This is a genomic window from Leptolyngbya sp. NK1-12 (assembly GCF_032598965.1).
In the GTDB taxonomy this organism is placed as follows: Bacteria; Cyanobacteriota; Cyanobacteriia; order Elainellales; family Elainellaceae; genus Elainella.
The window spans coordinates 403,700-452,500 of sequence record NZ_CP053586.1; the positions used below are offsets into that span (position 1 = coordinate 403,700).

General features: G+C 50.1%; 44 protein-coding genes, 2 rRNA genes and 1 pseudogene (1 of these 47 running past the window's edge). 17 read left to right on the forward strand and 30 right to left on the reverse strand.

Features of this window, described 5'->3' with window-relative positions; translation table 11 throughout:
• Positions 1-464 carry the 3' portion of a Uma2 family endonuclease gene (locus HJG54_RS01295; RefSeq protein WP_316432905.1) on the forward strand. It extends 421 nt beyond the left edge of the window, so the window shows 464 of its 885 coding nt (coding positions 422-885); the start codon falls outside the window, past its left edge; it ends in the stop codon at positions 462-464.
• Between the two features lie 52 nt (positions 465-516).
• Here HJG54_RS01295 and HJG54_RS01300 read toward each other — a convergent pair whose 3' ends face one another.
• Entirely contained in the window at positions 517-2,445 is a 1,929-nt protein-coding gene (locus HJG54_RS01300; RefSeq protein WP_316432906.1) for an ABC transporter ATP-binding protein, read from the reverse strand.
• Between the two features lie 37 nt (positions 2,446-2,482).
• Between HJG54_RS01300 and HJG54_RS01305 the strand changes: the two genes are divergently transcribed.
• Positions 2,483-3,091, forward strand: a complete 609-nt coding sequence (locus HJG54_RS01305) for a hypothetical protein (protein ID WP_316432907.1) — start codon at positions 2,483-2,485, stop codon at positions 3,089-3,091.
• A gap of 233 nt (positions 3,092-3,324) precedes the next feature.
• Here the strand turns inward: HJG54_RS01305 and HJG54_RS01310 are convergent, their stop codons facing one another.
• The 9 genes from HJG54_RS01310 to HJG54_RS01350 all read right to left on the reverse strand — a co-directional run bounded on the left by HJG54_RS01310 (position 3,325) and on the right by HJG54_RS01350 (position 15,845).
• The gene (locus HJG54_RS01310) at positions 3,325-4,269 is read right to left on the reverse strand and encodes an iron-siderophore ABC transporter substrate-binding protein (RefSeq protein WP_316432909.1); all 945 of its coding nucleotides are present in this window, start codon (positions 4,267-4,269) and stop codon (positions 3,325-3,327) included.
• A gap of 2 nt (positions 4,270-4,271) precedes the next feature.
• Entirely contained in the window at positions 4,272-6,860 is a 2,589-nt protein-coding gene (locus HJG54_RS01315) for a TonB-dependent receptor (protein ID WP_316432910.1), read from the reverse strand.
• Positions 6,861-7,081: 221 nt separating this feature from the next.
• Entirely contained in the window at positions 7,082-8,104 is a 1,023-nt protein-coding gene (locus tag HJG54_RS01320; protein ID WP_316432911.1) for an AraC family transcriptional regulator, read from the reverse strand.
• Positions 8,105-8,472: 368 nt separating this feature from the next.
• Positions 8,473-9,042, reverse strand: a complete 570-nt coding sequence (locus tag HJG54_RS01325) for a Uma2 family endonuclease (RefSeq protein WP_316432913.1) — start codon at positions 9,040-9,042, stop codon at positions 8,473-8,475.
• A 629-nt stretch (positions 9,043-9,671) separates the two neighbouring features.
• On the reverse strand, positions 9,672-10,301 hold the full coding sequence (locus HJG54_RS01330; RefSeq protein WP_316432914.1) for a Uma2 family endonuclease: 630 nt from the start codon (positions 10,299-10,301) through the stop codon (positions 9,672-9,674).
• A 104-nt stretch (positions 10,302-10,405) separates the two neighbouring features.
• Positions 10,406-11,242, reverse strand: a complete 837-nt coding sequence (locus HJG54_RS01335; protein WP_316432916.1) for an iron-siderophore ABC transporter substrate-binding protein — start codon at positions 11,240-11,242, stop codon at positions 10,406-10,408.
• A gap of 183 nt (positions 11,243-11,425) precedes the next feature.
• Positions 11,426-13,975 carry a TonB-dependent receptor gene (locus HJG54_RS01340; RefSeq protein WP_316432917.1) on the reverse strand — a complete coding sequence of 850 codons (2,550 nt, stop codon included), beginning with the start codon at positions 13,973-13,975 and terminating at the stop codon, positions 11,426-11,428.
• Positions 13,976-14,106: 131 nt separating this feature from the next.
• Positions 14,107-15,132, reverse strand: a complete 1,026-nt coding sequence (locus HJG54_RS01345) for a helix-turn-helix transcriptional regulator (RefSeq protein ID WP_316432918.1) — start codon at positions 15,130-15,132, stop codon at positions 14,107-14,109.
• A gap of 464 nt (positions 15,133-15,596) precedes the next feature.
• A complete protein-coding gene (locus tag HJG54_RS01350; protein WP_316432920.1) occupies positions 15,597-15,845 on the reverse strand; it encodes a hypothetical protein in 249 nt (82 codons plus the stop codon).
• 418 nt (positions 15,846-16,263) lie between these two features.
• Between HJG54_RS01350 and HJG54_RS35330 the strand changes: the two genes are divergently transcribed.
• The 3 genes from HJG54_RS35330 to HJG54_RS01360 are packed head-to-tail and all read left to right on the forward strand — an operon-like array spanning position 16,264 to position 17,130.
• Positions 16,264-16,350 carry a transposase-like zinc-binding domain-containing protein gene (locus HJG54_RS35330; protein ID WP_420717406.1) on the forward strand — a complete coding sequence of 29 codons (87 nt, stop codon included), beginning with the start codon at positions 16,264-16,266 and terminating at the stop codon, positions 16,348-16,350.
• Positions 16,346-16,522, forward strand: a complete 177-nt coding sequence (locus tag HJG54_RS01355) for a helix-turn-helix transcriptional regulator (RefSeq protein ID WP_420717407.1) — start codon at positions 16,346-16,348, stop codon at positions 16,520-16,522. Before HJG54_RS35330 ends, HJG54_RS01355 begins: the two co-directional genes overlap by 5 nt.
• 44 nt (positions 16,523-16,566) lie before the next feature.
• Entirely contained in the window at positions 16,567-17,130 is a 564-nt protein-coding gene (locus HJG54_RS01360) for a Uma2 family endonuclease (RefSeq protein ID WP_316432923.1), read from the forward strand.
• On the opposite strand, the gene HJG54_RS01365 is transcribed toward HJG54_RS01360, so the two are convergent.
• Entirely contained in the window at positions 17,113-17,763 is a 651-nt protein-coding gene (locus tag HJG54_RS01365; RefSeq protein ID WP_316432924.1) for a Uma2 family endonuclease, read from the reverse strand. The two genes, HJG54_RS01360 and HJG54_RS01365, sit on opposite strands and share 18 nt — an antisense overlap.
• A 413-nt stretch (positions 17,764-18,176) precedes the next feature.
• Between HJG54_RS01365 and HJG54_RS01370 the strand changes: the two genes are divergently transcribed.
• Positions 18,177-19,301 (forward strand): TonB-dependent siderophore receptor, encoded by a 1,125-nt coding sequence (locus HJG54_RS01370; protein ID WP_316432925.1) that lies wholly within the window; start codon positions 18,177-18,179, stop codon positions 19,299-19,301.
• A 66-nt stretch (positions 19,302-19,367) separates the two neighbouring features.
• Here HJG54_RS01370 and HJG54_RS01375 read toward each other — a convergent pair whose 3' ends face one another.
• Positions 19,368-19,760: an endonuclease domain-containing protein gene (locus tag HJG54_RS01375; RefSeq protein WP_316432926.1), complete on the reverse strand. Its 393-nt coding sequence runs from the start codon at positions 19,758-19,760 to the stop codon at positions 19,368-19,370.
• A gap of 196 nt (positions 19,761-19,956) precedes the next feature.
• Here HJG54_RS01375 and HJG54_RS01380 point away from each other — a divergent pair, with 196 nt between their 5' ends.
• Both HJG54_RS01380 and HJG54_RS01385 read left to right on the forward strand, forming a co-directional pair.
• Positions 19,957-20,844 carry an iron-siderophore ABC transporter substrate-binding protein gene (locus HJG54_RS01380; protein ID WP_316432927.1) on the forward strand — a complete coding sequence of 296 codons (888 nt, stop codon included), beginning with the start codon at positions 19,957-19,959 and terminating at the stop codon, positions 20,842-20,844.
• A gap of 500 nt (positions 20,845-21,344) precedes the next feature.
• Positions 21,345-21,590 (forward strand): annotated as a pseudogene (locus HJG54_RS01385) (IS481 family transposase); the annotation flags it as partial.
• A 166-nt stretch (positions 21,591-21,756) separates the two neighbouring features.
• Here HJG54_RS01385 and HJG54_RS01390 read toward each other — a convergent pair.
• Together HJG54_RS01390 and HJG54_RS35335 are read right to left on the reverse strand one after the other, a co-directional pair.
• Complete coding sequence (locus tag HJG54_RS01390; protein WP_316435680.1) at positions 21,757-21,921, reverse strand: element excision factor XisI family protein; 165 nt, start codon at positions 21,919-21,921, stop codon at positions 21,757-21,759.
• Between the two features lie 145 nt (positions 21,922-22,066).
• On the reverse strand, positions 22,067-22,180 hold the full coding sequence (locus HJG54_RS35335; RefSeq protein ID WP_420717308.1) for a hypothetical protein: 114 nt from the start codon (positions 22,178-22,180) through the stop codon (positions 22,067-22,069).
• A 212-nt stretch (positions 22,181-22,392) separates the two neighbouring features.
• On the opposite strand from HJG54_RS35335, the gene HJG54_RS01395 reads away from it, so the two are divergent.
• Positions 22,393-22,824 carry a cupin domain-containing protein gene (locus HJG54_RS01395; protein WP_316432928.1) on the forward strand — a complete coding sequence of 144 codons (432 nt, stop codon included), beginning with the start codon at positions 22,393-22,395 and terminating at the stop codon, positions 22,822-22,824.
• Here the strand turns inward: HJG54_RS01395 and HJG54_RS01400 are convergent.
• The 9 genes from HJG54_RS01400 to HJG54_RS01440 all read right to left on the reverse strand — a co-directional run bounded on the left by HJG54_RS01400 (position 22,821) and on the right by HJG54_RS01440 (position 30,656).
• On the reverse strand, positions 22,821-23,219 hold the full coding sequence (locus HJG54_RS01400; RefSeq protein ID WP_316432929.1) for an ACT domain-containing protein: 399 nt from the start codon (positions 23,217-23,219) through the stop codon (positions 22,821-22,823). The genes HJG54_RS01395 and HJG54_RS01400 overlap by 4 nt on opposite strands.
• 101 nt (positions 23,220-23,320) lie before the next feature.
• Entirely contained in the window at positions 23,321-23,950 is a 630-nt protein-coding gene (locus HJG54_RS01405) for a transglutaminase-like domain-containing protein (RefSeq protein ID WP_316432931.1), read from the reverse strand.
• Positions 23,951-23,964: 14 nt separating this feature from the next.
• Entirely contained in the window at positions 23,965-24,441 is a 477-nt protein-coding gene (gene ispF / locus HJG54_RS01410) for a 2-C-methyl-D-erythritol 2,4-cyclodiphosphate synthase (protein ID WP_316432932.1), read from the reverse strand.
• 114 nt (positions 24,442-24,555) lie between these two features.
• Positions 24,556-25,446: a hypothetical protein gene (locus HJG54_RS01415; RefSeq protein WP_316432934.1), complete on the reverse strand. Its 891-nt coding sequence runs from the start codon at positions 25,444-25,446 to the stop codon at positions 24,556-24,558.
• A 200-nt stretch (positions 25,447-25,646) separates the two neighbouring features.
• Complete coding sequence (locus HJG54_RS01420; RefSeq protein WP_316432935.1) at positions 25,647-26,396, reverse strand: histidine phosphatase family protein; 750 nt, start codon at positions 26,394-26,396, stop codon at positions 25,647-25,649.
• A 326-nt stretch (positions 26,397-26,722) separates the two neighbouring features.
• On the reverse strand, positions 26,723-27,655 hold the full coding sequence (locus HJG54_RS01425; RefSeq protein ID WP_316432936.1) for an FTR1 family iron permease: 933 nt from the start codon (positions 27,653-27,655) through the stop codon (positions 26,723-26,725).
• 222 nt (positions 27,656-27,877) lie between these two features.
• Positions 27,878-29,053 (reverse strand): 2OG-Fe(II) oxygenase, encoded by a 1,176-nt coding sequence (locus HJG54_RS01430; protein WP_316432937.1) that lies wholly within the window; start codon positions 29,051-29,053, stop codon positions 27,878-27,880.
• Between the two features lie 127 nt (positions 29,054-29,180).
• Complete coding sequence (locus HJG54_RS01435) at positions 29,181-30,275, reverse strand: ArsA family ATPase (RefSeq protein ID WP_316432938.1); 1,095 nt, start codon at positions 30,273-30,275, stop codon at positions 29,181-29,183.
• A gap of 180 nt (positions 30,276-30,455) precedes the next feature.
• The gene (locus HJG54_RS01440) at positions 30,456-30,656 is read right to left on the reverse strand and encodes a DUF2862 domain-containing protein (protein ID WP_420717309.1); all 201 of its coding nucleotides are present in this window, start codon (positions 30,654-30,656) and stop codon (positions 30,456-30,458) included.
• A 343-nt stretch (positions 30,657-30,999) separates the two neighbouring features.
• Here HJG54_RS01440 and hisF point away from each other — a divergent pair, with 343 nt between their 5' ends.
• The 4 genes from hisF (at position 31,000) to HJG54_RS01460 (ending at position 35,776) form a co-directional block, all read left to right on the forward strand.
• Complete coding sequence (hisF, locus tag HJG54_RS01445; RefSeq protein WP_316432941.1) at positions 31,000-31,770, forward strand: imidazole glycerol phosphate synthase subunit HisF; 771 nt, start codon at positions 31,000-31,002, stop codon at positions 31,768-31,770.
• Positions 31,771-32,126: 356 nt separating this feature from the next.
• A complete protein-coding gene (locus HJG54_RS01450; RefSeq protein ID WP_316432943.1) occupies positions 32,127-32,426 on the forward strand; it encodes a hypothetical protein in 300 nt (99 codons plus the stop codon).
• Between the two features lie 694 nt (positions 32,427-33,120).
• Positions 33,121-34,170 (forward strand): glycosyltransferase family 4 protein, encoded by a 1,050-nt coding sequence (locus HJG54_RS01455; RefSeq protein ID WP_316432944.1) that lies wholly within the window; start codon positions 33,121-33,123, stop codon positions 34,168-34,170.
• Between the two features lie 346 nt (positions 34,171-34,516).
• Entirely contained in the window at positions 34,517-35,776 is a 1,260-nt protein-coding gene (locus HJG54_RS01460; protein ID WP_316432945.1) for a competence/damage-inducible protein A, read from the forward strand.
• Positions 35,777-35,786: 10 nt separating this feature from the next.
• Here the strand turns inward: HJG54_RS01460 and HJG54_RS01465 are convergent, their stop codons facing one another.
• Together HJG54_RS01465 and HJG54_RS01470 are read right to left on the reverse strand one after the other, a co-directional pair.
• A complete protein-coding gene (locus HJG54_RS01465) occupies positions 35,787-37,331 on the reverse strand; it encodes a hypothetical protein (protein ID WP_316432946.1) in 1,545 nt (514 codons plus the stop codon).
• Positions 37,332-37,980: 649 nt separating this feature from the next.
• Positions 37,981-38,268 carry a hypothetical protein gene (locus HJG54_RS01470; protein ID WP_316432947.1) on the reverse strand — a complete coding sequence of 96 codons (288 nt, stop codon included), beginning with the start codon at positions 38,266-38,268 and terminating at the stop codon, positions 37,981-37,983.
• A 262-nt stretch (positions 38,269-38,530) separates the two neighbouring features.
• On the opposite strand from HJG54_RS01470, the gene HJG54_RS01475 reads away from it, so the two are divergent.
• Both HJG54_RS01475 and HJG54_RS01480 read left to right on the forward strand, forming a co-directional pair.
• Positions 38,531-40,084: a NupC/NupG family nucleoside CNT transporter gene (locus HJG54_RS01475; protein WP_316432948.1), complete on the forward strand. Its 1,554-nt coding sequence runs from the start codon at positions 38,531-38,533 to the stop codon at positions 40,082-40,084.
• 82 nt (positions 40,085-40,166) lie between these two features.
• Complete coding sequence (locus tag HJG54_RS01480; RefSeq protein ID WP_316432949.1) at positions 40,167-40,457, forward strand: hypothetical protein; 291 nt, start codon at positions 40,167-40,169, stop codon at positions 40,455-40,457.
• Here HJG54_RS01480 and HJG54_RS01485 read toward each other — a convergent pair.
• A complete protein-coding gene (locus HJG54_RS01485) occupies positions 40,441-41,145 on the reverse strand; it encodes a helix-turn-helix transcriptional regulator (RefSeq protein WP_316432950.1) in 705 nt (234 codons plus the stop codon). The genes HJG54_RS01480 and HJG54_RS01485 overlap by 17 nt on opposite strands.
• Positions 41,146-41,212: 67 nt before the next feature.
• Positions 41,213-42,568 (reverse strand): AAA-like domain-containing protein, encoded by a 1,356-nt coding sequence (locus HJG54_RS01490; protein WP_316432951.1) that lies wholly within the window; start codon positions 42,566-42,568, stop codon positions 41,213-41,215.
• Positions 42,569-42,705: 137 nt separating this feature from the next.
• Between HJG54_RS01490 and HJG54_RS01495 the strand changes: the two genes are divergently transcribed.
• The gene (locus HJG54_RS01495; protein ID WP_316432953.1) at positions 42,706-42,999 is read left to right on the forward strand and encodes a hypothetical protein; all 294 of its coding nucleotides are present in this window, start codon (positions 42,706-42,708) and stop codon (positions 42,997-42,999) included.
• Positions 43,000-43,920: 921 nt separating this feature from the next.
• Positions 43,921-44,784: a prohibitin family protein gene (locus HJG54_RS01500; protein ID WP_316432955.1), complete on the forward strand. Its 864-nt coding sequence runs from the start codon at positions 43,921-43,923 to the stop codon at positions 44,782-44,784.
• Positions 44,785-44,843: 59 nt separating this feature from the next.
• Here the strand turns inward: HJG54_RS01500 and HJG54_RS01505 are convergent, their stop codons facing one another.
• The 3 genes from HJG54_RS01505 to HJG54_RS01515 all read right to left on the reverse strand — a co-directional run bounded on the left by HJG54_RS01505 (position 44,844) and on the right by HJG54_RS01515 (position 48,557).
• Entirely contained in the window at positions 44,844-45,293 is a 450-nt protein-coding gene (locus tag HJG54_RS01505; protein WP_316432956.1) for a single-stranded DNA-binding protein, read from the reverse strand.
• Between the two features lie 164 nt (positions 45,294-45,457).
• Positions 45,458-45,574: ribosomal RNA gene (rrf, locus tag HJG54_RS01510) — 5S ribosomal RNA — on the reverse strand.
• A 101-nt stretch (positions 45,575-45,675) separates the two neighbouring features.
• Positions 45,676-48,557, reverse strand: a 23S ribosomal RNA gene (locus tag HJG54_RS01515).
• Between the last annotated feature and the right edge of the window lie 244 nt (positions 48,558-48,801).

The following is a 48,801-nucleotide window of genomic DNA, read 5'->3' on the forward strand; positions in this document are numbered from 1 at the left end:
GGCGAAAAGGGAAATCGGCCTGCAAAAAAGATATTTACGCTCAAATTGGCGTGCCCTACTATGTTGTATTCGATCCACTGCGTCAAATTCAGGGTGAGAACGAAATGAACGGCGCGCTCTTGCGGGTATGGACCCTTGCATCCGGTGAATATATTGAACTCACACCTGCGGAAGGGATTACTACCGTGGGGCAATTTGTTTGGTTAGAAACCGTGGGACTGGGTTTAACCCTGTGGGAAGGCACATTTGAAGAAGCCACCCCAAGGCTATGGCTACGCTGGTGCGACCGTCAAGGGCAGGTGTTTCCCACTGGTGCAGAGGGGCAAGCAGCCGAACGGCAACGAGCGGAAGCCGAGCATCAACGAGCGGAAGCTGAACGGCAACGAGCGGAAGCTGAACGGCAACGAGCCGAGCGGCTAGCAGAGAGACTGCGGGAGTTGGGCTTTGACCCGGATCAGATTTGAGAGCCAGATTGGAGGGTAGGCTGTCTGCGAGTTCGGATATCGCGACTTTTGCTCAACGCAGCATACTCGTAGAGCCTGCTTGCAATAGCTGGGAGAATCGTGAGTGTGGGTCTTGCTGTAGGGTTAGGCGATCGCCGTATTCAACCATCTGACCGTTTTCTAAAATCAGAATCCGATCAACTCGCTGAACAGTGGCTAGCCGGTGGGCAATAATAATCCCGGTGCATTTCAGCAGCAGTTGATCAACCGCATGTTCAATTAACTGTTCCGTTGTTGGATCAAGGCGAGAGGAGGCTTCATCTAGAATTACTAATCCTGGCTTTTTCAGAAACACCCGCGCAAATGCCAAGAGCTGAGCCTGACCTGCCGAAAGTCCACTGTTCTCCGCCCCTAACAGCGTATCCAATCCAGCCGGAAGCGATTGTAGCCATTCGTCTAACCCCAACCATCCTAAAGCCTCTAAAATTGCGCTGTCTGGAATGTGAGGATCAAAAAATGTGAGGTTATCGCGAACGCTCGCCTGAAACAACTGCACATCCTGGGTGACAAAACCAACCTGCTGCCGCAGATGCTTCAGCGGTACTTGCCTAATCGCCACATCCCCAAAACGAATGGTCCCAATCTGAGGATCGTATAGCCGGAGCAGCAGCCGAGCCAGCGTTGATTTACCGCTGCCAGTTCGTCCTAATATGCCCAAGGCTTGACCAGCAGGAAGGTGAAAGGAAAGGTTTTGTAATGCCCATGACTTCTGGTCATTCGATTGTTGGATTGCACGATTTACGCCTGACTCCGGTTCGGCTGAGATCACCGTCGCTCGCGGAGCGCGTTCCACGAACGAAGCCTGACTCCTGACTCCCGACTCTCGACTCTCGACTCCGGTTCGGCTGAGCTCACCGTCGCTCGCGGAGCACGTTCCACGAACGAAGCCTGACTCCTCATAACTAAACCAAACCTGCTCAAATGTCACCGCTAATGCCCCCGCTGGCAAAACCGCGTCTCCGCCTGCCGGCAGCCGAGCCTGCACCTGCAATAGCGCCTGAATTCGCTGTAGGCTGGCCTCTACCTGCTGGAGTTCTTCCAGCTCTTCGCGAATTCGTTCGATTGGTTGGGCTAATAAGTTGGTGTAGTGAAAGATGACATAGGCGGTACCAATCGTGATCGCCTGCTGTTGCCAGAGATAGGCACTGACAGCCAGCGCAATCGCATTTCCGGTTGTGAACAGCCCCACCGACGTGGCCCACAGCACCGTGCTGGCAAACCGCGCTTTTTGATAGATCGGCAACCATTGCTGCAACAGGCGATGAAACTGCCGCATCACATAACTGACCGCACCATTGGCGCGAATATCTTCTCGCCCCGCCAGATACTCACCCAAAAAGCCAAAAAACTCAGCGCTGATCTGGCGATAGGTAGCCCAAGGTGCAACGGCAAAAGGCTGTAGCCCCAACAAGACGATCAATGCTATCAGCGCAAACCCAGTCAACGTCGCCCCAGCCAAGCGATTTTCGTAAAATAAAACCACCAGCGTTCCCAGCAGCAGCAGTCCGTTGCCAATGACCTGAATCACGAGCTGGGAAAAGAAGCGGGCCAGCACATTCACATCGCCATCGATGCGTTCCAGTAACTCTCCGGGCGTGTGGGCTTTGTGGAAGGTTAAATCAAGCTGAAGACAATGGCTAACCAGATCGGCTCGCAGGGCATTTGTGGCGGTCCAGGCGACCGTTTCACCGAAATAGGTGGCAATGATACTAAGAATTTGGCTCAGTAAGGCGACTCCCAGAAACAGCAGAGCTGCGGTCAGTAGAGCCTGAGGAGGACCACCGGCCATTGTGGTATCAATAAAATAGCCCAACAGTTGTGGGTTGAGAATCTGTAAACCGATGCTGCCCAATAGGGCAATCGCCAGCCCAGCGACACGACTTTGTTGGGGTTTAAGATAGTGACCAAGCAGTTCCCCGTAGCGTTTGAAGGGAATGTTCATCCCACATCCTCTCTTCTATCATCCAGGTAATACCGTCATGACTCAACCGCGTTCGATTTTACAAGAAGGACAATCCTACACATTCCGGTCCTATTTTGAAATGCCGTATGAATCAGACGAGATTTTAGCAGAGTTTGGCTATGTGCTAGAGCGTTCACGCTTATCGTTACCCAAAACGACACAACCTTTGGAACACCTGGTTGAGTTTCAGCAGCGGATCGAGGATTCGTTGCTACTTGTGAGTTTAAGTAGTGAAACCGCTCGACGCGAAACATTGGTGGCTCCTGTGTTACTGGAAGTGGCCCGCTACTGTCGGTGTCAATTGAGAATCGAGTATCCCCTCATGGTCAACAACTGGTTGAGGGGCAATCTGGATTACCTGTTATGGTTAAAGAATAGCCTGCTGGTGGTTGAAGCTAAAAATGATGACTTAACGAGAGGATTCACTCAATTGGCGGTTGAGATGATTGCCCTAGCTGAGGCAAAAGGCCAGCATAGCCTGTATGGTGCCGTTACAATTGGCGATGCTTGGCGTTTCGGTCTTTTAGATAGAACACAAAAACGAATCACTCAAGATATCGCCTTGTATCGAGTTCCGGATGATCTAGAAGAATTAGTGCGATCGTTAATTGGCATGATTGAATGAGAAGCATAAGGCCATCAGTAGCTTAGCGTAAATCCTGCGGGCTTAGAAGGTGATTTTGGCTCCTAGCGGGAGTTTTTTGGCGTGTAGACGGAATTTTTGATTGTTTAAGACCGTTTGGTAAGGCGAGTGACTCGATACTGCTTGACTTTCCAAAGGGTCGATCTGGGCCAGCCAGCAGCGGGGCAATGATAGTGCAATACCCATGGTTGACTAGGGAAGCCGTAATGTTTGAGTCATAATGGTGGTACAGCATCCTCGATCAAATACTTAAATAAATCATCAATCACGGCATTCGCAGAAAGGGGACCTGCTCCAATCCAATAATCTGGCACAAGATAAACGCTACCTTGTTTGACAGCATTCAACTGTTGCCAAAGGGGATCAATTTTTAGTTTTTCCAGTGCGATTTGAGCTGATTCTGTAAGCTGTTCATTGCTGCCGTATGTCCATACGAAAATAACATCTCCATCAGCGTCTCGAATGCGTTCTTTACTGATATCAATGGCTGGAATGTCCTGGTCTTGGGATGGAGGGCGAGATAAACCCGCATCTGCCAAAATCGTGCCAATAAAAACATCTTTGGCGTAGAGTGAAATGTGATTGGGATAGACGCGAATTACTGAGACTTGAGTAGACTTCAAACGTTCACCTAACTGGGAACGCAAGGTTGCAAGTCGGGTTTTGTAGTTCGTCATCACCTGCTCAGCTGCATTGCGTTTACCCAAAGCATCGGCTACCAGCCAAAAGACCGCTTGCCAATCAGCGCTTGTTTCAATTGGGGCGATCACCGTGGGTGCAATCTGAGCTACCTGGTTGTACATGTCTCGTAGATAGGCACAGCCCAAAATCAAATCGGGTTTGAGCGCCAGAATTGTTTCCAAATTGGCAGGAGTACCAATATCTTGAATTTGGCTCAAATTACCTTGTCCTGGAATATGGACATCCCGAATTGGTGCACCAACAGGTTTGACCCCAAGCGCCAACACAGGCTCTAAGGTACAATCATCCAGGACCACAACCCGCTCTGGCTGGACGGGAATGTCGGCGTTTCCCATCGCGTGTTCAATCGCTCGCGTAGGCTGAGTTCCGCTTGACTGATTGACTGTTTCTTGCGGAACCAATTGGTTGCAGCCGATGAGCAAGAGAAATAACAGAACTAGACCATACTGATGCCGCATCGCTAGAATCTCACAGAGACAGTACCGAGAATTGTAAATGGCGCACCAGGATATACTCCATCTCTAAAGGAAGCACTCTCATAATATTCCACATCAAACAAATTCTTGATATTCAGAGCAATATCCCAGTTTTCTCGACGATAAAAAAGTGCGGCATCGGTTCGGATATAGCCGGGTAATTGAAAGGTGTTACCCAAATCACCTTCTCTTTCGCCGACAATAAACGCACCGAGGCCAAATCCCAATCCTTGCAAAGTTCCAGCCTGAATCGTGTAGGTTGCCCAGAGGCTGCCGCTATGTTCAGGTACATTGTTGGGCCGATTGCCTTCATTGCCGCTGTTGTCTTTGGTAATCTCAGCGTCTGTGTAGGCATAGCTAGCGATTAGGCTGAGTCCGGGTAGTGGTTCGCCAATCAGATCAAACTCGATGCCTCGGCTGCGTTCTTCTCCAATTTGCAGGCTAAATCCGGGGCGTTGCGGATCTGGGGTGACAATATTCTGCCGAGTCAGGTCATAGGCGGCCAATGTCGCAATTAATCGATTGTCGAATAATTCAGCTTTCACGCCAATTTCAACCTGTTCGCCCTCGGTTGGTTCAAACGGGCTACCATCCGCATTTCTAAAATCGGCACCAAAGGAAGGAGCAAAGGAGCGGCTGTAGCTAGCATACAGAGAAAGAGGCTCGATTGGCTGATAAACAATACCGACACGCGGCGTCAAGGCAGTATCGCGCTGATAAAATTCCTGATTCGCATCTCGGTTGTTAGTCGTCTGTTCTACCCAGTCGTAGCGAGCACCTAGCAAAATGGTGAATGCCTCTCCGATCGAAATTAAATCTTGCACGTAACCAGCAATCACAGATTGGGTGGATTTGGCTCCGCGCTCATTCACAAACTCTAGATCGAAATTGCCATACTCTGGGTCAAACAAGTCAATATCTGGCACTGGAGGGCTGCCCCCGCCACGAAAGTCTTGGTCAGTTCGACGTAGCTCTAGACCGAAGAGAAGTTGATGCTCGACGTTCCCGGTTGAAACCTCGCCAAGCACATCGGTTTGCAAGGCGTAATTTTGGGCATCCCCACGAGTGCGAAATGCGCCGCGAGATACAGTTCGATTGTCATCTAGTAGCGCATTGACAAAGATAGCATCTTCATTAACTCCCAGAAACTCATACCGAAAGGAATTCCGAATCGACCAGGCTTCGTTGAAATTGTGTTCTAGGCGATAGCCAACGTTTCCGACCACGCGATCACGCCGATCTTCATCCCCCAAAAATCGGGAAATTGGTACATCGCCTAAGGGATTCTCCAAAACGGTTCCGAGTGCAGGCAGCCCGGTGTAATTGGGGCGAGAATCATCGAGATATTCCCCATCAATTGTCAGCGTCGTATTTTCGCTCAATTGAATCTGGAGAGTGGGAGCAATGAAAAACCGTTCAGCATCGAAGGTATCCACAAAACTTTCAGAATACTGATACGCTGTATTGAAGCGATAGAGGATGGTACCCGCTGCATTTAATGGCCCAGATAAATCGAGGGTGGGGCGGTAGAAATTATAGTTGCCAACCGTCATATCCACCGCGTAGTAAGGTTCATTTAGGGGCGAGCGCGTAATCAGGTTAACTACACCACCGGGTTCTGCCTGACCGTAAAGAATCGAAGCAGGGCCTTTCAGTACCTCGACCCGTTCAATATTGGCAGTTTCTTGTCCTAGATTGAAACCACCGAAAAAATTTCTAATTCCATTCCGGTAATAATCCCGTCCCGCTGTGATGCCTCGGATGCGAATGTCATCACTAAAAATGGTTAAAGGGGATGCATTAACTGCAATTCCGCTCACGTTGCGTAGAACCTCTGTCACCTGAGTTGCAGCCTGATCTTCAATCACTTGTCGTGGCACAACTTGAATCGATTGGGGAATATTGAGAATCGGCGTATCCGTCCGGGTTGCTGTGGTGGCACGCTCGACCTGATAGCCCCGCTCCTGTTCTCCGGTTACTACTACTTGAATCGCGTCTTCCGCATCGTCAGCCGTTTCTGTGCCAGATGCCACACTCAACACCAAGCCTTGGGCTGTGATCCGAACCTCTGCCGTTGGCGCTGCCTCTAATCCAGTCACTGCTACTCGCACCCGATTATTGGCCAACGCCGTTACTGCAACTAAAGCAATTCCCTCGGCTGGATTAGCCTGTTGAAACTCATCGCCTTCCAATGCCAGCACCGCATTGGGAATCTCCACAATTAAGGCATTCCCAACTACAGAGCTGGATGGTTCAGATGGTTGTCCCGCTGCGGTTTCTAAAATTATCTCAACACCGACATCAGTGGGTTCCAGTTGAATTCCTGTGATCGTTACGGCTGCTGTTTGCGCAATTTGATTCAGCCATTCATCGATTGTGGTTGCAGGGTATTCCTGGTCGGAACGGAAGTGGGAAGTAACTGGGGAGTAGGAACTAGAGGCAGATCGCTCCTCCCCATTCCTTGCTTTCTCCTCTGCCCCAGCTACCGGAGCAACTAGCATCACTGCTACTCCTGTCAATCCTACCAAGCACAACCACTGCTGTTTGGCCACCATCCTCACACCAAGCTCCATCGCTAATACAAATGCAAACTGTTCTCAGTTGGATGGTTAGAATAGTAAGCTTTTCTGGTGGTGGTGTCTTATTGCAGACGGATCTTTGTTATTGCAACCGGATCTTTTTAACCCCAGGCAACCGCCAAGCCAAGCAATACCCAGTTCCTCAGGCAGGACTACAGATCAAAGTCGCTCTATGCACTGCCAGGACTTTACCATTGGGCTGACGCACACCAGCATTACGAATTGGTATACCTCCTCGGGCTGACTCCAAATTGCTTGCGAAACGCCAAACAAAACGACGGTAGACTAGCGTAGCCAACCGCATGGGCCACCTCTGTGATCTTCATTTGCCGGCTCATCAGCAGCATTCGGGCTTTTTCCATGCGCTGAGCGTGTAGATAACCGAATACGGTGGTTCCATAGAGCTGACGAAAACCTCGCTTCAATTTGTAGTCGTTTAATCCGACTTTGCGGGCTAGTTGGACTAGAGATGGTGGGTTCTCTAGATGCTGCATCAGAAACTCTCTAGCCTGATGAACCCGATCGATATCACTGAGCGAGAGTTCACAGGATTCAGGTAAGCAGTCACGGTTAGCTGCCTCAGCTAGCCATAAAATCAGCAGTTCTAATGCCTTGCTTTCCAGGTAAAACCGACGCATCCATCCCTGATAGGGACAATTGAGGATCTGCTGGAGCACGGTTTCCATCTCAGGCGTGGTTGTTTCCAACCGATAGCAAGGCGATAGCTGCTGGTTTTCTACTAACAATCTCAGTTCCTTGGGTAAGTTAGAACTAGACTCGCGGCTCAGGTCTTGCAGAGCCTCCATTTGCAGACCAACCCGAACTTTAACAATCCGATCCCTAGCTGACCAATCTTCTGTCTCTCTCCCTTCCGGGATAAATTCCAGATAGTTTTTTCCAGACACCTCAAAGTTGTAATCTGTCAAGCCATGGTGAATCGTTCTGCCAGCTCCAGACACTACAAAGCTGATGCAGGGATTGCCGGGATAGGTTTTGTAGCAATACTGACTACGGACAGTCATGTCTTCCCACAGCTCGTAGTCGCACATGACTAAATGCAGCCCATTGCGGAGTGGAATATAGCGTTCACTTCCCCGGCCCAGTGGCCCAGAGAATCTGTAGACTTGTTCCGATAAACCGATCGAATCGAGTGTTTTCGCCTGAGTTGCGCCCGCTGTATTGCACTCTTCCTGCTGCCACAGCTCACACCAATCCGAATCCGACAGTTTTAAGCTCATGGATTGATCTCCGAAAGCCAGAATTGCAGGTTAACTCCTGGGATTGCGATAGGGGCAGCTACAACTCTTAGTTGAGAGAAGTTTGCATTAGCTATTATACTAGAAGGGGCATTACTTCCCTCAATTCGGGCAATAAATCTGCTGGCTTCAAAGGGAAATAGGGACATTTCGGTGGAAACATTCGCTTAAGATTTGAGGCTAGGTGAATCCTGGAGAATCAGTTTGATTTGTGTAAATCACTCCAGCGCCCCTGTCTGAACAGCGCAGCCTGTTGCTCAACCTAGATCACAAAATCTGCCTCGTACTGGGTCACGCCTATCTTTGTTTCTGGGGATGTTGTCATCGTGGCACGTTTCTCCAACATAGCTTCAAGCAAAAAACCGCTCAATTGGACAACAAAAATCAGGCAACAGCGGTGACGTAATTTCGTCTCCTACTAATAGCGTTGCCACCCGCACCAACTGAGCATTTTCCCGACGGTAAACCTCGACCTGCGGCAACTGCCAATTCACAATCCAATATTCCTGAACGCCCTGAATTGAATAAAGCTTTAGCTTAGCTTCCTTGTCTCGACGCTCATTGGTTGTCCCTAGTGACAGCACTTCCACAACCAACTCAGGTGCTCCAGTCAAATGCCCCGCCTCGTCCAGCAACACAGTCAGGCGCTCGGTGCTAATCCACACCACATCTGGAATCACGCTATCTGTCTCAGTAAAGATAATTCCAGGAGTTGGGACGGCTCTACCTCGTCCAGTAGACTGTGACCATGTTCGTAATTCCGCATAAACATTGCCTATGGTATCCTGATGTCCCCAGTGCGGTGCCCTCGTCACAAACAACTCCCCATCAATAATTTCGTAGTGCTTCCACTCATCTGCTGCCAGCAGATCGACATCCGCGATTGTCCACCGCACTTGCCCCGTTGCCGCTTGACTCATTACGCTACTCCTGATGCTGCCATCATCTACCCTAAGTATAGGTAATTCCTAGGTCACAAAATAACAGGCGCATAATTTGCCATTGGCCTACTCCTGCAAGAGATAAGAAAACAAATCAACAACAACAGCATTGGCAGCGATCGGACCAAACCCAAGCCAATATCCCGGCACTTCGTAGACTCTGTTTTACTGCACTGCCTTGAGTTGAGACCAGAGCGGATCAGCCTTGAGCCGTCTGAGTGCTATGTCTTAATCTGCGTCAGCAGCAAAATCATCGTCCAACTTCCACAAAAACAACACATCACCATCTGCTTGTGACAGCAATTCCTGGGAAATCAGACGTTGACCGCCAGCACCGCGTTGTGAAGGGGGGCTTCAGAGATTTGGTATATGCTACGCACAGGCGTCACCTACGGTTTTCTCCTTGTTATAGGCTTCGCCTTCCTATTAGAGTAGGTCACGGTGTACACACAAGTCCTCTCAGTCCCTCTTGCTGGAATGCCTGCAGGGCTATAATCCCATGCATGGAGGACTTCCGACTTTATCCATCAAACAAGCGAGTCGTTTGACAAACCGCAGGCGATTTGATAAGTGCATCTTAAATCTTGCTGATTTCTCTCTAGTGGTATTTATCCAAACGCTACAATGTCATTCACAGTGATCTGCAACTGTGAGAAAAACTGAGATTGAACGTAGTCGTTGCCAACAAAACTTTTAAATCGATACTCTCGTTCAACCAAAATACTGTCAGAGGGTTGCAGGGTCCCGACAGAAATGGTTGGTTCCTCAATTTTGGGATTCTTTCGGTTTGGATATCGAACGAGATGGTAGAGTGGGTCGATGATCCAATACTCAGGTACACCAAACGCAGCATACCAGAGGGGTTTGTTGCGGTAGTCATCTTCCCAATTGGTGCTGACAATTTCAATCACAATACTCGGGGGTTCTTGCAGCACCGCCTCAACCTCCGTTTGTCGTCGCCAATCTTCTTGATCAACCGCAATCAAATCAGGTTTGCGGGTATCTTTAGCCCCAAGCATCAGACCCGGCTTGGGATGGATCAACAGATTAAGTTCGGCTCGTTTACTTTCAGCTTTCAAGACAAACATCAGTTCTGAACGCAGGTTCTCATGCCGTCCAGAAGGTTCTGCCATAGGAACAATGACTCCGTCTCGTAATTCATACTCATGAGAATCTGGAAGTTCAAGTGCAAGGAACTCCTCAACATTCAACACTTGGAGTTGAAAAGCTGCAACCATCGTTCAAATCTCGACCAGGATACTTTGATTGTATAGTGTTTCTGATTGTGCGGTGCTTTACGGAGTAGAAAGTAGCGGTTCAGGAGGGTAAAGGCAACCGCTGCTCAACTCTGGCTGAGCAAATACTTGAACAAGTCATCCAGAATCAGATTTGCGGTAATTGGACCGCCGCCCTGAAAATAATCCCCGACTTCGTAGACCTTGCCTTGCTGGACGACCTGTAATTGGCTCCAAAGCGGATCGGTTTGCAATTGTTTTAACTGGGATTGGGCCGCCTGTCGTTCAGTGGTAATTCCACCCCAAGTTCTCAAAAACATGGCATCGCTTTCAAGTTCATTCAAACGTTCTTTGCTGAGTGTCCAGGTCTGTGACATGTATCGATTTAAGGCAGGAGATAGAGATAATCCGGCTTCTTGGATTACGGCGAGGGCGAAGGAATCGCTGGTGTCGAGGATAATTGCATCGGCCCGCACCTCAACGGACGAGATGGTAAACGGCAGGTGGTGATGCATCTCGGCCTTAAATCTATTGATACGAGCATGATAATTATCCATCACCTGTTGAGCTTGGTCTGTCTTGTTTAATGTCTCCGCAAATAGCCGAAACGTACTTTTCCAGTCATCCGATCCGTCCAGCACCGTTGGAGCGATTTGTGAGAGTTGCGTATAAACCGGTCCGATGCGTGAGTTGTGTCCCAAGATTAGATCTGGTTTCAGTTCCAGAAGATATTCCAAGTTTGGTCCTTGAGGACCGTCAATATCTACAATTCCCTGCCATTGTTGAGGCGGCAGTTTTTGCGTGACGTAGGACAGTACATTCAAACTTCCGGCAATTGGTTTCACACCCAGGGCTAACACTGGGTCTAACTCGGTTCCTCCCCAAACCACAACTCGTTGAGGATTTGCAGGCACACAGGTATCACCCATCGCGTGATGAACCATGCGACAATTTGCGATTGGAGAAGAATCTAGGCTACGTTGGTTAGGGATAGAGGAATGATTGATGCAAGCTGTGACCCCTAAACTTGAGACAATAACGAGTACACCAAATTTTAGGATTCGGTACAGCTTTCGCCATTGGAAAGGTGAAGCATTAATCAAACACGGCATGAACCAACGCATAAATCAAAATTCTACAGAAATAGAACCAAGAATTGTGAACGGTGCCCCTGGCTTGACAGTCACTCGACCATATTCTATCCCTTCGTAGTAGTTGACATCGAACAAATTGCGGACATTCAGCGAGGCGCGCCAATTATTTCGTCGATAATAAATTGCCGCATCAGTACGGACATAGCCAGGCAATTCAAATGTGTTTTGATTATCGCCCTGGCGCTCTCCAGCCACAAATAGCCCCAGCCCAAAGCCTAAGCCTTGCAGATTGCCCTGTTGAATCTCGTAGGTGGCCCAAAAACTGCCGCTGTGTTCGGGCACGTTGGCAGGGCGGTTGCCATCTGGAATCCCGAATGTGCCCTTTGTGATTTCGGCATCGGTATAGGCATAGGAGGCGATCAAATTCAACCCTGGTAGAACTTCTCCAGCCACATCCAATTCAATGCCGCGACTGCGCTGTTCTCCAATCGCAACATAAAATGTAGCGGTGGGATCGTTGGGGTCAACATCGGCAATGTTGACTTTAGTCAGGTCATAGAGGGCCAAATTTGCCAGCAATCTACCCTCCAAAAATTCAGCCCGCGCTCCGATTTCGTACTGGGTGCCGCGCTCTGGTTCTAGAGTTTCGCCATCGGACGTGGTGCCAAAGTTAGGGGCAAACGAGCGGCTGAAGCTGGCATAGAGGGAAAGCGGTTCAATCGGCTGATAGACAATCCCAACTCGCGGATTAAAGGCTTCATCATAGCGAGTTGATAGGGAATTATTGAACACGCTCTCTTGGTCAGCAAAGTCAAATCGGCCTCCCAGCAATAGCTTCAGGTTGTCGGTGATAGAAATTAGATCCTGGAGATATACCCCAAACACATCAATCCCACTGCTGCTATCGCGAGCCAAGACCGTCAAATCCTCTAGCTCCGGCTGAGGGATAATTTCATAATCGGGATCGAAAATATCGAGGCTAGGAGTTTCGCCTGCCGGCAGACTGCGATTGGTGCCCTGACTGTAGTTGCGATAGTAGTCCACTCCCACTGCAATATCGTGATTCATGGGGCCGGTAGCAAAGCTGCCAATTACCGCGAGTTGAGCGTCAAATAAATGCCGGATATCATCGTTTGAGGCAAAGGTTCTCGATAAAATCCCCGTCTCTTCATCCAGGCTATCTGAGTCGGCCTTTAAGTCTAGGGTTTCTGAGGATGAGAAGCGAAAGGCATTGCGAATCCGCCAATCTTGATTGAACCGATGCTCCAGGATATAGCCAAGGCTGTAGGCTGTATTCTCCAGAAAATCACCGGGTTCACCCAGAATGCGTTCGCGTGGAATATCTGCAACTTCATCTCCAATGGCTACCAGCCCTCGGTCAAACGGACGTTCGTCGTATAAATACTCGAACTCAAACAGCACATTTGTGTGGTCTGAAATATCCCAACTGAGAACAGGCGCAACGAAGAACCGCTGAATGTTCTGATCAAAATCGCGGAAGCCAGCCCCTCGCTCATACAAGGCATTCAAGCGATACCGGATGGTGCCATCCCGATTCAAAGGACCTGTAAAATCGAGCTGAGGCCGCACTAGGCCAAAATTGCCGAGCTGCATGTCAAAAGCATACCGTGGTTCGGATAAAGGGCGTTCTGGAATAATGTTGATAATTCCGCCTGGTTCCAAACTGCCAAACAGCACCGAAGCTGGTCCTTTCAGGACTTCAATTCGTTCGATATTGGCGGTTTCTTGAAACACAATCCGCTCATCTCGAAAGCCATCGCGGAAAATATTGAATTGCTGAAAGCCGCGAATAAAAAACTGATCGCGGGTGCCGCCAAAATTATCTCCGGGTGAAATCCCACTGACGTTGCGCAGTGCATCCTCTAGACGAATTACCTGCTGGTCTTCCAACACCTGACGCGGAATCACCTGGATCGACTGTGGAATATCGCGCAGAGGGGTGTCGGTTCGTGTTGCGGTGGTGGCTTCATCGACAATGTAACCATCTTGCTGCTCTCCGGTAATAACGACCTGCAGCGCATCTTCCGCATCTGCGGCCTGAGCAATGCCCGGAACCACACTCAGTCGTAGAGCCTGGGATTCAACGCTGAGATTCGCCGTAGGTGGAGCTGCTGTTCCCGTAATTGCCACCCGCACTCGGTTATTGGGCAGTTGGGTGACACTCACCAACGCAATGCCATCGGCTGGATTGGCCTGCTGAAATTCGCTCCCCTCTGGTAGGGCCAGCACTGCATTCGTCATCTCAGCAATCAAAGCGTTCCCAACCGTCGAAGGCGATGGAGCTTCTAGCTCGCCAGTCGTTTCCAGAACAATTTCGATGCCGGTCTCAACCGGATCAACTCGCACATCTATAATTTGGACAGAAGTCGGTATGGACTCTTGAGCTTGAACCTGCGAGACCCATTCATCGACCGTTGTTGCTGAGGCTTCTAAATCGCGCAGACCAGGAATTTCAGAGATTGGGCTATTGCCATCATGCTCCACTGCGTCTGCCCAAGCTGGCGGAATCACCCAGATAGACATCACACCTGTTAGCCCAATTAACCACTGCCAAGTTGTCATCACTCCCCATGCTCACCAGATTTACAAATGAGAACTACATGCAAGAAGCATACGGTGAGGGACACCAATGCGTGAAGTTGATTTCAGCTACTAGGCGGATTATTTTGGTCACTGGACGGATTTTGAAGTAACTAGGGCAGAGATCTACCTCCATTTACTCCATTTAACTGATAGGCTTTTGGACTGACGCCAAACTTCTGTTTGAATGCCTTAGCAAAATAACCCGAATGGCTATAGCCAATTGCTCGTGCGACCTGTTGAACGGTGAGCTGATTTTCTGCCAGCAAAAGGCGAGCTTGCTCCAAACGGTAGTCGCGCAGATAACCAAACACGGTTGTGCCAAAAATCTGCCGAAACCCCTGCTTGAGCTTAAAATCATTTAGCCCCACCTGGCGAGCCAAGCTCAAAATCGAAGGAGGATGCTCGGGTTGATTGATCAGGATATCTCTAGCATGATAAAGACGCTCGATTTCGTCGAGTTTGAGGCGAGGAAGAGGCTGACACACGCTATCTTCTTCAGCAAATTGAGCAAACTGAAGGGCCGATAACTCTAGCACTTTTGCTTCCAGATACATTTGCTTGATCGATCCCTGATACGGACACTGCAAAATTTGATGCAGAATAACTCGCATTTCAGGTGTAATTGTGCCCTGCCGGTAGAAAGAGGTTGGGAACTCGCCATTCGTTAGTGCCTGCAATTCTTGCGGCAGCCCAAAGGATTCTGCAAATTGATGGATCGCATTTAGCTTTAGCCCAAAGCGTATTCGCAGCACCTGTTCTCCGGTAAACCAGCGATCGGTTTCAATTCCGTCTTGCACGCATTCCAAGTAATGTCCACCCGGTGCTTCCAGATTCTCATCGGTCAGTCCCAGATGCCGGTTTTTCAACGTTCCCGAAACAAAGAAACTGGAGGCCGGTCCCCAGCTCGCCGAATCTGCTTTGTAAACCACATCTTCTTTGACTTGATTCTCTTCAATTGTCAGCCACAAATCGCGCAGCTGTAGATCGCGAAACCAGCCTTGATCCATTACAGTAGACCAAGTGTACTTCGTTTCAAATGGATCGGGGTGACAAATCGTTTCGGTCCTGGACTGATCAGCTTGCAAACGGTCTTCGTAGTCTTCAGCTGAAAGAACAATTGCCATATCAATTGCCATATCAATTTCCCTATTCCATTTCCCTATTCCATCAGAACACCGTCTTCACCCTGTAGACCCCGTACCAGGGTAGAAACAAATGAGAAAGATTCTTAATATTTTGCCATAGCTGGCTACGGAAGTATAGTAACGAGGTGGGATAACCAAATCGGACACAGGCCACTTACCAGGATTGTAGAAATGTTCACCTACAGAATAAACCTGCTTGCGTTGAGCTGCTTACGTTGAGCAGCGTAGAACTGCTGCCGTAAGGGATTTTGTTGGAAGTGAGTTCGGAGGTGAGGAAGATGGGACGGGATATAAGCTTATTCAAGCGTTTTACTCCCATCCCCCAAACGCAGAGGCTGCGCCCCGAAGTCAAGCATCCGTCTTGAGCAAATTTTTGCCTAAAATCTAATCAAGCAATGCGAAACACGCCCCTAGCTTCCCTCGTTCGGCGAGGCTCACGAGCCGCAGCTCCCCCATCACTCCCTGCGGCGATACAGCAGCAAAATACTCATCACCTCATCGGAATTGGGCACGGGCAATATCCGACTCCAAGAACCGGCATCGGCAATGCCAGCCTGATGCTGACGGTGAATCATTTCGCGTACACCTTCGGTAGAGCCAATTAGAATCAGCCGTAAACGCTCTCGATCACCAAAATTTGAGCTAGAGGGAGGGGTGGGTGGATTTGTTGGGAACGGCAAATCGGACAGAAACTCATCTGCCATGAAGATACTCCTTGGAATTTTCAGGGTTGGAAGAAACCCCAAAAATTTAGCCACCCCGCCAAGCACAGCGCAGGATGGCCAAGAGGAGTGTTAAAATACTCCACTAGCCTCCCAGACTGGGTCTAACAGTCGAAGGGGTTAGTCGCCCTGGTGCTGCGCTAACAGCTAGGGGCGACGGCTAAATTTTTGGGTAGCCGGATTGTGCCCAGAGAAGCAACAATCTTAATCTGATACATTACCGAGATTGCGCCCCAAATGCAACCGCATCAACGAAAATTTAATCAGCGGTAAATTAGAGAGGGTAGAGGGCAGGGAAACGTCCGCTTCAGTGATGTTCCGCCTGCTGCAGGCGTAGTGCCTTTTCGTAAAGGATAGAGGAAAATAGATAGAGTTAGCTTCTCAGCCACATCAGTTCATCATGAACCCCTATCTGATTTGCCCAAGCTGCGGCTCTGACGACGGGATGAAAAACGGTACCACTCGACGCGGCAAGCAAAACTATTAAGTGCCGTGTGCTGGAGCAGGCAGAGAAGTTATTGCGTCAAGGCAATCGCACGGTGGTAGAGGTGGCGATGCAGGTGGGTTATGGGCACCTGGGACACTTTACAGCAGCCTTTAAACAGCAGTTTGGCATCACGCCGCGCCAGTGTTTAGCAGGGCATAAAATAGTGAACTGAGGGGATTGAAAAGAAGATCGCTTGTCTTATTTCAGGAGGTCGTGATGGGTTTAACGGTGAAAGATCTGGAGCGGGTGCAGGCTCAGCTTGATGGGGACTACCGGATTGAACTGGTGAATGGAGAAATTATCGTTATGAGTCCATCGGGCTATGAGTCTGATGAGGTGGCATCGGAGTTTAGTCGGCAGTTGGGCAACTGGGCAAAACCGCGCCGTTTGGGGCGAGTGACTGGATCGAGTGCCGGATTCATTCTGCCCAATTCAGATGCTCGTGCTCCCGATGTGTCGTTTGTGCAGGCGGCCAAGCTTCGCCGCAGTCCGCGCAGTTTTGCGGAACTTGCGCCGGATTTGATGGTAGAGGTGAAGTCACCTTCGGATAGTTTGGTCGGGCTGCGATCGAAAATTGACCAGTTTTTGCAGCAGGGGACGCAGGTAGGGATCTTGATTCACCCGGAGCAGCGCTGGCTGGAGGTGCGGCGATCGAATCAGGAGCCAGTGTTGCTGAAGGATGGGGATGTGCTGACGCTGCCGGATTTGCTGCCCGGATGGGAATTGCAAGTGTCTGATCTGTGGCCCCCGGTGTTTGATGAGCTACCGCCCAGTCCTTAGTACGGCTTCTGCTGTCAGGTTCAAGTTAGGAAAGACGGCAGAAACGATCGGCTGGTCGCCTCGCAGAATTTGCCGTTCATAGCGACCCTCTTCGCTCAAGATACAAACGGTTAAGGTCGGCTGTTTTGGGCGACCGATGAAGAATTCACCACCCAGCCCTTGATAATCTGCAATCCAATATTCTGGGATGCCGAGCAGGGCATAGTCTTCAAATTTACGCGCATAGTCGTTTTGCCAATTGCTGCTGACTACTTCAGCTACAAATTTGATGGTGCTACCCAGTGTCACCACAGGTTGACTACTCCATAGCGGTTCTCCGGAGAGGGCATCTCGGTCTAACACGATCATATCGGGACGAAACCCTGTTCCACTTGCCAGCGGCTTAATCAGACAACGATGGGGAATGAAGTAATTAAATTCTTGCTGCACAATTTCGCAGTTGAGCCATTGCCCGATCCCTGCCGCGACTTCCATCCCCTGCGGGGACGCTACGCGAACATGAGGCCCAGTTGGTTCCAAATCAAACAGTTCTCCATCAATCAATTCATAGCGATCGTCATCCCCATACTGGGCGATGAAGTCCTCGAAGCTGAGTGGAGTGGGTTGGATGAATCGATCGGTTACAAGTGTCATTCACTGCTCACCTTGTTGCCCTGGCTCGTCGTTATAGTCGCGGTAGTCCAATGATAGACACGCTATCGCTTGTCTCTATTTTAATCGCTCCAAGGTAGGCGGATTCACCTGCAAATCTTGTGACTTGGGTTTGGAGAGTCGCAATCTCGATCGACTGGCGGATTTTGGATCATTGCTGGCGGAATTTGGATAGACAGATTTCAGTCAATTTCTCTACACTACGCCTTATTGCAATCAGGAATTATTTTCAGCAGTCCTGATTTTGGTGTGTGAGGCGTTGTCATGAAAGTTGGGCTGCGTCGGTTCAGGTGAGTTTGTGGGTTGTTGCGAGCGTTTTTGGGAGTCTTGCTGTTGCTGTAGGAACCTTGCCTGTCATAGCTCAGGAGGAACCAGCAAGTGATGAGTTTTTAGTTTTGAATGATGAGTTTAATGCTCGACCCGATGTGACTCAGCGTCTTGTTGGCACTGATACAAACGTCTACGACTTCAATGTCAATCTAATTGGCAATTTTTCAACAGGTTCAATTGATCATCAGCTAGTATTTGGAGTTGATTGGGGTGAGTTTACCCGAACCGTAGAACTATTTACAGGTACTGCTGCACCAATCGATCTGTTTGCTCCTATCTACGAACAACCACTTAGTCCTTTCTCCCTTGCGTTTAATGGGGTTTTTTACCGAAGCACTTTAGGAATCTATGTACAAGATCAGGTCACTCTGACAGATAATCTCAATCTTCTGCTCGGCGGAAGATTCGATCTATCTACAGAAACTAGCCGTAATTTTGTAGCAGGCACCGAAACTCGTCAAACAAGTGATGCTTTCTCTCCTCGTATCGGGATTGTCTATCAACCCATTGAGCCTATTTCGCTCTACGCTAGCTACAGCCGTTCTTTTACTCCACTAAGCGGCACAACATTTGAGGGCGATTTGTTTCAACCCGAACGCGGCACCCAATATGAGGCAGGTGTCAAAGCAGATATCAATGACCAACTTTCAGCAACCCTTGCCTTCTACGACCTAACCCGTAGCAATGTCTTAACGCCTGACAATCGACCCGGTGTACCCCCAGATGAATTTGAGATTCAGACGAGAGAGCAACGTAGTCGAGGGATAGAACTCAATGTTCAAGGCGAAATTTTGCCAGGATGGAACATTCTTGCAGGTTATGCCTACACTGATGCCCAAATTACTGAAGACAACGCCATCCCCACCGGGAATCGATTAAGCAATGTTCCTGAAAACGCTTTCAGTCTCTGGACAAGTTATGAGATTCAATCAGGAGATTTCCAAGGTTTAGGGGTTGGTCTAGGTTTATTCTTCGTCGGAGAACGACCAATCGATTTAGAAAACAGCGTTGAACTGCCAAGCTATCTGCGGACAGACGCTTCAATTTTCTACAGACGCGATCGGTTCCGTGCCGCCCTCAATTTCAGAAATTTATTTGACGTGGATTATTTTGAATCTGCGCTCAGCACGCTTCGGGTTTATCGTGGTACGCCATTCACGGTGCAGGGAACAATTTCGTGGGAGTTTTAATCCCTCTTGATCCCCCTAAGTCCCCCTTTTTAAGGGGGACTTCTGAGCCTCCAGTTCCCCCCTTTCTTAAGGGGGGCTAGGGGGGATCAACCCCTCAAGCCTCTCACAAACTTCCTCAAATTGCGTCATAATTTCTTCATTTGTAAACCGGATCACCGTCAATCCATATCCCATCAAAATTTGTGTTCGCTCCCAATCATATTGTTTTCCATCTTCAGTAAAATGATTGTCTCCATCCACCTCAATCACCAATTTCAACGCTGCACAGTAGAAATCTACAATGAAGTGAGCAATTGGTCTTTGTCGCAGGACTCGAAAGGGAAATGTTCTGAGATAGTCTTGCCAAAGTTTCTGCTCAGCAGGCGTTGGATTCTGTCGAAGTTGTTTTGCTCTGGAAACTAGTTTTGAGTTGTAGGGTAGGTGAAAGTTTGTGGTGATGAAGGTATTGTGGTCAGGCATGAGATCCCCCCTAGCCCCCCTTAGAAAGGGGGGAATTAGAATGGCGCTAAGAATAGTGTGCCCACGATGGCGAGCTTGGTGGCGATGGTTTTTAAGGGTGGGTTTAACTGCCATGATCGTCTCAGCTTGTAGCAGTACAGCGATCGACCATAGTAATATGTCAACTGCTGAACGACCTATCCCCCCTTGCCGAGTCGTGGAACATGCAATGGGTAAAACGTGCATTCCGAATAACTCTGAACAGGTTGTCACTATCTCAAGATCGCTCTTGAGTAATGCACTCGCTCTAGGTGTCAAACCTATTGGTAGTAGTGTTTGGGGGATTGAGGAACTGAGAACCTTTTTAAGCAATAAATCGTTTCTGGGTAGAAAAGTAGAAGAAATCGTGAGTGTAGGGCAATTATTCAATGTTAGTTTAGAAGAAATTCTCTACCTTGAGCCTGACTTGATTTTGGCTTGGGAGCCTGCTGTTGAAGCAGTTTACCCTCTACTTTCTCAAGTTGCCCCTACAGTAGTGTTTTCATTTGATGATTTAGTTAAAGACTGGAAAGAGGCATTCGCCACAACCGCCAAGGTACTCAATAGAGAGGCTGAGGCGCAACGAGTTTGGGATCATTATAATCAGCGAATAAAAGATCTAAAATCAGCTATTGGCGATCGTTATGAAAATAAAACTATTTCTGTTGTTGGCGTTTATGATGGTGGTCGCAGAGCATACGCTGATGCTAAGAATTCATTTATAGGCTCTATACTTGAGGAATTAGCTCTGCAACGACCTCCAGCACAGAACATTAATATTGACGGTGGTGGCACGATAGATGGGATTTCTGAAGAGAGGCTAGAGCTATTGGATGGTGATATTTTATTTGTTTTAGTTTCTGAGTTCGGACATACAGAAGCTTACGAAAGCTTGAAACAAAAGCCCCTTTGGAAGAAGCTCAATGCTGTTCAGAATGAACGAGTTTATCTTGTTGATGTTTTTGCATGGTCTACTGAAAGCCCTCTTGCTGCTGACGCGGTTTTTGATGATTTGTATAAATATTTAGTGCAATCGCCCTTGCACGAACTGGGCGATTCACTATGAGACAGCAAGGCCGAACAGACCACCTGGAGAAGGGACGATTGTGCTTTGCACATACTATGCGATCTTGTAAAGCGGTGGAGGAGGGCGATCGGGGCGATCGCATGGGTGAAAGGGGGAGGGAGCGATCGGGTTTTGTTGGATGGGCGATCGAATGGGTGAAAAGGTGAGGGATCGATCGAATAGGTGAAGTGATAGGAGGGCAATCGCACAATTTTACTCTCGAATCCGAATACGATTTACTTCCACAATAAACAGCTTATCTTGATAATGTTCTGCATCCCGATAATTTGATAAGTAATTCAGCAGCCCTTGCATCAACTGAGGAATAATTTCAGGATGATTCCGAAGTTGGCTCGAAACAATCCCCCATAATTTGCGGGAGGATACGTCACAATATCAGCAAAATCTCTATTGAGCGACAACAAAATTGCAGCTAATTCTTGAGCCTTAGCAATCACGACTTCATCGGGTGACTTAATACACATTGATCAATAAAACGTCAAACTCATGATGCAACAGTCTCAAAGCACCGCACGATACTGGAGGAGTTTTACCAGATTGCGTTTTGCAAAAAGGTCTATACCAGTATTGAACAGTTGCAGCAAGATGTGGATGTAGGGCTTCGCCCCGCCGGAGGCATATGGGTTGATTCCTATAACTGCACCCGACCGCATTCAGGGCATTATTGTTATGGCAAGATGCCAATGCAAACGTTCCTTGACAGTAAACAGATTGTGCAACAGAAGATGTTGGAGAGACAGTATGAGGATAAAATAGGAAATGAGAGGAGTAACAAGAAGGAACACGGAGAAACAAGAGCAGCGGGCGAAACACATCTGACATCCTTTGTCAGTGTCCGCTAGCTTCCCTCTGTCAGATTAAGTTTGATCTATTACATCTAATACTTCATCATCAAACTTCAATTTTTTCGTGTTCTACGGTGTCTATTTTGCCCGTGCCAAACCCCGTAAGCTGACACACAGCAGGTTCATGAAATGCCAACACAACATCTTGTTTGGGCACACCCAATTCAACCGGTTGATTGGCGATTCCAACTTCTGTGCCACCATGCTGAATTCAGATCTTTCCATTCTTAATATCGAGATGCAAAATACAGCCAAACTCCCACTTACAGCGTTTTTCACTCATGTGAGGTATAGGGGTGTGGGGGTGAAGCCCTCACGCAGGGGCACTGCCCCTGCACCCCGTTTTTCGTACTTCACTATTGAGCAATCGCCTCTTGCCCATCGTAAATCATCAATCGCAGTTGATACCGCTGAATCGCAGCCCCAATAAATCGTCGCTTAAAGAAACTCTCATAAATCGGTTCTCGCACCGCCAAATAAAGCTACGATCCGGTTCAACAATTTCTAACGCATCTCGATAATTCAGAAATCCATTCGTGATTTATCGCTTCTATTAATGATCAATTTGTCCTAAAACCAATTGGAGCTGGTCAGCGTAATCCTATTGTCTGTGCAAACTATTGCTCCAACAAAGCTAGAGCACAAAAAACAAGAAGTACTTGAGTAAGACAAGGAGGAACCGATGACCATTGTACGCAGTCAAGCAGGAGAACATGTTCAAGTTTTAAGCGATACGGTATGCCTGAAGCTGCGGTCTAACGACTCGGCCAATCGCATGGCAGTGATGACCGTTGAAGTGCCTCCGGGCGGCGGAGTACCACCCCATAGCCATGCCAGCGAAGAAGAGAGCTACTACATGCTGAAGGGCACAATGGTGATGCAGCTTGGCGACGAAGAATTTACGATCGAGCCGAATGATTTTGTCCATGTACCTGCTGGGATTGCACATGGCTACCAAAACAACTCCCCCCAACCCATTTGCTTCCTAGCCTGGACCGTGGGTGGCGCGATTGACCAGTTCTTTCTAGAAATGGCCGAGGTGCGCGACCTGCCGCAAGACCTGCCCAAAATGGCTGCTATCCTCGATAAATATGGCATTCAAATGCAGCCTTAAACGTTCCGAGTCAACTCGTGCAACAACTGCATCGCCTGTTCGGCCTGAGCCGCCGGAACAAATAAATGATCGTGATAATAGGCCGAGACGGGATTGACGCTAATCTGATGAGCTGCTAAGTGACTCGCAATTGCCGCCAAAAAGCCGACTGCCTCTAAGCTAGAGTGAACCGAAAGGGTAATCAAACGAAATACAGCCGTGTAAGTTAACCCTGCGCCATCCGCCTGCTCGCGCCGCAGCATCAGCGTCAGTCCTTTATCTTCATAGAACAAACCTATCGGTCCCAATCCGCTAGGATCAAACTGCCGCTCCACGGTGCAAAACACGTACTCACCCTGGCACAGCAGCGGCTGCATTGTTCTCAGCAGCACCGATAGGTCAGTTTCACCTGACATGTTCCTCTGTTGTTACTGGTTGATCAACTCGTCTTTCCCAATGCGTATCTCAATCTCCCCCATCTTCCCTCGTTCGGCGAGGCTCACGAGCCGCATCTCCCTCATCCAGTCCGCCTGCCAACCCGCAATCTCGGCACCAAACTATACTCCTCTGCCCTCTCCAGGGAAACATCCGGCAACTGAAGCAGTGCTTCATCCCAGGTTTTAGCCGCCTGCAATGCCTCTACCACAATGGCTAAGGGTTCGGTGAAGATCGGCTCAAATTCTGCTTCTCCGGGCAGTCGGACTGGGTAGGCCAATTGTTCATCCGGCGGTGCAAACTGGGCGTTGATTCCGGGCTTATTACCCCTGGGGTCAATCCGATACCAGCCAAATTCTGGCAGATACACAGCATTAAAACCATGCAGACTATAGGGAGCACCCTGGTCGTCGAGACTCAACCGCTGGTAGCAAAAGCCAGTCGGAATTTCGTTAGCCCGCAGCAATGCCGCCAGCAAATGGCTTTTGGCAAAACAATAGCCCGTGCGGTAGCGCAACACATCGGAAGCGCGGCAGGTGACCGGGTTCATCTGGTAATCCACACTGTGACGCACCTGATCCCGCACCCACTCAAAGCAGGCTTTGGCAATTTCGGCTGGAGTCTCCCAAGGGGCAGCCAGTTCGGCGGCCAGTTGCAGAATGTCCGGATGCTGCCAGTCAATGATGGCACTTGGTTGCAGATAGTCTTGCATTTACTGAATCAGTATTACTGCATCAACAGCGCTACCGCATAGGCGGCAATTCCCTCTTCCCGTCCCACCGCATCCATCTTCTCGTTGGTGGTAGCCTTAATGCCGATCTGATCAGGAGCCAACTGGAGGGTTTCTGCTAGCCGCTGCCGCATCGCCTCGATGTGGGGTTTAATTTTGGGCCGTTCGGCCACAATCACCGAATCAATGTTGCTGATCCGCCACCCCTGCGATTGCACCAACTGATGCACCTGCTCCAGTAGCTTCAGGCTATCGGCTCCTTTCCATTGCGGATCGGTAGGTGGGAAATAATGCCCAATATCGCCTAAGCTGAGCGCGCCCAGCATCGCATCCATAATTGCGTGGGTGAGCACATCGGCGTCGCTGTGGCCCAAGAGTCCTAAATGATGCGGAATCTGCACGCCACCCAGGATCAGGGGACGATTGCTCACAAGCTGATGAATATCGTAACCGTTGCCAATTCTTAAATTCATGCCAATTTCACTTGAGCAAGCACTGCTGCAATTCAGAACTTAAAACTCAGAACTTAAAACTCAAAACTCAAAACTTAAAACTCAAAACTTAAAACTTAAAACTCAAATCCTTCTCTACTGTAGCTTTTGTGCCTGTGCCAAAGCGGCTTCGCTGTTTTGGCGGTAGAGCTGGACCCGGTCCTGTGCAGTGGGATAACGCGGGTCTTGGGATGGAATCTGAGCCATTAAATCAGAAGCTCGCTGCCAGCGGCTTGCCACTTCTAGCCACTCTGCCGAGGTTTGGGCAGACTGCCCAGCCAAAACTGTACTTTCAGCTAGGCGAACGGCTTCAGCAAATGGATCGGCAGCGCCACCAGTTGGAGTGGCCGACCCGCCGCTAGGCTGTTCGGCTTGAGATGTTCCAGCACTTGTGCCAGTGGGCTGATCGGCTGCGGTCTGCTCTGCCAAGGTTGGATTGAGCTTTGGATTGAGCCAGCTATAGAGCGCCCAACCTAACAGCAGCAGAAACAAACTCAAACTTGCGCCACCAATCAAACCACGCCAAAATAGTTTCTTCTCCCGGCGCTGACGCGGCGAGGTTTTTGTCAGGGTGGTCTTGCTGGGGTCTATCTTTTTAGGATCTTTGCGGTCTTGAGATAAGCGCTGCCAGAAGGAAGGCTTGGCTAAGGTAATCTCTTCGGACCACAGCAGTTGGTTCGTGGGGTCGCGGTTAATTTCTTCTAGCCATAGCAATTGCTGCTCACGCACAATCCGGCTGTTAATATTCACCCGTCGGACATTGCGTGGTTGCAGCGATTCCAGAATTTGCCGCACCTGACCGACCAGAACCGGCTGCTCTAGCTGCTCTGGCTTAGGAGCTTCACACAATAGCTGCAAAACCCCCTGATCAAACACTGCTCTGGTTCGGACCCCAGAGTCAGCCAATTTCTCGTTCAAGACTTGAATAATTGCTGAAACACTGCCTCGACGCGCTTGGCGGGCAATGTCATCGATCGGATCTACCATTGTTCGCTAAGTCCCTAGACGGGTCGTGAACCCTTAATTAAATGCATCTCATTCACACTTCCGGCACGGGGAAAACCTAATTAAACAACAATGCTAGTGCAGAGGCACGAACCTGACTCTATAGATTACAACATCTTAGTTTTGATTGAACAGTTTGGCGGGAAATGAGGAGTAGGGGGTAGGGGGTAGGGGGTAGGGGGTTAGAGCAGGTGGTGGTAGTCGTTGAAGCGACGGATTTGCCAGAGGTCGGTGTTGAAGCGGTTTTGATCAGTGCGTTGCCAGCGGGAGTGGTCGATCCAGAATTCAAATAGGGCGGTGTTGCGGACATGAATGCGCCAAGAGCGCTCGCAGCCCAGCAGCTCGGCAATCAGATGCTGCAAAATCCAGCTATGGGAGATGATCCAGATGGAGTCGCCGTCGGTGTGGCTGTCGAGCAGCCGTTGGATAAACTGCTTCGCCCGTCCGCGCGCCTCGATCAGGGATTCGGCTCCTGGAATTGGAATCCAGTCGGCGGAGTTTTCGAGCTGGGTGCATAGCTCTGGGTAGCGCTGTTGAGCTTCGGCCCAGGTTAACCCTTCAAAAATGCCGTTCTGAAACTCGCGCAGCTCATCGGCATACTGAATCGGCACCGGCGGATCGGTGGGGTAGGGAGCCAAGACATCAATCGGCGTATTAATCTCGCCATCGACCAAATCACTCACCATAGCGGGCAAGGGATGGGCCGAGAACTGAGCCAACAGAATTTCTGCTGTTTGAACCGCTCGCTTCAAGGGACTGCTGTAAACAAATGCGGGCTGCCATGCTTCGGCCAACAGCCGCTGCCCCAGCTTCTCGGCCTGATGTCTGCCTTCCTCGGACAAATCAAATTCACCGTTGCCCTGCATCCGCCCTTGCTGATTGCCTACCGACTGCGCATGACGGATAAACAGCAGTTTTAACGGCTTCATCATTGCTATCTCTCCATCACGGTAGACCTGATATCTGTAGAGCTACCTTATCTAGCTTTTGGCCCACCGTATGCAGTATAGCGCTGCCTAAACTGCTATCTACGAGGTCTACGGGTATGAGGCCGAACCGGGGTTCCATCTCTGCGTCTATAGCCGCGTACAGAAACCCGATCTGAACCAGTACACTTTGAAATTAGTGCAAAAATCAGCAAAATCAGCGCCAAAAAGCCTATGAGTTCCATATCGACCGCCTTCGAGCAGCACTCGCTCGATGAAGCCTAGCATTTAGCTAAAGTTATTGACTTCTATTTGAAATTCTAACGAGTCTTTCAATTCGATTGCGAAGTCATTTCCTTGGCCGTAGAAGCTGGCATCTGCTTGCCATTCACGCTTTGTAGATAGATGGTACCAATGGTAATTAAAAACACGAGATAGGCAACAGCCTGCACCGCATACAGGGTTTGTGTGTAGCCAAAGAACGCCTTCAGCAAAATTCCTGGAAACTGACGGTCGGGCAGGACTTGGCTCAAATCCCACACCTGCGGCCCCAAAATGCAAGACGCTTGGCTGAAACAAAGATTAGCCGACTCGTTTAACTGCGACCAGAGGCTAGCCGCTTTATCAAAATGGCGCAGCGCACTCACCACTAATCCCGATACGATTAGCAGCAGCAACACACCCATCACCTGGAAAAACTGACGTAGATTGATCTTCACCCCCAACTGAAACAGCAGCACGCCAATGCCTGTTGCACCCACTAGCCCTGCCAAGGCTCCTAAGGCCGGCACCCAGCCTTGCTGAAACTGGGCTGCAATAAACACTACCGTCTCAAACCCTTCCCGCAGAACCGCGATTGTGACTAAGCCAAACACGCCCCAGCCGGCAGAGCTGCCCTGTTGCAGCACCGACGTAATCGCCCCTTCTACCTCGGATTTCATCTGGCGTGCCTGCTGCGTCATCCAGATCAGCATCCAGCTCAGTAGCCCAATTGCCACTACACCAAACCCGCCTTCCAATAGCTGTTTTAGGATCGGCGCATAGGCTTGGTTCGACTGATCTAGCGCCGCCAGCACGCCACCAAACAACAGTCCCACCAGCACACTGCCCAAAATACCAACTCCAATCCCCCCATATACCCAGGGGTTCAGCCGCGTCTGTCCTGCTTTCTTGAGATAGGCCAACACAATGCCCACCACTAGAGCTGCCTCGGTTCCTTCCCGCAAGGTCACCACAAACGTCGGCAAAGCGCTGCTCAAGTCCATACCTACTAACCGCCAATAGAATTTCTTTTCTATTGTGGAGGATTGAAGAAAGTTTTGAGTTTTGAGTTTTGAGTTTTGAGTTTTGGCAGCCTAGCCTATGCACAGTAGAAGTTTTAAGCTTATTGGCACGAAGCAGTTTTTTGTCCTAATTACTAACCAAAACGCTTTACAGTAACCCCCTACCCCTACCCCCACCCTCTACCCCCTACCCCCCTACCACTCTCACGATCGCCGCTTCGATTTCGGCTGAAACCCCGCTGTCTTAGCAGCCTGCCGATTCGGGTGATGGGCCGCCGAACTGGGTGACGAGGGATTATCCGCCAGGTATTTGCGATTGCGTTCCCGCACTAAGGCATCTTCGTCGCCATAAAAGAAGGAGAGGAGGGCAAAGCGCTGGCCGCTTGTGACTGGAGTCGCTTCGTGCAGCAGCGAGCACGAAAAAATTACGGCTTCGCCCACATCGGGCCGATAGAGTTGGCTACCGTATTCGGGAAAGCGTAGGCAGCCGCCTTCATATTCGCCGGTGTTGAGATTGAGCGTCATGGCAAAGCGCCGGTGGGCGGTACCTTTGGTGGTGTTGTCACGGTGGCGATTAAAGAAGCCTTGATTGGTGCTGTCATAGCAGGCGACAATGTGGCGCTCAAAGCGGGTGATCGAGAATTGATAAGCTTTTTCAATTTCGGGCTTAATCCGGCGTAGCACAACCTGGTTGATCGTATCGAGCAGAGGCGTATCGGCCAAATTGATATCGCGTCGTTTTTTAAAACCATAGTCGAGAATTTCTACGGTTTTGCCATCTACGTCTCGCATAAAGCCCGAATCACGCCCCCCTTGGGTCTGGTGGAGTTGCACCAAGCGGCGGCAGAAGTCGGGATCGAGCACGCGGGGAATGAACAATACCGGAGCCTGTCGGGTCGCCATGATCGGGGTAGGCAATGGGGGCAAACTGCGGACATAGTTCAAGATCTGAGCCACATAGTTTTCCGGTTGCTCGAGGGGAAATACCTGCAAAACCCGCAGATTTTCATCCAACACAAAGCTGGTTGGCCGATAGGTAACTTGATCGGCATCCGTGGTCCCACAAACGCCATATTGCTGACTCACACGTTGCTCAAAGTCCCAGAGAAACTTACAGTAGGTCGGCTCTAAAATGGCCTCGGCTAACTTCTGATCCTCTGGATCAATGCTGACACCAAAAAACGGCACGCTCGAGGCGGCAAACTCAGACTGGATTGCGCAAAAGTCTTTCACAGCTTGAGCTGAGCGCGGCACCTTTGTGCTGCCAAAGAAAAACAGAACAACGCGGTAGCCGCCTACCGTGTCAAAGTGATAGTTAGGGTTCGAGGTTGAAGGCAGAGTAAACCAGGGAACGGGATCACCCACTGTGAGAATGGTCATACCACCAGAAGTTAGGAAAAACTAAAATAAGCCTGCACCGAGCAGCTTCGGCATGAGTTTAATCTAACTTCAATTGGGCTAGGCCAAAATCCGCATGAATGGCTCTGTAACAATCTTGCCAATCCTGCTAAAGCGAAATAATCAAGTAACTATCCTGAAATTTCGCCCCTGTCACCTGACGGCCCCGCAATTCAGGCGGTAGCATAATATTGCGGCGCTGATCGCCTGCTTCTACGGTCACTTCCGGTCCGTATTGGGTCAGCTTGACTTGCTTTTTGTCGAAACCCGGCAGAAAGAGGTACACCTTACCCTCCGCCACATCAATACGAATCGGACGGGGTGCCTGCGAGACTTGGCTAAAGTCGGGAAGCGCCTGCATTAGCATCTGCCAATCATCCCCACTGCGGGTTGGGACTGGGTGAATCGGTAGGGGAGCAAACTCGCTCAGACCAGTGGATTGGCTCGCTTGATTCAGCAATACTCCGCCAATCGTTAGGCCCACCTGCTGAGCACTGCCCCAGAGATACTTGGCGGTGGCAATTGCATCGGGGGCTGCCGTCGTCACCAAGTAGGCTGCGACTCGACTCGGATCAGCGATGACCGCCTTGCCCTGATCCAGCATCGTGGTCATTTGGTTAGCGGCAGGCTGGGAAAAAATATCGCCAGTCCAGTTGACGTTTAACACCGCGGCGGCAATGGGCTGCACAAAAGGAGAAATCGCTTTGCCCAGATCCGAATCAGCAAACACCTGCCGGAACCGGCGGGCATACCAGCTCACGATTTCGGGTGTGCCCAGCATCCGCAGCGTTGCCTGATCGCCAGAGCCATCAAACACCAGCACATCGTAATTGCCGCTACCGTCAAAGCGCCGAATTGCATCCAGCGCCAAAGCATCGTCCATGCCGGGTAGGATGCCCAACTCCTGTCCATACACAGCCTTGAAAAAGGGCGAGCGCAAATACTGGGCTTCTAGCTTTTTCACCTCTTCCCAATTTTGCTCTAGCAGAACCGTGCTCTGGAGCTGGACCACTTGCAGATTGGGCGCGATTTCCTGCGGTTCCGCGCTGACCGCCGCACCTAATAACAATGCCAGAGCTGGGCTAGTGTCCTGACTTGCGAGCAACACCTTTTTACCCTGAGCGGCGAGCTGCTTAGCGGCTGCAATTGCCATTGTGGTCCGACCAGTGCCGCCTTTGCCAAGAAACGTCAGAACGAGTGCCATACTAATGTCCTAAAGTGCAGTGGAGTTCAAGCGCTGCAAAAGGCAGCTTTTCTATGCTAGCGAGCAGAAAAAAGGGGATGCTTCGCCTGATGGAGGTAAACCTGATCCAACCCAGCCTGCGAACAGCCCCTACTCAAATCTGATTTGGCTCAACTAGAGGATACAAGTTGCTTGATTGCTTCACTGCATCGGCTCTAGCTCATCTTCAAAAAACCAAGTGGTAAAGTTGTCGTCAAATTTCACCACTGCACCCACGCCACTGCCGTCAACCATTCGGTATTCCTTAATGACGCCAGTTTTTCCTAGCCGTTCAACCACCTCTTTTGGGGGACGATCGCGTAAACGCCTTACGCGCACCTTTTGACCAATTTCCATCTCCACTCCACAAAGGAAAGACCATGAACCAATATATCAGTGTCTTGTCCGTAATTACGCTATTCTGAAAGCCGGGGAATTGAGTTTTGAGTTTTGAATTGGTGCAGGAATTCAGAGCTGGGTAGCTCCTATGGCAATGCCCGCATGAAAATACAGACCCCACCACCAGAACTCAGCTCCACAGACTACACACAGGCCCCGCCAGCAAAACCCAATTTTTTTACGCTTAGACTCCAACAAGCTCAAAACTTAGAACCCAAAATTCTCTAAGCCCAGACTCCGCCAGTAAAACCGCCAGTAAAACTCAAACCAGTAAAACTCAAAACTTAGAACTCTTAATTTTAAGGAAATGCTTGCCAAACGAATTCTTCCCTGCCTCGACGTTAAAGCTGGACGAGTAGTCAAAGGCGTCAACTTTGTCAACTTGCGCGATGCGGGCGATCCGGTGGAACTGGCTCAAATTTATAATCAGGCAGGCGCGGATGAGTTAGTGTTTCTTGACATTACGGCCACCCACGAAGATCGGGACATTATTTTCGATGTGGTCTATCGCACGGCTGAACAGGTATTCATTCCGCTCACCGTCGGCGGTGGCATCCAATCCTTAGAAACTATTAAAAAATTGTTAAGAGCAGGAGCCGATAAGGTCAGCATTAACTCAACTGCCGTTCGGGATCCCGACTTTATCAACCGAGCCAGCGATCGGTTCGGCAATCAATGTATTGTCGTTGCCATTGATGCCCGCCGTCGTTCTGATCCGAGCAATCCGGGTTGGGATGTTTATGTCCGGGGTGGACGTGATAATACCGGCATCGATGCGATTGCTTGGGCTAAAGAAGTGGAACAGCGGGGAGCAGGAGAGCTGTTAGTCACCAGCATGGACGCTGATGGTACCCAAGCTGGTTATGATCTGGAACTGACTCGCACCATTGCCGAACAGGTGCAAATTCCGGTGATTGCATCGGGTGGGGCCGGTGACTGCCAGCATATCTATCAAGCCCTCAGCGATGGCAAAGCCGAAGCAGCTCTGCTCGCCTCCTTATTGCATTACGGCCAGCTTACCGTCGCCGAAATTAAACAGTATTTGGCAGAGCGTCAGGTGCCAGTTCGCTTGATATAAGCACCTTGAAGAACCGAAGTTGTCAGGATTTCAAGCAGGTTTAGCCGCACGGATTTTTAAATCCTGTAATGCCTTGTGTCTGTGCCATGCTGCCTGCATTAAGGACTAAACACGCTTGTCAAAGCTTTAAAGATGCGCTATACACTAGCAGCAGTCTTGTTAAAAACTTGTAACGCTAGGAGTAGAGTCATCTGTTCTAAGCAAGCAAGTAGCTCGAAAAAAGTGTTGCACAAGCTTACCAGAGCGATTGCCATTTTCAATCGGTTGGGTAGGGGGCTGGGTAGGAAAACCTAGAGACAGCTTTCTGAGAGTTTGTTAATATGTGTAAATATTACAATTCGTAAAACGATTTAAGAATGTTTTTTATCTTGATCGTCGTTATTGGGTTGGTAGCTTGGGCCTTGCATCTGATGCAGGAAGCGATTCAGCATCGCGAATTTTCGTTGATGCTGGCCGGCTTTCTGGTATCTACAGCGGCGGCTGGGATGATGGCAGTTTACTTTCTGATGAGCCATTATGTGGGCTACATGTCGGAGATGGCCCATCGCTCCTATGGAATGACCGAATGGTCCGCACCAATTGTGTGGTCTACCTATGGTGAAGATTGGCTCAGCGCTGGTCCTGCTTTGAATCCTGCTGACTATCGCTCCAATTAGCTTTAGCCAGGTCAGCGCACCTCAGCGCACCTGAAGTCAGAATTTATAACTCGAATTAGGTGGTTGGTTGACCGGGTTGCAAGTTTGCCCGGTTTCGCTATTTGATTGAGCCAGCATTCTTGCTTTTCTGCTAATTTGCGGGTTACGACGCTGCTGGTGATTCCGCGTTGTGAATTCCAGTGAATTCGATTAGCAGACTCGCTGGCTGTAGGCAAGGTGGCCGCATTCATTGATTTTGATTATCTTATAGCCTGTTTCAGGCTAGTGAAGTACGAAAAACAGGGTGCAGGGGCACTGCCCCGGGGTGGGGGCAAAGCCCCTACCCCCCAGACCTCACATGAGTGAAAAACGCTGTAAATGACTGGCTGCTGAGTCAAAGATTCGGTAGCGATTAGCTGTATATTAAAACCATTCCGTAGTGAACTCTGTAGGCCCTTCCTAATTGCCCATCTTTCTATGGCTGGCCTATGGTTAGCTCTATTGCATTGTCGGTTGCTTGACTGTGTTCACAGTGTTCACAGTCAGACTTTGTGTATTAAGAAGGCGAATTTTGTCGAGTTGATTATTGAAATCAAATCTGATAATCAAAAATTTGTCATCCTCAGATCTAGATCCTGTGCTAAAACTACTCTCGGCAAGTAAAACTTAGCTGTAGAAAGTTTTAGTCTTTTTGTTCTATACCCATTTTTTGGTGATGCCCTCTCAGTTTTACCATCTAGCTGCATTCCTTATTTCCGCTGCGGTAGTGTTGCTGACGACGCCGATTGTCAAGAAGATTGGGCTGAAGAGCGGTTATTTTGACCCACCAGGTGGGCGTAAGGTGCATCAGCGTCCGATGGTGCGTTTGGGTGGCGTTTCAATTTTTCTGGGCACGCTGATCGCCCTGCTTTGTGTCTGGTGGGCTGGCGGTTTTGGCACCTTGCCTCCCGATAAAGAATACGAGATTTGGGGCGTCACCCTGGGGGGGGTAGCCTTTTTCTTGATTGGGCTTGCAGATGACCTGTTGAACCTATCGCCGTTCCTGCGCTTGCTGTTGCAGGTGATTGCGGCCAGTTTGGCTTGGCAGGCCGGAGTACAAATCGAGTTCCTAAGTATTCCGCTGATTGGTCTGGTTTCGTTGCCGGTTTGGATTAGTTTGCCGGTAACAGTGATCTGGCTGGTAGGCATGACCAATGCGATCAATTGGATTGATGGTTTAGATGGTCTAGCAGCTGGGGTTTCAGGGATCGCAGCCGTTGTGATGCTGATTGTCTGTCTGTTTATGAATCAACCGGCGGCAGCGCTGATTGTCGCTGCTCTGGCCGGGGCAGCATTTGGCTTTTTGCGTTATAACTTCAATCCGGCGCAAATTTTCATGGGCGATGGTGGCGCTTATTTTATGGGCTTCACCCTGGCAGGAGTCGGCGTAGTTGGTTTAGTCAAGAGCGTCACAACCGTAGCGGTGCTGCTGCCGATGCTAATTTTGGCGGTGCCCTTGCTCGACATGTCTGCCGTGATTTTGGACCGCTTACGCCACGGTAAATCTCCTTTCATTGCCGACAAGCGGCATCTGCATCATCGATTGCTGAAAGCAGGTTTATCCCATCGCTTAACGGTTCTATTTATCTACGCCCTGACGCTGTGGGTTGGCACGTTGGCCCTAGCCTTTTCTGGTATTCCAAGCGGATTGGCCTATGCCATTGCTGCAACTTTGCTGCTGAGCTATGCCGGTTGGTGCGTTAGGAAACAAGCCAGACAGCAATAGAATCCAAATATCATCCAAATATCATCCAAATAGAATCCACAAATCACACTCAAATTACAACAGCTATTAGAGGCGATGCTGACGGGCGAAATTTGGGCGGTCTGCTCTAGCATCCATGGGAGGATCACGAATCACAGGGTAGGGATAACAGGGTAGGGATAACAGGGGCATCGCCGCAGGCTACAGCATCAAAAAATAGGCGCGTTTTTGCCTCAGATCTTCTAACATTAACTTTTCCTGATTGATGCCGTTGTTGAGTTTGGCTCAACCCGCGCCCAACAGCAAACCAATTGGCAATTTCTGCCTTCGTCCCCACTCCCCTACCTGCTCGCCCTCTATGAACGCCATGAGTGAATCCAATGCAGCCGAAGTCATCTCTGTTGGTACAGAATTACTGCTCGGTGAAATCCTCAACACCAACGCTCAGTTTTTAGCGCAAGAGTTAGCCAGATTGGGGATTCCGCATTATTACCAAACCGTGGTCGGAGATAACATTTTGCGGCTACAAAAGGCAGTGGCGATTGGCTGCGAACGGTCTCGACTGCTAATTTTCACGGGCGGTTTGGGTCCCACACCTGACGATCTCACCACCGAAGCCCTGGCTGATTTTTTTCAAGCCCGTTTGATTGAGCGGGCCGAAATTTTAGCAGACATTGCTCAAAAGTTTGCCCGTCGAGGTCGGCAGATGTCACCCAGTAACCGCAAGCAAGCTTTGATTCCAGAAGGAGCTGAGGTATTACCCAACCCAACCGGCAGCGCTCCTGGGATGATCTGGCAACCACGGCCCGGATTGACTATCCTGACGTTTCCGGGCGTACCCAGCGAAATGCAGGTGATGTGGCGAGAAACTGCCGTGCCCTTTCTGCTCAGCCAGGGTTGGGGTGAAGCAGTTATCTACAGCCGCACCCTCCGGTTTTGGGGAATAGCGGAATCAACGCTGGCTGAAAAGGTATCTGCCCAGTTGGCGCTGCCAAATCCCACGGTGGCTCCCTATGCCGGCAAGGGCGAAGTGCGGTTGCGGATTTCTGCCAAAGCCAAAACCGAAGCCGAAGCAACGCAACTAATTGCACCCGTAGCTCAACAGATCCAGGAAATTGTCGGACTAGATTACTACGGCAGCGATGATGACACCCTCGCCTCAGTGGTGGGCGCGTTACTCAAGCAGGCAAACCAAACCGTGGCCGTAGCAGAATCCTGTACCGGAGGTGGCTTGGGTGAGTTTCTCACCCGTGTTTCCGGCAGTTCGGCCTATTTTCGCGGCGGTGTGATCTCCTATGACAACCAGGTGAAGGTAGAGCTGTTGGGAGTCAGTCCAGAGGATTTGGCTCAGCAGGGAGCCGTCAGCGATGTCGTCGCTCAGCAAATGGCCACAGGGGTGAGGGAACGATTGAAGTCAAATTGGGGCCTCAGCATTACCGGCATTGCTGGACCCGATGGTGGCAGCGATACAAAGCCTGTAGGCTTGGTTTACCTCGGCCTAGCCGCACCGGATGGCTTGGTCGAGAGCTATCGCTACCTGTTTGGCGAAACGCGCGGACGCGAGATGATCCGCTGGTTTAGCATCTGCACAATTCTAGATCTGCTGCGACGGAGGCTGGTCGCGTAGCTTCTACCTCCTAACTCCACCCTACCGCCGAGGTACTGATCACCGTCGTCAGCTCAGGTGTAATTTCTAGCGTGTAGTCGAAGGGGGAACTACCGGGTGCGGTTTGGGTCATGGCTTTACCGTCTGGGCGACGTGGGGCAAAGTAGGAGTCTGCGGTGACAACTAGATTGCCCGCCGCGTTGAGAGACAGTCCCTTGACTTCCAGGCTATTGCTCTTGCCGCTGCTCAGAATCGAGGAGAGGTAAACTGCGTCGGTGAGTTCGCCGGTGGCGGGATTGATGCGAGTCAACACCGCGACTTTGGCCCCACCTCCTGCACCATAACTGCGCAGCCACGATTGGGTAGCATCGCCACTAACACGCCGGAAATCTTCAGCAGGCGTGCCTTGGGTGCCATCGACACTGAACACAGCATAGAGCTGGCTTCCGCTCCAAAATAGGCCATAGCCGCGCCCATCGGTGCCAGTGACTTCGTAGTCGATGCGGACCCAGTTGTTGCTGGGATTTTTGGCATCGAAGCTAGCCAGAATTGGATTCTGGTTATCAGGAGTCACTTGTTGCGTGCCAATGTAAATAGTCTGGCTACCGAGCTGGAGGCGGGCGGCACTCGTGGCAGCAATCGTGGTTTCACTGTCGTTTGGCAAAAATTTGACTGTCGTAGGCTGGAAGGAGCCGATAGCTGGAATGGTCGGTAGCACAGGGCTTGATGGACTGGGCGGGGGTACAGGACTGGGGCTAGGCATGGGGCTAGGCATGGGATTAGCAGCAGGAGCCACTGGCGTTGGCATCATGTTCCAGAAATCGCGGATGTCGATCTGGCTGCTCTGGATATTTTTCAGAATGGCCAAATATTCGCCAGTCTGTTTGTTTTGAATCAAGGTGTTGCCAGCCTGTTGACCCGTGCCTTGCAAAATTACCAAATCCTCGAATTTCAGGGTAGTTAGCTCTAGGAAGTCCTCGCCATCCCTAAAGTCGGTAATTTCGGCAGCATTCCTGAGCTGGGCTGCCCCCACCGCTAACACAAACCGATCGCGTCCGGTCCCGCCTGTCAGCTTGTCGCGGCCACCCTGCCCGTTCAGCCGATCATCCCCACTGCCGCCCACTAACTGATCGGCATCTTTACCACCTAAGAGCTGATCCTGTCCAGCTTCTCCATTCAGAGTATTGCGTCCCAAACCACCGCTCAGCGAGTCGTTACCCGTACCACCCAGCAGCCGATCGTCGCCTCGCTCCCCAAACAGTTGGTCATTTCCGCCAAACCCTTTGAGTACATCATCACCAGCTCGTCCCCGGACAATATCGGCACCGGCCCGCCCCAGCAGCAGATTATTCTGGCGATTACCCGACAAACTCCGTCCCCGCAGGGAACCGCGCGACAGATCCGAGCCTGCCAGTGAGCGGGATTGGGGTTTGTTTAGGCCAACCTGTATCGGAGCAGATAGGGGAGATAGGGGAGATAGGGGAGATAGGGGAGATAGGGGAGATAGGGGAGATAGGGGAGAAGCGAGGGAAACAGTTGCGTGATCGCTTGCCAATGAAACTTCTGCAAAAACCATTGATGCTAATCCTTGATGCGAAATAGACGGCAATATCGTTAACAGCAGTGTTTTTGGCCATGCGAAAGCAGGCAATCAGTCTGTTCCAGATTGGGAGCAAACAGAATGCCGTTCTTGCTATGCAAGGTGCGGAGCACTTGCTTGCAAGGAGCACTGATGCAGCTCGCAGGCAGGCAATTGAATTCAGCAAAAATGGGGGATATATTTTCCTATTCGCACCAACGGACGCCCAACAGGAAAGTATGAAAAATTACTTGAGTTAATTTCTTCTGTACGGGGATATAGCTGTTGAAGTGATGCTTAAAATAACGAATTTAGATGGATCAGTGAAAACCCTGAAACAATCTAATTTTTGTTTTAATTAATACTTTTATTTAGAGTAAGCTGCGTGATATTCCGGCTAACTAATCTAAGGTCATGATGAGTGACTGAGAATTCTCAGCAGAATTTAGCAGATGGTCAAAATTGAGCATCAAACGCGGAGCAGACATCCGGCCAGCAGGCCGGATGTTGTGCTGTAGGTTTACCGAATCATCAGGTTGACCTACTCAGTTCACCATACTCAGTTCACCATATTGATCTGGCAAAACTGTGCTTGAGGGAAATAAAGGAAATACAGATAAGGAAATACAGATGCGAAGCAATTTCCCTAAAACATCCAATCTCCCGGAAACGGTTCGAACGGGTCAGGTGTATCTGGCTTTTTTAGTGTAGTCGGCGGACGGTCGCTACTCCAGGCCCACCAAACGGTTCCACACTGGCACTGGTAAAATTCTTGCCATTTGCGCCGATGGTCTTCGGTAAACACCGGTGCTCGCCGATTAATCCAAACCTGTTCCGCTTCAGCGGTCGAGGCACGACAGGTGGGACAGCAGAATTCTTGCGCGTGCACTGCTTTTTCGGTCCAGTCGGGCGGAATGCGAGCAAAGGCGTCCATGCAGGCTGTTTAGGGGAAGTGGGTTCATTCACTATCCTACACATAGTTTCCGGTCGAGGAGGTCACCTCAGCCACAGCCTTAAACTCAGCCCTCAACTTTAGATTGCGACTCGCCGATAAAAAGGCCACATTTTTAGCTATTCTCTGTAGGTAAATTTATTTGATGGATCTATTCGGTTTAGCGCCCTAGCTTCATCGACAAGCTTGATCGACAAGCTTCGCGGTTGGCCTTGACTACTCTGCATCAGCTTAGGTGGCTTTTATGAGTTTTCTCAATCTCATCTCCTTTTTTGGCATTTTTGGGTTGTGTGCGATTGCCTGGTTATTTTCCGAAAATCGTCATCCCCGCTATTTTCCCTGGCGTGTTGTAATTGCCGGACTGTTGTTGCAGTTTGTGCTGGGAGCGCTCGTGTTCATCGTGCCGGGAACGCGCGATTTGCTGCAAGTATTTAGCACCCTATTAAATGTCTTGTTTGAAGCCGCTGATGCCGGAGCGCGGTTTATCTTTGGCGGAATTCTAGTGCCACTTCCTGGCGAGGAAACCCTCTTGCTGGCTCCATTAGTGCAGGGCGAAGTTTGTTCGAACAGCACAGTAGGCGAGGTGATTTCAGGCTATTGCGGTGTGCGATTGGGCTACATTTTTGCCCTGCGCGCTCTACCTACGGTGATTTTCTTTTCCGCCTTGGTGGCGCTGCTGTATAACCTGGGAATTTTGCAAGTCATTACCAAGATTTTTGCCCAAATTTTCTATCGCACCATGCGGCTGAGCGGAGCCGAATCCCTGAGCGGCGCATCTAATATTTTCGTGGGCATCGAGGCGGCAATTGTGGTCCGCCCCTTTTTGCCCAAAATGACTCGCAGTGAGCTGTGCACGATTTTAGCCTGCTGTTTTGGCACCACGGCGTCTTCGGTGCTAGCGCTTTACTCGGCCTTTCTCAGACCTGTGTTTCCCAACATTCTGGGGCATCTGGTCTCGGCGTCAATTATGGCAATTCCGGCCTGCTTCCTGCTGTCAAAAATCCTGATTCCAGAAGCACAAACTCCCTTGACTGCCGCCGGTATTCCTGATGAAACGCGAGCTGAGCAGCTAGACCCAGAAGGCAACTACGGCGAGACAGAGCACCTGAGCCCAATGGATGCTACCGTCGCCGGGGCTTGGGACGGACTAAAAATGGCTGCTTCGATTGTCGCCGTACTGATTGCGGTGCTGGGGCTGGTGTATCTAATCAATCAATTTTTTGTAGTGTTGGCCAATCTCGCCGATTCGAACATTGGTTTCTTGCAGCCAATCGGACAGCTCTTTCGCTATGTCACCATACAAAACATTCTGGGAGCACTCTTTCTGCCCTTGACTCTTTTAACTGGCGTCTCCCTCAGCTGGAACGAACTCTGGCAATCGTCCGTGCTGATTGGGCAGCGGTTGTTTCTCACCGAAGTTCCCTCATACCAGGATTTAGCAGTTCTCACCCAGCTCCCGGCTGAAACTCGCGTGCTGACCGACCGCGCCCTGCTGATCGTCAGCTATGCCCTCTCAGGATTTGCCCATCTCGCCTCGGTCGGCATTTTCGTTGGAGGCATCAGCGCCCTTGCTCCTACCCGCCGCAAAGAAATTGTCTCCTTAGCCTGGAAAGCCCTATTTGTCGGCACCCTAGCCACCTACATGATTGCTTGCATTGCTGGCGTCTTCGATACCGGCAGCCCCACCATCCTCGGCAGACCCGCAGATGCCCCCATCCCCACCGCTCCCGCCATCCCTAGCCCCGCTCCCGCTACCCCCAGCCCCGCTCCCACCATCACCCCCGCCCCTAGCCCCTAATCAGCAGTTCCCTCACCTCCCCCCTCTCCCGACTCCCAACTGACGATAAAATAATCCATCACCAACTACCGCCGAGAAGGGTATGAGTAAGAAAAAGCGACTGCACCGCATTTCCCGACAAGTGAAGCAAATGGCCCACGGGGTTGAAATGCTGACTCACCAACTGCGACAGCTCAACCACAGCAGCCTGATGGGGCAGCTCAGCTTGGAACCCGACAAATTTCCCTACGTGCAGGAGCTAATCACCGATACCCACGGTCAGGTGTCGAAAGTCGTGCTGCACTTCGAAGATTACCAACGCCTGCTAGCCGGATTAAAGCCGGAACCCAGCAATAACAACTCTGACTCAGCTCGCGTCACTGCACCGGACTAACTTTAGCCCGATAGAGCAGTTTGTCGCCCTGCCGATAGCCCGGATTGCGCACCTTCACCAGATCGCCCAGATTGGCCGTACCCTCTAATAGCTGATGTTCTTGCGGATTGTAGGGCAGTTCGGCTCCCACAGGCGCTAGCATTTTAATCCCCCAGGATTGCAGCAGTTGTTCGATCGGGCGCATCAAGGGCAGCAGCTTTATAGCCGGCAGCTCTGGTTTTTGCTGGGCTGCATAGGCGGCTGTAGGAAACTGTAATAGCCAAGATTCCAATTGCTGCAACGTTGCCTGCTGGAATTCTTGCTCTAGGGTGGCTCGCTGTTGCGCTAGCTGGGTTTGCAGTCGCTGATATTCCTGTCGCAGTTGCTCTAAGGATTGTTGCAATGCCGCTTCGGATTGCTGGGATTGACGATCAGATGCTTGATTTTGTACCGGTTGAGCAGTTGAGCTAACAACTGAACCGTTCGAGTCAATTGGTGTTCCTGAAAAACGCTCAACCAGTTGATCGATAGAAAGCTGGAGCACCTGCCCCAACTTCAGCAGCACCTCCACTCGCATCTGTGCTACTCGCCCGGTTCGCAGCAGTTCAACCTGCCATTTAGACACACCTGCCGCTCGACTCAATGCTCGAAAGCTAGTCATCCCGATGGGCTGCATCAGAGCACGAAGCTGGGCGTTGTAGTCTGCCATTGGGATCACGATGACGCAAACAAAACTAGCGAAGTATTCTATCATCTCCTGACAAATTACTTACTCGTCAACATTCGCCTGCCAACCGTGTCTGAAAATATTCCTGATACAGCCGACAGCGGGGGCCGACCTGATCGCCTATTTTTTTCACCAATCCCATACTGTAGAGCTTGTAGGCTTGCATTGTATCCAACTGTAGCGGTTCGGGAGCCATAACCACTTGACGGAATGCTTTGGCTAACTCCGGTCGTTCTTGCAATTTCTTGAGATGACGCCGCAGGTGATCAGTGTAAATTCCGGCATCGGTGGCAGCCTGTTGCAGCAGTTGAGTCAGCGTTACTTTTTGCCAAGCCAATTCGTCGATCGCCAGCCGCACTAGATAGGGATGCCCACCCACCGTTGCCATCAGACGCTGCACCCAGTTTTGATGCCAATCAAGACCGTAGCGCTTGAGTAAATCTTCAACCTGCTGGGCCGTGAATTCGGGTAGTTCTACTGGTAAGCCGACATTAAACGGCGAGTGATTCAAATCCAAGCGGCCATAATCTTCGGTCGAATGGACCACAACCAAGCGCAGCTTCTCCCAAACCTCAATGGTTTTGGCTTCTTCGTGCCAACTCCGCAGCATCGAGAAGAACCCCTGACTCGCCGCCAACGCATCAAACAGCCAATCCACCTCATCGAGCGCTAGCACAAATGGCTGCTGAATCGGCTCTAAAACTTGCTCCTGGATAAACGTGGTGCAGTTGACAATGCTACCCCGGTCCAGATTCCACATGTCTTTGGGCTGGGTTGTTAGTTTCAATTCCAAGCTAATGCAGGCACAAAACCAGCGCAGCAGCCGATCTAAATTGCTCAGAACCGTCGCATCAATTTTGGATAAATTGAGCCGCACGACTCGGTAACCTTGTTTTTCCGCGAGGTCACAAACCCGATACAGCAGGGACGTTTTACCCATGTGGCGAGGCGACTTGATCCGGATTAATGCCCCCGGACGCAGAATCGCATCATAGCAACGGGCTTCAATCGGAGCGCGATCAATATAAAAGTCAGAGTTGACAGGTACTGGCCCTTCCGGAAATTCCCCGACAATAGCAGGCAATAAAGGTTCTTCACCAGCTTTGCTTTCAAGTTCCGCCCCATCCTCCTCTAACGCTGACCAATCGACAATTTCTTGCCAGTCTTCAATTCCAACTGCTTTACAAATTGAAATAAACCCATCGAGGGAAATGGGCTGTTTCCAAAATCGCCGCAGCGTGGCTTGGGACACATTGGCTTGCAACCACCAGGTTTTGGACCGGGTTTTAGACCACCCCATCCGCTTCCGAGCGCGATCTACCCGCTTTAGCCCTTCCTCGGATGCTTTAACCGAACGCAGAGATGCCAGATTCACCATAGGTTTGATCACGACGGCTACCGCCACGCTGTGAATATCTCAATTCTGCCCTAGCTGGCGTTCCTGAGTTTAAAGCTGAGATCAATTCTGAGCTTATTTCAGAATTTGCCTACGACAGGATTGAAGTACTAATACATCCGCCCCTATGATGAAACAACGCTACTATGGTTGCTCTTAGCACTGGCTCCAACGCCCCCCACCGCGAAGAAACTTCTCAAATTGCTAAACAGGTTGCTCCGATCGCCGCCACTGAATCTATTGCCAAACTGGGTTGGATTCTGATTCGACATCGCTGGATTTCTGCGGCTCAACTGCATACAACTCTAACTCAACAACCCAGTAGCTCTAAAAAACTAGGCGAACTGCTGCTAGAAAAATCCTTGATTTCTGAAAATCAGCTCAACCAAGCCCTACAGGAGCAGTACTGGCGCAGAAATGGCTATTGGGTAATTGGATAAAAGTTCAAACCAATTGTACCAACCGAAAGACAATTACGAAATTGAAGCTGTAGTCTGAGTATTGAAAGATACCATCAGTTTCAACAAAATTTACAGCTTCGTAGATCTTACTATCGACTGTATCTGAGCTACTCAGTAGCTGTGATGGTAAGATGAGCACTCACGTTACTGTTTTACTCGGCTCATGGTTTGATTAGCCCAATCATTGCAATTGTGATGATTATGATTCTCATACCCCTATCAATCTGCTGTGCATTCATGTGTCGTGGATCAATTTTTTCAATAGAACTGCATGCCTCTTGATTGGCAATACGTCTATTAAAGCAATGCAGGGCTTAACGATACACCAAACTGAAGTCGCAAGGAAATCTTCTGTTCACTGCTATCTTCAAAATTAAGCTCTGATCAAATCAAAACCTGACAGAAAATTTGCATAGGTTGCTCGTCTGTTTTGCTAAGAATATGTGTGAAATCCATTTGGAGGTCAAGCCGAGGCTAGAACTACACCGACCGATTTGCACATTCACAGGCATAGGCGCTAACAGATACACAGAAAACCCTATACCGATCCGCCTGGTTCATATCCTGAGATCTACATTGCGGCAACTTTACTAAACATGTTGCTCTGAAGTTGAGGTGCAAAACGTGATTGTGGTGATTATAATTGATGCCGAAAATGGCAGTCGCGCGACATAGATAATTGCTTTCTAGAAGAAATTGCAACAAACTACCGGCTTAACTGTTGGACATCATAAATTAGCTGACTAAAGCAAAATCAACCTGAATTACCAAATGAGATCGCATCTGAGTTCAACACTGAACTTATTTCACTATAAATCTAGTGGAAAGTAGCAGTAGAAACTCTCTTCAATCATCAGGTAGCACTACGCCATCTTCAGTTATGTACAGAAGGAAATTGATATGAATACCAGAACTCTACAGTCTCCATCTCGATCACTTTCGTTTCTCTTTGTAGGCGGAATTGGCTTTCTGTTACTGGCCCTGTTTCTCCGGCCTTTCACAATTGTAGGTGCAGGTGAGCGGGGCGTAGTCATGTATTTCGGCAAAGTGCAAGACAAAGTTCTAGATGAGGGAATCCATCCAGTGTTGCCCGTAGTAACCAATGTGAGACGACTGAGCGTGCGAGTCCAAAAAACCGACGTAGAAGCGGCAGCAGCCTCTAAAGATTTACAGGATGTCAGCACGAGCGTTGCTGTTAACTGGCACATCGAACCTTCCAGAGTAAATCAAGTGTTTCAGCAGGTTGGTGACATGGATGTCATCATCACAGGCATTATTAATCCTGCGGTTTCTGAGGTAGTAAAAGCTTCGATTGCCCAGCGGCCGGTGAAAGACATTTTGCAAGAGCGGGTAAAGCTCAAGGATGAAATTGACAATGCTTTGACCAAGCGTCTAGAACCCTATGGTGTTGTCGTCGATGATGTATCCTTAGTGAATTTTGCCTTTTCAGCGGAGTTCAACGCGGCCATTGAAGCCAAACAGGTGGCCGAACAACAGGCTCAGCAGGCCGCTTTCAAAGCTCAACAGGCTGAACAGGAAGCTAAAGCCGAAATCAACCGTGCCAAAGGACAGGCTGAAGCTCAACGGCTCTTACGAGAAACTTTGACCCCTGCAATCCTACAGCAGCGAGCCATTGAAAAGTGGAACGGCCAATTCCCAACTGTAATGTCGGGTGAAGGAACATTGCCGCTGATTAATGTCAGCCCTCAGCAGCTAGCAGAGCAAGCAGAAACCAATCAAACAGCAACTCAACCACCACAGTAAAGACAGCTAACTTTGGTCTTGAGTTAGTCCGTGCCTGTTCTTTTGCACTATCTCGCGTCTTAAGCATTCAAGGCAAAAGGGTTTTCTGCTGTTTCATCGCTAGCTACAGCGTTCTTAGGGCTATCACTCTCAATGGAATCAACATTCCCTGCTTCATCTTCATTCTCATTACCACGAACGATATCTAGATCAACATCCAGAACTGTCATTTCTAACCCAGCTCTAGGAATATTTCCATTACTGGAAATGTAAGGATTTGGCTCAATGCTACCTGTACAGATCACAACTGATCCTTTTTTCAAGTACTGTAACTTTCGCCATGCGTAGGATTTCTCCCAGATCGTTAGCTTAACTGTAAAAGATTCCTTTCGATCTTTTGGTTTCCGAACATACAACGTTACCTCTGCTAGCTGTGCCTGCTCACCATTGCGCAACTCAACTGTTTTCATTTGCGCATCTGCTGCTAGATGGCCACTAACAATCCACTTATTTAATCCAACACTTGACATAAGAAATGCCCCTGCTTTCGTTAGGTTATGTCTCTATTTTCAACATGCCCTGCTTCAACCAAAAATCAACAGAGCCATTTATTAAAAAGTATTTCGTCCTGCTGCTAAAAGTGTATGAATGCAAAAAGGACTCCCCACTTGAGAAGGAGTCCTTGTTATAGATCACCTGGCACCGAGCTATTTTTGCGGGAGGCAGCCCTCCAACTATCTTCGCCGCGGGTGCGTTTCACCACTCAGTTCGGGATGGATGAGCGTGGGTCCACACCGCCATAGGCACCAGGAAAAGCGATTGAGTTCAACTAGTGATTGATTGCATCAATTGATTGCATCAGTTGGATTGAACCCAGAAGGCTGCATAGTGAACGTAATTTACCAATGTAAGGAGGTCAAGCCCTCGGTCTGTTAGTACACCTCAGCTTCGTACATTACTGCACTTCCACTTAGTGCCTATCAACGGGTCGTCTTCCCGTGACCTTACTGGCTTGTTGCCATGGGAGCACTCATCTTGAGGTGGGCTTCCCACTTAGATGCTTTCAGCGGTTATCCGCTCCGCACTTGGCTACCCTGCGTTTACCGTTGGCACGATAACAGGTACACCAGCGGTGCGTCCTTCCCGGTCCTCTCGTACTAAGGAAGGCTCCTCTCAATGCTCCTACGCCTGCACCGGATATGGACCGAACTGTCTCACGACGTTCTGAACCCAGCTCACGTACCGCTTTAATGGGCGAACAGCCCAACCCTTGGGACGTACTACCGCCCCAGGTTGCGATGAGCCGACATCGAGGTGCCAAACCTCCCCGTCGATGTGAACTCTTGGGGGAGATCAGCCTGTTATCCCTAGAGTAACTTTTATCCGTTGAGCGACGGCCCTTCCACTCAGTGCCGTCGGATCACTAAGACCGTGTTTCCACCCTGCTCGACTTGTCAGTCTCACAGTCAAGCTCCCTTGTGCCTTTACACTCTTCGGCTGATTTCCAACCAGCCTGAGGGAACCTTTGTGCGCCTCCGTTATCGTTTAGGAGGCGACCGCCCCAGTCAAACTGCCCACCTGAAACTGTTCCCATGCCGGATCACGGCAATGAGTTAGAATTCTAGCCTTGACAGAGTGGTATCTCACTGATGACTCCCCATCCCCCACAAGGGATGTCTCATAGTCTCCCACCTATCCTGCGCAGTCAAAGCCCGAACCCAATTCCAGGCTACAGTAAAGCTTCATAGGGTCTTTCTGTCCAGGTGCAGGTAGTCCGTATCTTCACAGACAATCCTATTTCGCCGAGCCTCTCTCCGAGACAGCGCCCAGATCGTTACGCCTTTCGTGCGGGTCGGAACTTACCCGACAAGGAATTTCGCTACCTTAGGACCGTTATAGTTACGGCCGCCGTTCACCGGGGCTTCGGTCGCCAGCTTTGGTTTCCCTAACCGACTTCCTTAACCTTCCGGCACTGGGCAGGCGTCAGCCCCCATACATCGTCTTTCGACTTCGCGGAGACCTGTGTTTTTGGTAAACAGTCGCCTGGGCCTCTTCACTGCGACCAGCTCTCGCTGGCACCCCTTCTTCCGAAGTTACGGGGCCATTTTGCCGAGTTCCTTAGAGAGAGTTATCTCGCGCCCCTGAGTATTCTCAACCATCCCACCTGTGTCGGTTTCGAGTACGGGCAATTTTGGATTAACGTGGTTAGAGCTTTTCTTGGAAGCTTGACATCACACACTTCGAGTCCGTAGACTCTCGTACTCACACCTTCGCTCAAGACGTTTTCGCCGTCTCTCATCGCCTCGGATGCTTAAACCGCTAACCAACATGCGGCTGTGCTAGCCTTCTCCGTCCCTCTGCACAATCCAAAATCGGTACCGGAATGTTGACCGGTTGTCCATCGACTACGCCATTCGGCCTCGCCTTAGGTCCCGACTAACCCTCCGCGGACGAGCCTTCCGGAGGAACCCTTAGGATTTCGGGGCATTGGATTCTCACCAATGTTTGCGCTACTCAAGCCGACATTCTCACTTCCGTTTCGTCCACACCTGCTCTCGCTAATGCTTCTAACTACCACGGAACGCTCCCCTACCGATACATCGATAGATATATCCCACAGCTTCGGTACACAGTTTAGCCCCGTTCATTTTCGGCGCAGGAGCGCTTGACCAGTGAGCTATTACGCACTCTTTTAAGGATGGCTGCTTCTAGGCAAACCTCCTGGTTGTCTATGCACTCCCACCTCCTTTATCACTGAACTGTGATTTGGGGACCTTAGCTGGTGGTCTGGGCTGTTTCCCTCTTGACGATGAAGCTTATCCCCCACCGTCTCACTAGCCATGTGTTCATCTGGTATTCAGAGTTTGACTCGATTTGGTACCGCTCTCGCAGCCCGCACCGAATCAGTGCTTTACCCCCAGACTATAATCATGACCGCTGCGCCTCAACACATTTCGGGGAGAACCAGCTAGCTCCGGGTTCGATTGGCATTTCACCCCTAACCACAGCTCATCCGCCAATTTTTCAACATTGGTCGGTTCGGACCTCCACTTGGCTTTACCCAAGCTTCATCCTGGCCATGGTTAGATCACCCGGGTTCGGGTCTATAACCACGGACATCACGCCCTATTCAGACTCGCTTTCGCTTTGGCTTCGACATTTCCGTCTTAACCTGCCCGTGCCTATAAGTCGCCGGCTCATTCTTCAACAGGCACACCGTCACCCGTTTAATCGGGCTTCGATTGCTTGTAAGCTGATGGTTTCATGTTCTATTTCACTCCCCTCCCGGGGTTCTTTTCACCGTTCCCTCGCGGTACTGTTTCGCTATCGGTCACACAGGAGTATTTAGCCTTACGAGGTGGTCCTCGCTGATTCACCCGGAATTCCACGTGCTCCAGGCTACTCGGGATCCAGCTAGTATCCTTACGCTTTCGACTACAGGACTTTCACCTCCTCTGGTGCAGTATTCAGCTGCTTCGTCTAGCGGCCAGATTCCATATCGCTGTCCCACAACCCCAATGGTTAAAACCACTGGTTTAGGCTCTTCCCGCTTCGCTCGCCGCTACTAGGGGAATCGAGTTTTCTTTCTTCTCCTACAGCTACTAAGATGTTTCAGTTCGCTGCGTTCGCTTGTGCTGTCCTATGGATTCAGACAGCCATCTCTAGGGTTGCCCCATTCGGAAACCCCCGGATCAATGCTTGCTTCCAGCTCCCCGGGGCATATCGTCGGTAACCACGTCCTTCTTCGCCTCTGTGTGCCTAGGTATCCACCATCAGCCCTTTGTAGCTTGACCACTTGATTCTTCAAATCTACATTGGTGTCTGTTTCCGCTTAGTGTTACATCCACAATCCAGTTAGATATTCATCCAACCCATCTTGCAGTCGTTCCACTAAGGTTTCTACCTGACATTGTTCACTATGCAGTTTTCAAGGTTCTTGCTGGACCAATCCCAGCAGGCTATCTTGACTCCATCCAACGATGCCTCAAGACTAGTTGCTGAAATCGCTATCTCACGCACAATTAACCATACTAGCAA

What these genes read in the sequence shown, in the direction of transcription:
- HJG54_RS01300 (WP_316432906.1), bottom strand. Translation starts at nt 2,445, where the DNA reads ATGAACATTCCCTTCAAACGCTACGGGGAACTGCTTGGTCACTATCTT.
- HJG54_RS01305 (WP_316432907.1), top strand. Translation starts at nt 2,483, where the DNA reads ATGACTCAACCGCGTTCGATTTTACAAGAAGGACAATCCTACACATTC.
- HJG54_RS01310 (WP_316432909.1), bottom strand. Translation starts at nt 4,269, where the DNA reads ATGCGGCATCAGTATGGTCTAGTTCTGTTATTTCTCTTGCTCATCGGC.
- HJG54_RS01315 (WP_316432910.1), bottom strand. Translation starts at nt 6,860, where the DNA reads ATGGAGCTTGGTGTGAGGATGGTGGCCAAACAGCAGTGGTTGTGCTTG.
- HJG54_RS01320 (WP_316432911.1), bottom strand. Translation starts at nt 8,104, where the DNA reads ATGAGCTTAAAACTGTCGGATTCGGATTGGTGTGAGCTGTGGCAGCAG.
- HJG54_RS01325 (WP_316432913.1), bottom strand. Translation starts at nt 9,042, where the DNA reads ATGAGTCAAGCGGCAACGGGGCAAGTGCGGTGGACAATCGCGGATGTC.
- HJG54_RS01330 (WP_316432914.1), bottom strand. Translation starts at nt 10,301, where the DNA reads ATGGTTGCAGCTTTTCAACTCCAAGTGTTGAATGTTGAGGAGTTCCTT.
- HJG54_RS01335 (WP_316432916.1), bottom strand. Translation starts at nt 11,242, where the DNA reads ATGGTTCATCACGCGATGGGTGATACCTGTGTGCCTGCAAATCCTCAA.
- HJG54_RS01340 (WP_316432917.1), bottom strand. Translation starts at nt 13,975, where the DNA reads ATGACAACTTGGCAGTGGTTAATTGGGCTAACAGGTGTGATGTCTATC.
- HJG54_RS01345 (WP_316432918.1), bottom strand. Translation starts at nt 15,132, where the DNA reads ATGGCAATTGATATGGCAATTGTTCTTTCAGCTGAAGACTACGAAGAC.
- HJG54_RS01350 (WP_316432920.1), bottom strand. Translation starts at nt 15,845, where the DNA reads ATGGCAGATGAGTTTCTGTCCGATTTGCCGTTCCCAACAAATCCACCC.
- HJG54_RS35330 (WP_420717406.1), top strand. Translation starts at nt 16,264, where the DNA reads ATGAACCCCTATCTGATTTGCCCAAGCTGCGGCTCTGACGACGGGATG.
- HJG54_RS01360 (WP_316432923.1), top strand. Translation starts at nt 16,567, where the DNA reads ATGGGTTTAACGGTGAAAGATCTGGAGCGGGTGCAGGCTCAGCTTGAT.
- HJG54_RS01365 (WP_316432924.1), bottom strand. Translation starts at nt 17,763, where the DNA reads ATGACACTTGTAACCGATCGATTCATCCAACCCACTCCACTCAGCTTC.
- HJG54_RS01375 (WP_316432926.1), bottom strand. Translation starts at nt 19,760, where the DNA reads ATGCCTGACCACAATACCTTCATCACCACAAACTTTCACCTACCCTAC.
- HJG54_RS01395 (WP_316432928.1), top strand. Translation starts at nt 22,393, where the DNA reads ATGACCATTGTACGCAGTCAAGCAGGAGAACATGTTCAAGTTTTAAGC.
- HJG54_RS01400 (WP_316432929.1), bottom strand. Translation starts at nt 23,219, where the DNA reads ATGTCAGGTGAAACTGACCTATCGGTGCTGCTGAGAACAATGCAGCCG.
- HJG54_RS01405 (WP_316432931.1), bottom strand. Translation starts at nt 23,950, where the DNA reads ATGCAAGACTATCTGCAACCAAGTGCCATCATTGACTGGCAGCATCCG.
- ispF (WP_316432932.1), bottom strand. Translation starts at nt 24,441, where the DNA reads ATGAATTTAAGAATTGGCAACGGTTACGATATTCATCAGCTTGTGAGC.
- HJG54_RS01415 (WP_316432934.1), bottom strand. Translation starts at nt 25,446, where the DNA reads ATGGTAGATCCGATCGATGACATTGCCCGCCAAGCGCGTCGAGGCAGT.
- HJG54_RS01420 (WP_316432935.1), bottom strand. Translation starts at nt 26,396, where the DNA reads ATGATGAAGCCGTTAAAACTGCTGTTTATCCGTCATGCGCAGTCGGTA.
- HJG54_RS01425 (WP_316432936.1), bottom strand. Translation starts at nt 27,655, where the DNA reads ATGGACTTGAGCAGCGCTTTGCCGACGTTTGTGGTGACCTTGCGGGAA.
- HJG54_RS01430 (WP_316432937.1), bottom strand. Translation starts at nt 29,053, where the DNA reads ATGACCATTCTCACAGTGGGTGATCCCGTTCCCTGGTTTACTCTGCCT.
- HJG54_RS01435 (WP_316432938.1), bottom strand. Translation starts at nt 30,275, where the DNA reads ATGGCACTCGTTCTGACGTTTCTTGGCAAAGGCGGCACTGGTCGGACC.
- hisF (WP_316432941.1), top strand. Translation starts at nt 31,000, where the DNA reads ATGCTTGCCAAACGAATTCTTCCCTGCCTCGACGTTAAAGCTGGACGA.
- HJG54_RS01450 (WP_316432943.1), top strand. Translation starts at nt 32,127, where the DNA reads ATGTTTTTTATCTTGATCGTCGTTATTGGGTTGGTAGCTTGGGCCTTG.
- HJG54_RS01455 (WP_316432944.1), top strand. Translation starts at nt 33,121, where the DNA reads ATGCCCTCTCAGTTTTACCATCTAGCTGCATTCCTTATTTCCGCTGCG.
- HJG54_RS01460 (WP_316432945.1), top strand. Translation starts at nt 34,517, where the DNA reads ATGAGTGAATCCAATGCAGCCGAAGTCATCTCTGTTGGTACAGAATTA.
- HJG54_RS01465 (WP_316432946.1), bottom strand. Translation starts at nt 37,331, where the DNA reads ATGGTTTTTGCAGAAGTTTCATTGGCAAGCGATCACGCAACTGTTTCC.
- HJG54_RS01470 (WP_316432947.1), bottom strand. Translation starts at nt 38,268, where the DNA reads ATGGACGCCTTTGCTCGCATTCCGCCCGACTGGACCGAAAAAGCAGTG.
- HJG54_RS01475 (WP_316432948.1), top strand. Translation starts at nt 38,531, where the DNA reads ATGAGTTTTCTCAATCTCATCTCCTTTTTTGGCATTTTTGGGTTGTGT.
- HJG54_RS01480 (WP_316432949.1), top strand. Translation starts at nt 40,167, where the DNA reads ATGAGTAAGAAAAAGCGACTGCACCGCATTTCCCGACAAGTGAAGCAA.
- HJG54_RS01485 (WP_316432950.1), bottom strand. Translation starts at nt 41,145, where the DNA reads ATGGCAGACTACAACGCCCAGCTTCGTGCTCTGATGCAGCCCATCGGG.
- HJG54_RS01495 (WP_316432953.1), top strand. Translation starts at nt 42,706, where the DNA reads ATGGTTGCTCTTAGCACTGGCTCCAACGCCCCCCACCGCGAAGAAACT.
- HJG54_RS01500 (WP_316432955.1), top strand. Translation starts at nt 43,921, where the DNA reads ATGAATACCAGAACTCTACAGTCTCCATCTCGATCACTTTCGTTTCTC.
- HJG54_RS01505 (WP_316432956.1), bottom strand. Translation starts at nt 45,293, where the DNA reads ATGTCAAGTGTTGGATTAAATAAGTGGATTGTTAGTGGCCATCTAGCA.